General features: G+C 61.7%; 46 protein-coding genes, 3 tRNA genes and 1 riboswitch (1 of these 50 only partly in view). Of the genes, 29 read left to right on the forward strand and 20 right to left on the reverse strand.

Going from position 1 to position 53,802, the window contains the following annotated elements:
• Window positions 1–630, forward strand: partial view of a pyruvate oxidase gene (gene spxB, locus DDF78_RS04830; RefSeq protein WP_152580610.1) — the end only. Its footprint begins 1,218 nt before the window's first position; the window shows 630 of its 1,848 coding nt (coding positions 1,219–1,848); the start codon falls outside the window, past its left edge; the stop codon is at window positions 628–630.
• A 262-nt stretch (window positions 631–892) separates the two neighbouring features.
• On the opposite strand, the gene cysS is transcribed toward spxB, so the two are convergent.
• Window positions 893–2,602, reverse strand: a complete 1,710-nt coding sequence (gene cysS, locus DDF78_RS04835) for a cysteine--tRNA ligase (RefSeq protein ID WP_152580611.1) — start codon at window positions 2,600–2,602, stop codon at window positions 893–895.
• A 114-nt stretch (window positions 2,603–2,716) separates the two neighbouring features.
• On the opposite strand from cysS, the gene DDF78_RS04840 reads away from it, so the two are divergent.
• Window positions 2,717–3,439, forward strand: coding sequence for a type 1 glutamine amidotransferase (locus tag DDF78_RS04840; RefSeq protein WP_152580612.1), 723 nt, complete (start codon window positions 2,717–2,719; stop codon window positions 3,437–3,439).
• 236 nt (window positions 3,440–3,675) lie between these two features.
• Complete coding sequence (locus tag DDF78_RS04845) at window positions 3,676–5,862, forward strand: ABC-F family ATP-binding cassette domain-containing protein (protein ID WP_152580613.1); 2,187 nt, start codon at window positions 3,676–3,678, stop codon at window positions 5,860–5,862.
• 136 nt (window positions 5,863–5,998) lie between these two features.
• On the opposite strand, the gene DDF78_RS04850 is transcribed toward DDF78_RS04845, so the two are convergent.
• The 10 genes from DDF78_RS04850 to coaD all read right to left on the reverse strand — a co-directional run bounded on the left by DDF78_RS04850 (window position 5,999) and on the right by coaD (window position 13,331).
• On the reverse strand, window positions 5,999–6,397 hold the full coding sequence (locus tag DDF78_RS04850) for a type II toxin-antitoxin system VapC family toxin (protein ID WP_237564548.1): 399 nt from the start codon (window positions 6,395–6,397) through the stop codon (window positions 5,999–6,001).
• Between the two features lie 10 nt (window positions 6,398–6,407).
• A complete protein-coding gene (locus DDF78_RS04855; RefSeq protein ID WP_237564549.1) occupies window positions 6,408–6,698 on the reverse strand; it encodes a FitA-like ribbon-helix-helix domain-containing protein in 291 nt (96 codons plus the stop codon).
• Between the two features lie 215 nt (window positions 6,699–6,913).
• Complete coding sequence (gene ilvN, locus DDF78_RS04860) at window positions 6,914–7,468, reverse strand: acetolactate synthase small subunit (RefSeq protein ID WP_152580614.1); 555 nt, start codon at window positions 7,466–7,468, stop codon at window positions 6,914–6,916.
• 29 nt (window positions 7,469–7,497) lie between these two features.
• Window positions 7,498–9,417, reverse strand: coding sequence for an acetolactate synthase large subunit (locus tag DDF78_RS04865; protein WP_152580615.1), 1,920 nt, complete (start codon window positions 9,415–9,417; stop codon window positions 7,498–7,500).
• Window positions 9,418–9,689: 272 nt separating this feature from the next.
• Window positions 9,690–10,526, reverse strand: coding sequence for a ribonuclease III (rnc, locus tag DDF78_RS04870; RefSeq protein WP_237564550.1), 837 nt, complete (start codon window positions 10,524–10,526; stop codon window positions 9,690–9,692).
• Between the two features lie 95 nt (window positions 10,527–10,621).
• Window positions 10,622–10,816: a 50S ribosomal protein L32 gene (rpmF, locus tag DDF78_RS04875; RefSeq protein ID WP_152580616.1), complete on the reverse strand. Its 195-nt coding sequence runs from the start codon at window positions 10,814–10,816 to the stop codon at window positions 10,622–10,624.
• A gap of 128 nt (window positions 10,817–10,944) precedes the next feature.
• A complete protein-coding gene (locus DDF78_RS04880) occupies window positions 10,945–11,400 on the reverse strand; it encodes a hypothetical protein (protein WP_152580617.1) in 456 nt (151 codons plus the stop codon).
• A gap of 9 nt (window positions 11,401–11,409) precedes the next feature.
• Window positions 11,410–12,033 carry a YceD family protein gene (locus DDF78_RS04885; RefSeq protein ID WP_152580618.1) on the reverse strand — a complete coding sequence of 208 codons (624 nt, stop codon included), beginning with the start codon at window positions 12,031–12,033 and terminating at the stop codon, window positions 11,410–11,412.
• A 9-nt stretch (window positions 12,034–12,042) separates the two neighbouring features.
• Entirely contained in the window at window positions 12,043–12,768 is a 726-nt protein-coding gene (locus DDF78_RS04890) for a cell division protein (RefSeq protein WP_415481944.1), read from the reverse strand.
• A gap of 68 nt (window positions 12,769–12,836) precedes the next feature.
• On the reverse strand, window positions 12,837–13,331 hold the full coding sequence (gene coaD / locus DDF78_RS04895) for a pantetheine-phosphate adenylyltransferase (protein WP_152580619.1): 495 nt from the start codon (window positions 13,329–13,331) through the stop codon (window positions 12,837–12,839).
• A 388-nt stretch (window positions 13,332–13,719) separates the two neighbouring features.
• On the opposite strand from coaD, the gene DDF78_RS04900 reads away from it, so the two are divergent.
• Entirely contained in the window at window positions 13,720–14,052 is a 333-nt protein-coding gene (locus DDF78_RS04900; RefSeq protein WP_162000705.1) for a DUF3039 domain-containing protein, read from the forward strand.
• 120 nt (window positions 14,053–14,172) lie between these two features.
• On the opposite strand, the gene DDF78_RS04905 is transcribed toward DDF78_RS04900, so the two are convergent.
• On the reverse strand, window positions 14,173–15,570 hold the full coding sequence (locus DDF78_RS04905; RefSeq protein ID WP_152580621.1) for a nicotinate phosphoribosyltransferase: 1,398 nt from the start codon (window positions 15,568–15,570) through the stop codon (window positions 14,173–14,175).
• A 123-nt stretch (window positions 15,571–15,693) separates the two neighbouring features.
• On the opposite strand from DDF78_RS04905, the gene DDF78_RS04910 reads away from it, so the two are divergent.
• From DDF78_RS04910 to DDF78_RS04920, 3 genes are all read left to right on the forward strand, one after another.
• Window positions 15,694–16,320, forward strand: coding sequence for a Pr6Pr family membrane protein (locus DDF78_RS04910; RefSeq protein WP_152580666.1), 627 nt, complete (start codon window positions 15,694–15,696; stop codon window positions 16,318–16,320).
• A 95-nt stretch (window positions 16,321–16,415) separates the two neighbouring features.
• Window positions 16,416–17,180 carry a ribonuclease PH gene (gene rph, locus DDF78_RS04915; RefSeq protein ID WP_152580622.1) on the forward strand — a complete coding sequence of 255 codons (765 nt, stop codon included), beginning with the start codon at window positions 16,416–16,418 and terminating at the stop codon, window positions 17,178–17,180.
• 90 nt (window positions 17,181–17,270) lie between these two features.
• Window positions 17,271–17,972: a non-canonical purine NTP pyrophosphatase gene (locus tag DDF78_RS04920; RefSeq protein ID WP_152580623.1), complete on the forward strand. Its 702-nt coding sequence runs from the start codon at window positions 17,271–17,273 to the stop codon at window positions 17,970–17,972.
• A 47-nt stretch (window positions 17,973–18,019) separates the two neighbouring features.
• Here the strand turns inward: DDF78_RS04920 and DDF78_RS04925 are convergent, their stop codons facing one another.
• Window positions 18,020–19,021 carry an AEC family transporter gene (locus DDF78_RS04925; protein ID WP_152580624.1) on the reverse strand — a complete coding sequence of 334 codons (1,002 nt, stop codon included), beginning with the start codon at window positions 19,019–19,021 and terminating at the stop codon, window positions 18,020–18,022.
• Between the two features lie 182 nt (window positions 19,022–19,203).
• Here DDF78_RS04925 and DDF78_RS04930 point away from each other — a divergent pair.
• From DDF78_RS04930 to cydC, 6 genes are all read left to right on the forward strand, one after another.
• A tRNA-Leu gene (locus DDF78_RS04930) sits at window positions 19,204–19,287 on the forward strand.
• Window positions 19,288–19,601: 314 nt separating this feature from the next.
• The gene (locus DDF78_RS04935; RefSeq protein ID WP_152580625.1) at window positions 19,602–20,777 is read left to right on the forward strand and encodes an NAD(P)/FAD-dependent oxidoreductase; all 1,176 of its coding nucleotides are present in this window, start codon (window positions 19,602–19,604) and stop codon (window positions 20,775–20,777) included.
• 194 nt (window positions 20,778–20,971) lie between these two features.
• Window positions 20,972–22,507 carry a cytochrome ubiquinol oxidase subunit I gene (locus DDF78_RS04940; protein WP_237564554.1) on the forward strand — a complete coding sequence of 512 codons (1,536 nt, stop codon included), beginning with the start codon at window positions 20,972–20,974 and terminating at the stop codon, window positions 22,505–22,507.
• Window positions 22,504–23,547 (forward strand): cytochrome d ubiquinol oxidase subunit II, encoded by a 1,044-nt coding sequence (cydB, locus tag DDF78_RS04945; RefSeq protein WP_152580627.1) that lies wholly within the window; start codon window positions 22,504–22,506, stop codon window positions 23,545–23,547. Before DDF78_RS04940 ends, cydB begins: the two co-directional genes overlap by 4 nt.
• 185 nt (window positions 23,548–23,732) lie before the next feature.
• Window positions 23,733–25,529: a thiol reductant ABC exporter subunit CydD gene (gene cydD / locus DDF78_RS04950; RefSeq protein WP_152580628.1), complete on the forward strand. Its 1,797-nt coding sequence runs from the start codon at window positions 23,733–23,735 to the stop codon at window positions 25,527–25,529.
• Complete coding sequence (gene cydC / locus DDF78_RS04955; protein WP_237564555.1) at window positions 25,522–27,453, forward strand: thiol reductant ABC exporter subunit CydC; 1,932 nt, start codon at window positions 25,522–25,524, stop codon at window positions 27,451–27,453. Before cydD ends, cydC begins: the two co-directional genes overlap by 8 nt.
• Window positions 27,454–27,484: 31 nt before the next feature.
• Here the strand turns inward: cydC and DDF78_RS04960 are convergent, their stop codons facing one another.
• Window positions 27,485–28,474, reverse strand: coding sequence for a polyprenyl synthetase family protein (locus DDF78_RS04960; protein ID WP_152580629.1), 990 nt, complete (start codon window positions 28,472–28,474; stop codon window positions 27,485–27,487).
• A gap of 179 nt (window positions 28,475–28,653) precedes the next feature.
• Here DDF78_RS04960 and DDF78_RS04965 point away from each other — a divergent pair, with 179 nt between their 5' ends.
• On the forward strand, window positions 28,654–29,688 hold the full coding sequence (locus tag DDF78_RS04965) for a YdcF family protein (protein WP_152580630.1): 1,035 nt from the start codon (window positions 28,654–28,656) through the stop codon (window positions 29,686–29,688).
• A 129-nt stretch (window positions 29,689–29,817) separates the two neighbouring features.
• On the opposite strand, the gene DDF78_RS04970 is transcribed toward DDF78_RS04965, so the two are convergent.
• Window positions 29,818–29,893: transfer RNA gene (locus DDF78_RS04970), tRNA-Thr, on the reverse strand.
• A gap of 162 nt (window positions 29,894–30,055) precedes the next feature.
• Between DDF78_RS04970 and DDF78_RS04975 the strand changes: the two genes are divergently transcribed.
• Together DDF78_RS04975 and pgi are read left to right on the forward strand one after the other, a co-directional pair.
• Window positions 30,056–31,204, forward strand: coding sequence for a mannose-1-phosphate guanylyltransferase (locus DDF78_RS04975; protein WP_152580631.1), 1,149 nt, complete (start codon window positions 30,056–30,058; stop codon window positions 31,202–31,204).
• Between the two features lie 163 nt (window positions 31,205–31,367).
• Window positions 31,368–33,065, forward strand: a complete 1,698-nt coding sequence (gene pgi, locus DDF78_RS04980; RefSeq protein ID WP_152580632.1) for a glucose-6-phosphate isomerase — start codon at window positions 31,368–31,370, stop codon at window positions 33,063–33,065.
• 352 nt (window positions 33,066–33,417) lie between these two features.
• Here pgi and DDF78_RS04985 read toward each other — a convergent pair whose 3' ends face one another.
• Both DDF78_RS04985 and DDF78_RS04990 read right to left on the reverse strand, forming a co-directional pair.
• Window positions 33,418–35,061: an ATP-binding cassette domain-containing protein gene (locus tag DDF78_RS04985; RefSeq protein WP_237564556.1), complete on the reverse strand. Its 1,644-nt coding sequence runs from the start codon at window positions 35,059–35,061 to the stop codon at window positions 33,418–33,420.
• Window positions 35,062–35,173: 112 nt separating this feature from the next.
• The gene (locus DDF78_RS04990; protein WP_152580633.1) at window positions 35,174–36,931 is read right to left on the reverse strand and encodes an ABC transporter permease; all 1,758 of its coding nucleotides are present in this window, start codon (window positions 36,929–36,931) and stop codon (window positions 35,174–35,176) included.
• A 577-nt stretch (window positions 36,932–37,508) separates the two neighbouring features.
• A riboswitch (M-box (ykoK) riboswitch) is annotated at window positions 37,509–37,666 on the reverse strand.
• Window positions 37,667–38,070: 404 nt separating this feature from the next.
• Here DDF78_RS04990 and rplS point away from each other — a divergent pair.
• From rplS to DDF78_RS05010, 4 genes are all read left to right on the forward strand, one after another.
• The gene (rplS, locus tag DDF78_RS04995) at window positions 38,071–38,436 is read left to right on the forward strand and encodes a 50S ribosomal protein L19 (RefSeq protein WP_152580634.1); all 366 of its coding nucleotides are present in this window, start codon (window positions 38,071–38,073) and stop codon (window positions 38,434–38,436) included.
• 384 nt (window positions 38,437–38,820) lie between these two features.
• Window positions 38,821–39,579, forward strand: coding sequence for a signal peptidase I (lepB, locus tag DDF78_RS05000; protein WP_152580669.1), 759 nt, complete (start codon window positions 38,821–38,823; stop codon window positions 39,577–39,579).
• 37 nt (window positions 39,580–39,616) lie between these two features.
• On the forward strand, window positions 39,617–40,432 hold the full coding sequence (gene rnhB / locus DDF78_RS05005) for a ribonuclease HII (RefSeq protein WP_162000707.1): 816 nt from the start codon (window positions 39,617–39,619) through the stop codon (window positions 40,430–40,432).
• A 133-nt stretch (window positions 40,433–40,565) separates the two neighbouring features.
• Complete coding sequence (locus DDF78_RS05010) at window positions 40,566–41,681, forward strand: LacI family DNA-binding transcriptional regulator (RefSeq protein ID WP_415481928.1); 1,116 nt, start codon at window positions 40,566–40,568, stop codon at window positions 41,679–41,681.
• Between the two features lie 349 nt (window positions 41,682–42,030).
• On the opposite strand, the gene DDF78_RS05015 is transcribed toward DDF78_RS05010, so the two are convergent.
• On the reverse strand, window positions 42,031–43,209 hold the full coding sequence (locus tag DDF78_RS05015) for a hypothetical protein (RefSeq protein ID WP_152580636.1): 1,179 nt from the start codon (window positions 43,207–43,209) through the stop codon (window positions 42,031–42,033).
• A gap of 225 nt (window positions 43,210–43,434) precedes the next feature.
• Between DDF78_RS05015 and DDF78_RS05020 the strand changes: the two genes are divergently transcribed.
• Window positions 43,435–43,980 (forward strand): NADPH-dependent FMN reductase, encoded by a 546-nt coding sequence (locus tag DDF78_RS05020; RefSeq protein WP_152580637.1) that lies wholly within the window; start codon window positions 43,435–43,437, stop codon window positions 43,978–43,980.
• A 293-nt stretch (window positions 43,981–44,273) separates the two neighbouring features.
• Here the strand turns inward: DDF78_RS05020 and DDF78_RS05025 are convergent, their stop codons facing one another.
• Window positions 44,274–45,524, reverse strand: coding sequence for an MFS transporter (locus DDF78_RS05025; protein WP_202613213.1), 1,251 nt, complete (start codon window positions 45,522–45,524; stop codon window positions 44,274–44,276).
• A gap of 187 nt (window positions 45,525–45,711) precedes the next feature.
• Between DDF78_RS05025 and DDF78_RS05030 the strand changes: the two genes are divergently transcribed.
• From DDF78_RS05030 to DDF78_RS05050, 5 genes are all read left to right on the forward strand, one after another.
• Window positions 45,712–45,996: an ArsR/SmtB family transcription factor gene (locus DDF78_RS05030; RefSeq protein WP_162000702.1), complete on the forward strand. Its 285-nt coding sequence runs from the start codon at window positions 45,712–45,714 to the stop codon at window positions 45,994–45,996.
• A gap of 280 nt (window positions 45,997–46,276) precedes the next feature.
• Window positions 46,277–47,710, forward strand: a complete 1,434-nt coding sequence (locus tag DDF78_RS05035) for an MFS transporter (RefSeq protein ID WP_237564557.1) — start codon at window positions 46,277–46,279, stop codon at window positions 47,708–47,710.
• 412 nt (window positions 47,711–48,122) lie between these two features.
• A complete protein-coding gene (locus DDF78_RS05040) occupies window positions 48,123–48,887 on the forward strand; it encodes a CE1759 family FMN reductase (protein WP_162000703.1) in 765 nt (254 codons plus the stop codon).
• A 100-nt stretch (window positions 48,888–48,987) separates the two neighbouring features.
• A complete protein-coding gene (locus DDF78_RS05045; RefSeq protein WP_152580640.1) occupies window positions 48,988–49,446 on the forward strand; it encodes a hypothetical protein in 459 nt (152 codons plus the stop codon).
• A 170-nt stretch (window positions 49,447–49,616) separates the two neighbouring features.
• A complete protein-coding gene (locus DDF78_RS05050) occupies window positions 49,617–51,029 on the forward strand; it encodes an NAD-dependent succinate-semialdehyde dehydrogenase (RefSeq protein WP_152580641.1) in 1,413 nt (470 codons plus the stop codon).
• Between the two features lie 228 nt (window positions 51,030–51,257).
• Here the strand turns inward: DDF78_RS05050 and DDF78_RS05055 are convergent, their stop codons facing one another.
• The gene (locus tag DDF78_RS05055) at window positions 51,258–52,106 is read right to left on the reverse strand and encodes an aldo/keto reductase (RefSeq protein ID WP_202613219.1); all 849 of its coding nucleotides are present in this window, start codon (window positions 52,104–52,106) and stop codon (window positions 51,258–51,260) included.
• A gap of 380 nt (window positions 52,107–52,486) precedes the next feature.
• On the opposite strand from DDF78_RS05055, the gene DDF78_RS05060 reads away from it, so the two are divergent.
• The 3 genes from DDF78_RS05060 to DDF78_RS12290 form a co-directional block, all read left to right on the forward strand.
• Window positions 52,487–53,167, forward strand: a complete 681-nt coding sequence (locus DDF78_RS05060) for an ECF transporter S component (protein WP_152580643.1) — start codon at window positions 52,487–52,489, stop codon at window positions 53,165–53,167.
• A gap of 219 nt (window positions 53,168–53,386) precedes the next feature.
• A tRNA-Ile gene (locus DDF78_RS05065) sits at window positions 53,387–53,460 on the forward strand.
• Between the two features lie 154 nt (window positions 53,461–53,614).
• The coding region (locus tag DDF78_RS12290) for a transposase (protein ID WP_152587864.1) at window positions 53,615–53,802 on the forward strand (188 nt) is incomplete at its 3' end.

A 53,802-nucleotide genomic window follows, 5' to 3' on the forward strand; every position in this document is an offset into this window, starting at 1 on the left:
GGCGATGTGACCCAGACCTCCATCCGCCACCTGCATATGAATCCCAAGCAGATGTGGCGCACCTCCTCGCTGTTCGCCACGATGGGCATCGGCATCCCCGGCGCGATCTCCGCCAAGCTCGACTTCCCCGACCGCCAGGTGTGGAATCTCGCGGGCGATGGCGGCTTCAACATGACGATGCAGGATCTCGCGACCGCCGTGCAGTACAAGCTGCCGACGCTCCACGTGGTCTTCAACAACCAGCAGTTCGGCTTCATCAAGGACGAGCAGGAGGACACCAACCTCGGCTACCTCGGCGTGCAGTTCATGGACATCGACTACGCCAAGCTGGCCGATGCGATGGGCGCCGTGGGCCACACGGTCACCGAGATCAGCCAGGTGCATGATGTGTTCGCGCAGGCCGTGCAGGAGGTGCGCGAGGGCAAGGTCGTCGTCATCGACGCCAAGATCAGCAACGAGCGCCCGCTGCCGGCCGAAATGCTCGAGCTTGAGCCGCGCCTGTACCCGGCTGAGCAGATCGACGCCTTCAAGAAGCGCTACGAGGCCGACGACCTGAAGCCGCTGAGCTACTTCCTTGAGAAGGAAGGCCTCGAAGCCCGCATCGAAACCGTCGAGCAGGGTGGGTTCTAGGGTTTAGGTTCTTGTACCTGATGTAACGAGGTGCCTGCGGTCCGCGTGACCGCAGGCACCTTTGCGTTTCCGTGGTCACAGTGCAGCTGGCACCCAAGTCAGCGTACGTTTTCTGTCACATTGTTGAGCTTCGTATTGGAAAACGTACGATAACTGATACTCAGTGTACGTTTTCCAACACGAGGTTGCGAAGCGTGACAGAAAACGTACGCTGACTGGTTAGCGCAGTTAGCACTGTTAGTACGGCAGCGACGATGCGCCGCTATGCCAGACTCCATGTGGAGCCCTGGGGGCCGTCTTCGATGGTGATGCCGGCGGCGTTCAGGGCGTCGCGTATCGCATCGGCCTTGGCGAAATCCTTGGCCTTGCGGGCCTGGGCGCGGGCGTCGAGCTGTTCGGTGATGAGCGTGTCCAAGGCCTTGTGCTCGGACACGCCGGCACCGGCGGCGGCAGAACCGTTGCCGGCATCGCCAGCCCACGGTTCGGCCAGCGGGTCGAGGCCGAGCGTGTCGAGCATCGCACGCACCGAAAGCAGTGCGGCGCGCAGGTTTTCAGTCTCGGCTGTCGTAGAACCTGTCGTAGAGCCCTTCGCAGGGCCTGCAGCCAGCGCCGCCAGCAGCGTGTTGCCGCTGCGGATTGTAGTGAAGATCGCGGCGACTGCGCCCGAAACGTTGATGTCGTCGTTCATGGCAGTGACGAAATCGGCAGGCAGGTCGTCGGCCGAAACGGCCGTGACTTCCTCGAGCGAGGGCTGCCCATTGCTGGCCAGAGCATCAGTCGCCAGAATGCCGTCAGCCAGAGCAGTACCGGCCAGAGCAGCACCGGCCCGTTCGATGAAGTTGCTGATGCGCTCGAAAGCCGAACGCGCCTCGGCAAGCGTCTGATCCGACCATTCGAGCATCGAGCGGTACTGCACGGAACCCAGCGCATAGCGCACAACCCACGGCGAGTCCTGCGCCAGCACGGCCGGCACCGACAGACCGTTGCCCAGGGACTTCGACATCTTCTCGCCCTTGGCGGTCACCCACGCCGAATGCATCCAACGGGCCGCTGAATTCCAGCCAGCGGCCTTGGTCTGCGCCATTTCGTTCTCGTGATGGGGGAAGCGCAGGTCCAGCCCGCCGCCGTGGATGTCGAACATACGCCCAAGATATCGATGGCTCATCGCGGAGCATTCGATATGCCAGCCAGGGCGGCCCGTGCCGAACGGCGTCGACCAGCGTGCGGTCTGCGGGTCGCTGGGCTTCGGGGCCTTCCACAGCGCGAAATCACGCACGTCATGCTTGTCGGGGGAGGCGTCGGCCAGGTCGACGGGATTGTATTTGTCGTCACCAGCCGCGTCCACGCTCGGTCCCATGCGGTCGGCGACCGCAGCGGCTTCGTCGGGCGCCCCCGCAACCGAATTCGCGCCACCTGACTGCTTCTGATGTGTCAGCTCGCCATACTGCGGCCAGCTCGCCACATCGAAGTACACATTGCCGGTCGGCTCGCCCTGTTCGTCGCGCACGACGTAGCCATGCCCGTTATCGATGATGCGCCCGATCAGCTCGACCATGTCGCTGACATGCCCGGTGGCACGCGGCTCATAGGTCGGCGGCAGCACGCCAAGCGCATCATAGGCCTGCGTGAACTCGCGCTCGTAGAAATACGCCCGCTCCCACCACTGCTGACCAGCGGCGGCGGCCTTATCGAGAATCTTGTCATCGATATCGGTCACATTGCGTACGAATGTGACGTCGTACCCCAGCCGCAGCAGCCAGCGACGCACGGTGTCGAAGGCGACCGCCGCGCGGATGTGGCCGATATGCGGCGAGCTCTGCACCGTCGCCCCGCACACGTAGATGCCGACCTTGCCTGCCACGATGGGCACGAAGCGCGACACCGCGTGCGAAGCGGTGTCGTACAGCCGCAGTTCGGTGGCCACATGGGCTTGCAAACTGTTGGAATCGAGCGGTTTCTCGGCATCTGTCATGACTTCGAGGGTATTAGCGTTCCGCGACAAGAACACCGGCAAGAATGTTGGCAGCACAGTTGATAAGAACGCCGTGCGCGCGCCCTTTACATGGGCAATGCCACAATAGAGGGTATGACTTCACCGAAAGTGCTTATCGTGCAGCATGTCCCGTGGGAGAAACCAGGTCGGATACTCGACAATCTCGAAGATCTGAGTCTGCCCGTAACGACCGTGAACATCGCCAAGAGCAAGAAGGCGAAACTGCCTGATTTCGAAGATCTCGCGGGTCTGGTGATAATGGGCGGGCCTATGGGCGCCACCGATTTCGACCAGTACCCGGGGCTGAAAAACGAGGCGAAGCTGGTGCGGGCGGCAATCAGCGTAGGCAAGCCGGTGCTCGGCATATGTCTGGGCCATCAGATCATCGCCACTGCGCTCGGCGCGAAGCTCAGTACGAACGACAGCCCGGAGATCGGATTCGCGCCTATCAAAAGCGTCGCCAGGCACGACTACTTCTCGATGTGGAGCAAGCAGCTCAACGTGCTGCACTGGCATCAGGACGTGGTGGCCGTGCCGGAAGGGGGTCAGCTGCTGGCAAAGTCGCCGGGCACGTCCAATCAGGCCTTCCGATTCGGCTCGGCGCTAGGATTGCAGTTCCATCTCGAAGTCAGCCGGCCGCTGCTGGATGAATGGCTGAGCGAACCCGCGATGACGAAGGGTCTGAAAAAGGCGAATATCGCAAAGATGCGTGACGATTTCGATGAATACAATGCCCAGCTGCAGCCGCTCGCCGAGCAGGTGTTCTCCAGCTTCGCCGCCCGCTGCAGCACCTACGCCCGCACGCTGACGGCGTAGGCGCACGGCATAACGTCCGTATGCCGTAGGCGTGTGCACAGGTGCGACACAGGCATTACGCGACACAGGCATTACGCAGCACAGACATTACGCAGCACAGACATACGCAGCACAGACATACGCAGCAGACGCATGGCACAGACATTGCGACACATGGGCGTGCAACATAGCATCGCGGGCTTCGACGGCGTCTCGCGTGAGCGGTGCCTAGGGCTGGCGGTATAATTTGAATCCTTATGCCTACGTATGACTTGGGATTAGAGCATGTTTCGCTCAGCTTCGCCACCAAAACCGTATTCACCGACGTGACACAGGGCGTGTTCGAAGGGGACCGCATCGGCATCGTCGGCCGCAACGGCGACGGCAAATCCACGCTGCTGCACCTGCTGGACGGCAATCAGGAGCCAGACTCCGGGCGCGTCACCAGACGCAACGGACTGACCTTCGGCATGCTTGACCAGCGCGACCCGTTGGACGACAATGCCACGCTGCGGCAGGCCGCGCTTGAGGGCCGCGAAGACTATGAGTGGGCTGCGGACTCGCGCTCGCGAGAGATAGTCGAGGCGCTGTTAGGGGGCCTGAGCCTCGAAGCGACAATCGGCACGCTGTCGGGTGGTCAGCGCCGCCGCGCCGACCTGGCCCAGCTGCTGCTGCGCGACTGGGATATTCTGGCGCTTGACGAGCCGACGAACCATTTGGATATCGTGACGATTCACTGGCTTGCCGAGCATCTGCGCCAGCGCTGGTCTGCGGGTCAGGGCGCGCTGCTGCTGGTGACGCATGACCGCTGGTTCCTCGATGAGGTGTGCGAATCCATGTGGGAGGTGCACGACGGCGCCATCGACCCGTTTGAAGGCGGGTACAGCGCCTACATGCTGCAGCGCGTCGAGCGCGACCGGCAGACCGGGGTGCGCGAGGAGCATCGGCGCAATCTGGCGCGCAAGGAGCTTGCATGGCTTTCGCGCGGCGCTCGCGCCCGAGCCACGAAGCAGAAGTTCCATGTCAAGCAGGCGAATGCGCTGATCGCCGACGTGCCGCCGCTGCGCAACACCCTGCAGCTCAGGCAGATGGCCACCTCACGGCTGGGCAAGCAGGTGGTGGACCTCATTGATGTGACGCAGATTTTCCAGGATCGTGCGCAGGGGAGTGCGGCTGTGGCGGGTGGAGACGGCGATACTCAGGCGTCGGACGTGGCGTCGGCCGCGCTGTCAGGCGCGTCGCCCGCGCAGATGGATATCGTGCCAGCCCTGTACTCCGAGCCGGTGCTCAACGGTTCCCACGATCTGGATGTTGACGATGCCGACGACCCGCGTCTGGCCGATGCCGGGGTTGTTGTGCACACTGATGCTGCTGTCAATGGCAACACCGCCGATTCCGTTGCGGATGCCGGAGTCGCGCCTGCCGCTGTCGATGACCACGCCGACTCGGATGTGACTGCGGCCGCGCGCCGCGTGCGTGTCAGCGGCCGCATGATTCTTGACGACGTGACCTGGCTGATCGGCCCGGGCGACCGCTTCGGCATCGTGGGGGCGAACGGCGCGGGCAAATCGACGCTGCTGAGCATCATCGACGGCACGCTGACTCCGACCGCCGGACGGGTGAATATCGGTAAAACCGTGAAGTTCGCGGTGCTCTCGCAGCGTCTGGACGAGTTGGAGAAGCTCAACGCCTACAAGGTCAAAGAGGTGCTCAGCCGCTACAAGCCCAGCTACATCGTCGACGGCAAGGAAGTCACGCCGGCGCAGCTCATGGAGCGGCTCGGCTTCGAATCGGCGCAGCTCATGACGCCCATCGGCGACCTGTCGGGCGGCCAGAAGCGACGCATGCAATTGCTGCTGATTCTGCTTGACGAGCCGAATGTGCTCATCATGGACGAGCCAGGCAACGATCTGGACACCGACATGCTCGCCGTGATGGAGGATCTGCTCGACACCTGGCCCGGCACGCTTATCGTCGTCTCGCACGACCGGTACCTGCTCGAGCGCGTCACTGACCAGCAGTACGCGCTTATCGGCGGCAAGGTGCGCCATCTGCCCGGCGGCGTGGACGATTATCTTGCGATGATCGAGGCGGCGCAGTCAGGCGGCGACGCGGCCGCTGCGAAGGCTTCAGAGCAATCGCATTCCGCCGGTTCCAGCGCGGCTGGCATCGGCAATGGTGCAAACGCAGCTTCCGGCGATGCGTCGAACGATGACAAGCTCACCGGCAAGGCCTTCCACGATGCGACCAAACGCATCTCGGCCATCGAACGGCGGCTGGCCAAGCTCGAAGAGGGCAAAGCCGACATCGAAAGCCGCATGGCCGCGCATGATCCCAGCGATTTCCAAGGGCTCAACGCGCTCAATCAGGAATTGAACAGCGTGCAGGACGAATCCCAGTCCCTTGAGGACGAATGGATGGAGCTCTCCGAACAGGTCGAGTAGTGGGAGAAACCGCAACGTTCAGAAGGTCTCGGCAGGTTTTGCCGGGGCCTTTACTCTGGTGCGGTTGAAATAGGGCTGCTGTGCCCAAGGCTCAGCTGTTGATACGCCCGGGTGAGTCGGGCCCACATGCATTCAGCTATTCACATTCCCAAGGATTGATCAATGCCACGCCGGTGCCTTCGAAGTCCTTGACATTGCGTGTGGCAACAGCTGCGCCATGAGCGCGAGCGATAGCGGCAATCATCGCGTCCTGTGCGCCGATGGGTCGGCCGACCTGCCGCCGTTCAGCGACGATGGCCGCATAATGTGGCGCGACTTCTCGACTGAACGGCAGGATTCGTTGTTCGTAAACTCGAAGAAAAGACTGTATGGCGTCAGACAGCGCGTTTCGTTTTCGTCCGGCGGGTTGAAGGGCGAGTCCGTACAGTAGTTCTGCTGCATTGATTGCGGTGGTATGACAATTTTGGGGTGGCAGCGTGATGAACCAGTCGATGACATGTGAATTGCCTTTGCCTTCTTTGAGGATTTCGCTCACTACGTTAGTATCAAGGACGATCATCATCGTCTCCGAAATCGATGGGGCGAGGCTCGACGTCGTATGTGTTACGAGGAGGAACTAATTCTTCGTCCTCGTCAAGGCCATCGCCATCAAGCAGGCACCACATCTCTTGAACGAGATCGGCATTCGATACGACATGATGCGTGATGTACTGGGCCGTGTATTCTTCCAAAACTGATCGCACTTCAGATTCCATGGATCGATTGTTGTCTTGGGCCGCCTGCTTGAGCACGGCTACGCATTCATCGGGTACTTTTCTCAGAGTCAGTGTTGCCATAATGCACCTTCTTGTTGCTGGCATAATGCTAGCATGCAATGCTGTCATTGTGCAAGCATGCAGTGCTGTCATCATGCAAGCATGAAATGAGGCAGTCTCTGCTGACCGGATTGAGGTAATTCCATCGGAAGGATATTGCCAAGGCTGATATTACCAAGAATATGAAAAGGGAATGCACTACGTGTGCATTCCCTCTTCATCGTTATGCGGATCGGTCAGCGCCCAGTGATCTCCGAGCCGATGACCTTCTCGCTCAGGGCGTGGGGGCCGCGGGTCACTGCGACTGCGCCGGAGCGGACGAGTTCGATGACGCCGTACTGGCCCAGCAGCCCAAGCAGCGCGTCGATCTTGCCTTCGGTGCCGGTCGCCTCGATGGTGAGCGATTCGGTGTGCACATCGACCACGCGCACGCGGAAGAGCCGCACGATCTCCAAAACGTCGGAGCGGCTCGATTCGTCGGCGGCGACCTTGATAAGCACGAGTTCGCGCTCGACGGTGGTATCCGAATCGAGATCAACGATTTTGAGCACGTGGAGCAGCTTGTTGAGCTGCTTGATGATCTGCTCAAGCGGCACATCCTCCACGTCGGCGGTGACCGTGACTCGGGAGATGTCCGGGCGCTCGGTAGGGGAGACCGACAGCGAGTTGATGTTGAACGCGCGGCGTGCGAACAGGCCGGCGATGCGGGCGAGCACGCCCGGGCGGTTCTCCACCAGCACCGAAAGGGTGTGGCGTTTGGAACCGGGCTGTGAAGCAGGATAATTGGCCATGATGAAGCTCCTTGTCTCCTTGACTAGCCCTAGTCGTTCGTACTCTGCTGCGCGGTGGAAGATGCTGTGGTGGAAGACACTGCGGTGGAAGGTGCTGCGCCACCAGCCTTCAGCGGCGTGACACCCGGCTTGTAGACCACCTCGTCATTTGAGGTGCCGGCGGCGATCATCGGCCAGACCATCGCATCCTTCCACACGCGGAAATCGATGAGCACCGGGCGGTCGTTGATGGCATTGGCCTTCTCGATCGCGGCAATCGCCTCGTCCTTGGTGCGCACGCGCATCCCCACGCATCTGTAGGCATCGGCGAGCTTGACGAAGTCGGGGATGTCGCTCTCCTCGGGCACGTCATCGCCGTCGAAGAGATCGGTCTGCGAATAGTGCTGCTTGTAGAACAGCGTCTGCCACTGGCGCACCATGCCGAGCGTGGAATTGTTGAGTATCGCGACTTTTATCGGCATATGCTCTTGGAACGCGGTGGCCAGCTCCTGCGGATTCATCTGGAAGCTGCCGTCGCCGTCGATAAGCCAGACCGGCTTGGCACCCTTGAAATCGCGCTCCGAGCCGACGCATGCGCCGAGCGCCGCAGGCAGGCCGTAGCCCATCGTGCCCAGCCCGCCCGAGGAAATCCAAGAATGGGGGGTCTGGAAGTCGATGAACTGCGAGGCCCACATCTGGTGCTGGCCTACGCCCGAAACCCAGATTGTCAGCGGATTGGCCATATCCGAAAGCTGCTCGACAACCCACTGCGGGGCCAGCGAGCCGTCGTCGGACTCGGCGTAGGCGTTGGGATAGTCCTTGCGCCATGCATCGATCTGCTGCCACCAGGCCGCATGCTCCGGCCTGCCCTGAATGGACTGCGTGCGCCTGATCTCCACGATCAGATCGTCGAGCACGGTGGCTACGTCGCCGACGATCGGCACGTCGGCCTGCCGGTTCTTGCCGATTTCCGCCGGGTCGATATCGATATGAATCACGCGTGCCGTCGGCGCGAAGGCGTTGAGGTCGCCGGTCACGCGGTCGTCGAAGCGCGCGCCGATGGCGACCAGCAGATCGGAGCGCTGAATGGCTCCGGTCGCGGCGATGGTGCCGTGCATGCCGGGCATGCCGAGCACCTTCGCATCGCGGTCGGAAACGAGTCCGCGCGCGGGCAGCGTCGTGACGATAGGAGCATTGACCAGCTCGGCCAGCGTCTTGACCTGCGCTCCGGCGTCGGAGCGCACCGCGCCGCCGCCCACGTAGAGCACCGGCCGGTAGGACTGTTCGAAGAGCTTGGCGGCCTCGCTGAGCACATGGCCGTGGGCCTTGGTAACCGGATTATAGCCGGGCAGAATCATGCGCTGTGGCCAGGAGTAGTACATCAGCTCCTTCTGCGCCGTTTTGGTCACGTCCACGACGACCGGCCCGGGCCTGCCTGAGTTGGCGATGTAATGCGCCTCGGTGAGGACGCGCGGAATGTCCTGCGCGCGGGTCACGAGGAAGGAGTGCTTGGCCACCGGGTAGGTGATGCCGACGATATCGGCCTCTTGGAAGGCGTCCGTGCCGATGGCGCTCACGCCGACCTGGCCGGTGATGACCAGCAGCGGCACCGAGTCCATATTCGCGTCGGCGATGGCCGTGACGACGTTGGTGGCGCCGGGGCCGGAGGTGACGATGCATACGCCGACCCGTCCGGTCGTGATGGCATAGCCTTCGGCGGCATGCCCGGCTGCCTGCTCATGGCGCGTCAGGACGAAACGGAATGAGGTATTGTCGTTGATTGCATCGTAGACCGGCAGAATAGCGCCGCCGGGAATGCCGAATACGTCTTTCACCCCCAGATCTTCCAGGGATCGAACCAGCGCCTGAGCGCCGGTCATCTTCTCGCCGTCGACTATCGCCTGCCGGTGTTCCGGCGCGGAAGGCCGGGGGACGCCGCTGAATGCCTGGAGAGGCGTTGGTGACACCATAATTCCTCTTACTTGTTCTCGGTTTGCTGGAGGTCGCCAGCGTCAGACGCATTGCATGGTCGTGGCGTGGCGGATGAATGCGCGCGCCTGACGCGTGTCCGCTTGTGGCGGCGCGAACGACAGGGCACAGTTGCCATCATGGTAATAGCAAGCGACAGCAGAAACGCCCGAGCGCCCACATTGTGGCGGATTTGCACGGGTTGTGTCGGTTTCGCAGGGTTAGGCAGCGGGTTATCGCGAGGGTAGCGGGGGCTCTCACGAGGTGAGCCGGATTAGTGCTTCGCGTGTCCGGAGCTTCTGGCGTCCAAAGCCTTCCAGGCTTCCTGCGCTGCCGCGAGCTGCGCCTTGCGCTTGCTGGTACCGGAGCCGGTGCCCAGCACTTCGTCATTATCGGGCAGCACGGCGCGGGCCGTGAAGGTCTGCGCGTATTCGGGGCCCGACACCGCCATGCGGTATTGCGGATCCTCAAGACCCAGCTGATGGGCTTTGACCGTCAGTGAAGTCTTCCAATCAAGGGCCGGCCCCTCGTGGGAGACCTCTTCGAGCGTGTCGTCAATCAGCCGGTGCACCACAGCGCGCGCCTCGTCGATGCCGTGCTGCACGAAGGTCGCGCCGATAAGCGATTCCACGATGTCGCACAGAATCGAGCTTTTATCCGCGCCGCCGCTTTCGGCCTCGCCGTTGCCCAGCAGAATATACGGCCCGACATGCATCTTCTCCCGTGCGATTTGGGAAAGCGCCTCCTCGGAGACCGCTTTCGCCCGCATTTTCGCCAGTTGGCCCTCGTTCATATCCGGGTGCAAGCGGTAGAGCGTTTCGGTCGAAACGAGTTCGAGCACCGCGTCGCCGAGGAACTCAAGGCGCTCATAGTTCGCGGCACCAGCGTGCTCATGCGAGAACGAGCGATGCGTAAGCGCCTGGACCAGCAGCTCCGGCTCGATGGTGGTGCCCAGCACGGCGAGCAGTTCGTCGGTCGGTGCGCTGCTGGATGAGCTGGCCGCCGGGGCGGTGCCCGCCGACGCCGGTGCGCTGCTGGGCGACGACGATTCAGCAGCTTGATGATTGTTCGCGGGTGTTGTCGCGGTATGCATCGTGGATTCTTCCTTCACGGATGTTCCTCACAGTACGCAAAAACCCCGCCACCCGTCGATGGCAGGGTTTCATAGCTTTCATAGCCGGACGTATCGCCCGGATGTGACTACGCTCACTTGGTGTGGCCGGACTGGATGGCCTCGCGGTAGACACGGCCGCGGAACGAGCCACAGCTCGGGCAGGCCATGTGTGACAGCGACGGAGCGCCGCAGTTCGGGCAGGTGATGGTCGGCGCAGCAGACGCCTTCCAGTTGGCGCGACGCGAATGCGTGTTGGCGCGCGAAGTCTTGTACTTAGGCAATGCCATGGTAATTCCTCTGTTTCGTTCGAACAATTGAGCTTAAGCGTCCAATATCGTAACGCGACCGCCGTACATTGTCTATTGCGGCAGTCGTACCAGCCTCGATGAGCCAATCGTGCGTTGCTTTGGAAGCATCACACCTCAGCCGTGTGCTGCTCGTGCGCGCGAGAATTACCAACGAATTGCCTGTATGCTTTGCCGATTGTGTATCCGATAAAAGCCGCGACCGCATAAATCGGAAGCACTACGAGATACAACTGCCAATTAGGCGGCCAGTGCATTTCCATCCCGAGCCATGTGCCGGTGTCGACCATCGTGATAACGACTGCCGCAAGCACGATGTTGAACACAGGGAAACGCCATGTCGTATTGCTGCCAGCCGTTGCGACAGCGCTCAGGATGAGCAGCAGTATGGGCCATGCAACATACAGGTAAGCGATGATTTCGAGAGCCGGTGCAACGGCAAACCCGCGCGCCATCAAGATAATGTAGCTGGCGATCATAATGCCTTGGCATATCAGGCCAGTCGCATGCTCTTTGACCCATGAACTCCGTGCCGGCGTCCAAGGCCCTTGTGTCGCGTTGTTCATTGCTGCCTCCTACTGCTGCTCCTGCTCCAGCTGGGCCTTGAGACCGGCCAAGGAGGCGAAGCGTATATCGGTGACGTCGTGGCGGTGATCGGGGTGCTCGTTGAGATTGATACCGCATTGCGGGCATAGACCGCGGCAGTTCGGCTTGCACAGCAATTGCAGGGGCAGATTCTCGACCAGCGTGTCGCGCAGCAGCGCTTCGATATCGGCGTATGCGCCATCGGCGCTCAGCGGGTAGGTGTCCTCGGACTCGTCCTCGCCGGCGATGATCTCCACCTCGCTATTGGCCCTGTCTTCGGCAGCGCGCGCATTGTGGTGCATGGCACCCGTAGGCTGCGGCGCATAAGGGAAGAAGACGGTCGTGTCCAGCCCCCAATCGCGATTGATGGGCGTGAGGCAGCGCGTGCACTCCGCATGCAGCGGGGCGACGACATGTGCCTGAAGCACGAGTCCGTCCACAATCGAATCGAAGGCGCCATCCACGCGAATGTCGCTGCCCTCTTGCACGCCCACGATCTGGTCGCCGATGCCATCGGGGGCCGGGTACGCGGCGTCGACTTCCTGGCGCTGCCCCGGGCGCGAGGAAACCTGGGCCACGGGTATGGCCCATGCGGAATCTTCAGGACGTATCATGTGTTGCAATCAGCCTTCCGGATAGTCGTTGCGATCGAGATGCGGCAGCTGCTCGGCGGCGGCCTGCTGGCGCTCGTTCAGCACGTCGAGGCCGGCCTGCACATCGTGGCCGAGCTTGCCCAGCTGCTCCTGCAAGCCGCTCATCACCGTGGCGCAGTACTGGTTCGCGCCCTGCGTGAGCTGTTCGGCCTTGGCTTGCGCCTGATCGAGGATAGCACGCGCCTTCTGGCGGGCAAGCTCGGTGACGTTCTCCTGCCCTGCGAGGAACTGCGCCTGATCCTGCGCCTCCTGCACCATCTGCGCGGCCCGGCTCTGCGCCGAGGCGATGATCGCGTTCGACTGGCTCTGTGCATTCTCCAAGCGCCGCTCCGATTCGCGCATCAGGGAGGACGCGCGCTCGAGCTGCACGGGGAGCTTGTCCTTCAGCTCGTCGATGCGCTCTTCGAATTCGATGCGATCGACTTTCACCGTGCCGGGCGAGAAGAGGCTGCCCTTGGCTTCGTGCAGCGTCTCCTCAAGATGGTCGAGGATGTCGTAGACCGTGGTGAATTCGGCCCGACTTCGGCTCTGAGCCGAATCTGGTGCGTCTGCGCCAGAGTCCTCGCGCAGATCGGGCAGCGATGACATGGGGAAAAGGTTGCGGACCTGACCCTGATTGGGCGAATCCGAATCCGCAGCGCCGCCTGCATTCGGCGATTCGCTGCGAATGGGCTGGTTGCCCAGATTGGAGCGCATCGAATCCGCAGTGTCGTCGGCCGGTTCGCCCGGGTAATCACCGTCGTTCATGGCATTCGTACCGGCCATTATCGGCTCCCTTCTTCTTTGAGCGCGTCAGCAAGCAGCGGCACGACGCAATCGGGCACCATGCCGGTCACATCCCCACCGTGGCGCGCCACATCTTTGACGATCGAACTGGAAATGTGCTCAAGCACCGGGTCGGCCGGCAGGAACAGCGTCTCGATATGCGCGAGCTTGCGGTTCACCAGCGCCATGCCCAGTTCGGCCTCGTAGTCGCCGTTCTGCCGCAGCCCCTTGACGATCACGCTTGCGCCGACCTGCTGGCAGTAATCGGTGATCAGCCCTGAGGTGGAGGCCACCTTGACCTGTGAGTAGCCGTCCTCGTCCAAGGCGCGGCGGATGGAATCGACCCTCGTGGCGTCCGTAAACATCGGCGTTTTCGCGGCGTTGACGGCTACCACGACATGCACTTCGTCGAAGAAGCGCGCGCTGCGCTCGATCACGTCGAGATGTCCGGCGGTCACGGGGTCATATGAGCCGGGGCACACTGCGATAGTCATGGTTCTAGGGTAACGCTGCGAGCCGCCAAGTGGGCGTGTCCGGCGCTGTGTCCGGCGCTGTACTGCATTCGGCAGGGCGTTTTCCATAAGCGCCATGATGGCATGCGGGTGTTTCATGGAAGTGAGTTGTGCATGAAGCTGTGTATGAACACAGTGCTCTTACTCAATACAGTGTTTATTAACTATAGTGTTTATTAACAAGAGGGTGTTGTGATGAACACCGTGTCTTCTATGATGGAAGGCAAACAGAATCACGGCATCGCAGGGCGCGGTGGTGGCGCGAAACCCAAGGACTTGCGCCATAACGGTGCACAGGCCAGAGCAATGACCGACACACGACGATGGCTAATGAATGGCTAAGGAAAGGCACGGATATATGGCTGAGATAATGAATGACGAGCCTGACGCCAGCGCGGCCGTGGGCGTGCGCGCGTTCGATGACGCCGATCCGGTCTCGCCGCTTTCGAACCCCGATTCCGGCACTGGCACTGCGGTGCTGGAACGCCCGCAGACCGAGGAGCAGACGAGCAGGTCGGACGACGGCGACGCCGACCGCTTCGCCCATTACGTCTCCAAGGACCGCATCATGCAGTCGCGCATCACCGGCCGCCCTGTGGTGGCGCTGTGCGGCAAGATCTGGGTGCCGAAGCACGACCCGTCCCAGTACCCGGTATGCCCCGACTGCAAGCGTATCTACGAGGAGATGACCGGCGGCAAGTGAGACGTGGGCCATATTGGAAAACGTACGCTGAGTGCCTGTCAGTGTACGTTTTCCAATACGAGGCTGCGAAACGCTGCGGTTTATAGGTTTATAGGTTTATAGGTTTACAGGGTTACGGGTTTACAGCACCGTCACCTCGGTTGGGATTGCCGGGTCTCCCTTCATCAGAGACTGCGCGGTGATTGGCAGTTCGGCTAGGGCCTGCGCCCGGTATGCCTGCGCGGTCATGATCGCGTCATGGCCTTGGTACTGGGCGTCGATGCTGCCGTGGTCGACGTAGTCCACCAGCAAGTCCTTCCAGTCGCTCGGCACCTGATAATCGGCGAGGCTGGCCTCCGAACCGGAGATGACATGCTCGCAGTCGGCGAGGCTGTATTCGTACGAGCGATAGGCCAGCTTGCGGCCGGGCACGCTCGCCTTGTCCTTGGATTTCTTGGCCACCGGCTGCATCACGCCCGCGCTGTTCTCGCGCTCTGCCAGCTTGTAGACCATCGCGCAGGTCGGCGCGCCGGAGCCGGTGACGAGCATCGTGCCCACGCCGTAGGAGTCCACGGGGGCGGACTGCAGCGAGGCCAGCGCGTATTCGTCCAGATCGTTGGTCACGGTGATCTTCGTGTTCTTCGCGCCGAGGGCATCGAGCTGGTTGCGCACGCGCTGCGCGAGCGATGCCAAATCGCCCGAGTCGATGCGCACGCCGCCCAGCTCAGGCCCAGCTACCTCGACGGCGGTTTTCACGGCTTCCTCGATATTGTAGGTGTCGACGAGCAGCGTGGTGTTCTTGCCCAGCGCGTCGATTTGCGCCTGGAAAGCGTCGCGCTCGGAGTCGTGCACGAGCGTGAAGCAATGCGCGGCGGTGCCGATCGCCTTGAGACCGTAGCGTTGCGCGGCCAGCAGATTCGCGGTGCCCTGGAACCCGCCGATCACGGCAGCACGCGAGGCGGCGACTGCGGCCGATTCGTTGGCGCGGCGGCCGCCCATGTCCATGCACGGGCGGTTTTTGGCCGAGGTCACCATGCGCGAGGCTGCCGAAGCGACGGCCGAATCATAGTTGAGAATCGACAGAACCAGCGTCTCCAGCAGCGTGCATTCGCCGAAGGTCCCCTCCACCTGCAGAATCGGGGAATTGGGGAAGAACATCTCGCCTTCGCGGTAGCCGGTAATCGACCCGGAGAACTGGAAATGCTCAAGCCAATCGATGGTTTTGCGGCCCACAATGCCACGGTCGGCAAGGAATCGGAGCTCTTCTTCGCCCAAGTGGAAGCGCTCAAGCGCGTCCAGAATGCGCCCGGTGCCGGCCACGGCCCCGTAACGACGGCCTTCGGGCAAATGCCTGGTGAACACCTCGAACACGCACTTGCGCCGTGCCGTGCCGTCGCGAAGCGCCGCGTCCAGCATGGTGTATTCGTACATATCCGTCATCAGTGCTGTTGAACCCAGTGCCGTTGAATTGAGTGCGGTTGAATCCTGTGCAGCTGAACCGAGTGCCGCCGAATTCAGTGCCGTTGAGCAGTCAGCCATCGTCGCCCTTTCGTTGTGCCGTTGACACGCATTGCCGCCGGAAAGCGGGCCTTTGCCGATTCATCCTAGTCGCCCAGTCAGATTCTGGCGATAGGGTGGTTCACTATGAAATCGAGAAGCACGATGAGATTCGTTGCAGGGCTCTGGCGCTTGGCGTGCGCGTTCCTGTGCTTTGCGGCCACGAGCGTGGCCTGGCACACACCAAATTACTGGGTCTACTTCACCTATCAGACCGGCTTCGTGCTCGGCATCGTTATGCTGTGGGCGGGTGCCGCAAGCCTGATCGACGGCAAGCAGCCGCCCGCTTGGCTCAAAGGCTGCCTGACCTTCTATATCGCCGTCACTGGCATCGTGGCGGCGACGCTGCTGCCACCGCCTGACCCGGCGACATCGAAATACGTCTTCGGCATCCTGACCAACACGATTCTGCATCAGGCGGTGCCGATCATCGCGGCCATCGATTTTCTGCTGTTCGACGAGCACCGGCGTTTCGCCTGGCATTATCCGCTGACCTGGCTCATCTACTTCCCCTTCTACCTCACCTTCGTGCTCGTGCGCGCCCAGCTCTGGCCCCACTCCGGCCCTCAGCCCGACGGCAGCGCGTACCCGTACGGTTTCATCGATCTCGCGCAGCTGGGATGGGCGCAGATGGGCAAGAACATCGGCTTCATACTCATCGGTTTCATGCTGCTGGGGCTGCTGCTGTTTCTTATCGACCGCATCCTGCCGAAGAAGCCGCTGCTGGGCTGAGCGGGGTGAACAGGCCGGGCAGACCGGGCCGATTGCGCCGGTTGGCAGCTTGCGCGATACGGTGCCCGCGCCATGCGTGGTGATAGGTTGAAAGCATGGTTGAAATCAAGAATATGATGGGCGACGCGACCGTGATTCGCGCCGATGGCCGCACAATCGACGAGCTGCGGCCGGTGAAGATAACCCGCCACTTCACCGATGCGCCGGAAGGCTCGGTGCTGATCGAATGCGGCAACACGCGCGTGATGTGCACGGCGACATTCACGGACAGCGTTCCGCGCTGGCGACGCGATTCCGGTCTCGGCTGGGTCACCGCCGAATACGCGATGCTGCCCCGCGCCACTTCCCAGCGCACCGACCGCGAGTCGGTACGCGGCAAGATCGGCGGCCGCACGCATGAAATCAGCCGTCTCGTGGGCCGCTGCCTGCGTGGCATCATCGATATGAAGACACTGGGCGAGAATCAGATTCAGCTTGACTGCGATGTGCTGCAGGCTGATGGCGGCACGCGCACCGCCTCCGTCACCGGCGCGTATGTGGCGCTGGTGGACGCGCTGCGCTGGGCCGAGGAACAGCACCACATCAAGTCGGCGGACAAGGTCATCACCGATGCCGTTTCCGCGGTTTCGGTCGGTGTGATCAGCGGCACCCCGATGCTGGATCTGCCTTACGTCGAGGACAGCCAGGCCATGACCGACATGAACGTGGCTATGACCGGCGCTGGCAATTTTATCGAGATTCAGGGCACCGCCGAGCATCGCCCCTTTAACCGCAAGGAGCTCGGCACGCTGCTGGACTTGGCCGAGAAGGGCAACCGCGAACTGCAGCAGGCCCAGAGCGAGGCCCTCGCACAGGGCTGACGCGCTGGTGACCGCGAGCGTCATCGATCGCCCGCATTCGCGCATTCGTACATTCGTACATCCACGCATTCATACATCGAGGGAGCATGCATGAGAATCATCGTCGCCACGCATAACGAAGGCAAGCTGGTCGAGATTCGCCGCATCCTGCAGCAGGATCTGGGCGAGCTGGCAGACGGGGTGGAGCTGGTCTCTGCAGGGTCGCTGGGCTTGCCCGATCCGATGGAAACCGGAACGACATTCGAGGAGAATGCCCTGCTCAAGGCGCGTGATGTCGCCAGCCGCACCGGCTCGCCGGCCATCGCCGACGACAGCGGCCTGATAGTCGATGTGCTGGGCGCTGCACCCGGCATTCTTTCGGCGCGCTGGTCCGGCGTCCACGGCGACGACGGGGCGAACAACGCCCTGCTGCTGGCCCAGATCGCGGACATCCCCGACGCGCATCGCACCGCGCGCTTCCGTTGTGCCGCCGCGCTCGCGGTGCCGGAGGGTCTTGCGACGACTGCTGCTGGCGTTGCCGATAATGCAGACACAACACCAACCGCGTACGCCATCGCCGCGCAATATGTGCAGACCGGCGATATGCCGGGTCGCATCATCCGCACGCCGCGTGGCGAGCAGGGCTTTGGCTACGATCCGCTTTTCGTGCCCGATGACCAGCCCGGTCGCACGAATGAGCACGGCGAGCCGCTGACCAGCGCCGAGATGACGCCGGCCGAAAAGAACGCCATCTCCCATCGCGGCAAGGCCATCGCCGCGTTGATGCCCAGCATCGAGCGGCTATTGCAGTGATATCGACTCACACTTTTTCGCGCGCCGCAAAAAAGTGTGAGCCGCATCTATATACCGACCAAAAAGTGGAATCCCATCATCATCACGATGGCAATTATGGCGGTCAGCGACAGCGTGAAACCGGCGAGCCGGGCGTTGCCAAGCACTTTGTCAGTGAACATCGTGGAGAACATCGCCGTCGGAGCCAGGCAGCACAATGCCACAGCCTCGCGCATGAGCGGGTCGAAGGGGAGTAGGAACCAGGCTGCCGCCGCGAAAATCAATGAGCACGGCAGCCGCCAGCCGATCACCGTAAAGACGGCTTTGACGTCGTGTGAGTCCCGCGGCAATTCAGTGAGCATGCCGACCATAAGCATCGAGCAGAAGGCGTTGGCTGAGGCGAAGGGCTGCGCAACCGTCGCGGTCCACGCCGGCAGTTTGAAGTCGATCAGCGTCAACAGCACCATCAGCATGTACGTGTCGAACGAGGGCGATGTGAGGAAACCGCGCGCCACATTGCGTCGCAGGGCGCGTCGCCGCAGCCGCCGGGCATCACGGTCGACTGGGCGGGTGTACGGCAGAGTCGGCGCAGCTCCGGCGTGCTGTTGCGTGAGGGTCTTGCCGGGTTCGATGTGCAGCAGCGTCTGCATGATGACGTTAGTGCCGGCCGCGACCATGACGCTGTTGCCGATGTCGAACATCGCCGCAGGGATGAGCGCCGCCGGGCCGAGCAGGGACTGCAGCATGGGGAAGCAGAAGCAGCCGACGTTGAACCCGGAGCCGTTGAGCATGAGGAACGCGCGGTCGCTCACCGGGCGGTGCCGTGAAGTCAGGAAGATTGCCAGCGCGGGCAGCAGCGCGGCCATGAGCGAGAACGCCGAGATGGCGAGCAGACTGATGTGGTGTGGGTTGGTGGCGAAGGAGTAGATGATGGCGCCGGGCAGCACCAGATTGAATTCGGCGGTCTGCAGCACGCGGTAGTCGAGCGGGCCGAACAGGCGCGTGCGCTTGAACAGGTATCCGGCCAGGATGATGAGCAACAGCGTCGTCGGCTGGATGATCGCAGACATGACTTCCTCTTCTCTGGGCTGGCGGCGGTGTTCGCGGCTGGTATGCCACCAGCCATGATAGGCCCACGCTGTTATCGGGCATGGATTGGATATCATCGCCGATACTGCTCTGATGCTGCTTCGCTCCCGAAGGCATGCTAGATTAATGGGGGCCATGCGACCATTACGGTTGCGCTGGCCTCGCGCACATGGCGGAATTGGTATACGCGCAGGATTTAGGTTCCTGTGGCCTTGCGGCCGTGAGGGTTCGAGCCCCTTTGTGCGCACGCGGTGCGTGTGAAACGCTGCGTCTTTGAACCACGACACCTCTGAAACGCAGTGCCTTGACAACACGCATACTGTTGAACCACACACATCTGCACCACACACATTGTGTTTTTGCAACACCGTGTCCGCAAAGTGTGATATTTCCCTCATAATCGGGTGAATCGGCTGCGCGTCGCCCATTGTTACACGTTTCGAGACCCGACCGTATATATACTTTAGGTGAATAAGTCAGGCAGTGGTTTCGACGCGGCGCGATGCGGCGTCGTTCGGCGCTGCCTACGCAGAAGCAGTCTCATCGTACGAAGGTGGCATTATGACGACAATTGCTGTTCTAGGCGCGGGCTATGCAGGCATGCGCACGGTCAAGCGACTGGTCCATGAGAAAGTCGATGCGCGCATCGTCCTGATCAACAACAATCCCTATCACTACGAATCCACCCAGCTGCACGAGATCGCAGCCGGGACCAAGGAGCCGTCCGACATCACCTTCGACATCCGCGATGCCGTCTCGGACAAGGTCGAGGTCGTCATCGACGCGGTGGAGCGCATCGATCGGGAGCACAGCCAGGTGATCCTCAAGGAAGGGGAGCCGCTCGCCTACGACTATCTGGTCAACGCGCTGGGCTTCGAATCGGAGACCTTCGGCATCCCGGGCGCCGAGGAGAACAGCGTGTCGTTCAACAACATCGACTCCGCGCTCGCCGTGCGCGAGCATATGGAGAAGACGCTGGCGAACTACGCGACCAGTCACGACGAGAACGACCTGCACATCGTGGTGTGCGGAGCCGGATTCACCGGCATCGAGCTGCTCGGCGAACTCGCCTGGCGCGTGCCGCAGCTGGCGAAGCAGTATTCGCTGCCCGAAGATCTCATCCGCATCACCTGCGTCGAGGCCTCGCCGAAGATTCTGGCGATGCTGCCTGACAATCTCTCGAAGTGGGCGGTGGACTATCTCATCTCCAAGGGCATCGAGATTCATAACGGCATCGTGATCACCGAGGTCAGGCCCGGCGTCGTGGTGACGGCGGATCAGGAGTTCCACGCCAACACGATCATCTGGACCACCGGCGTGCGCGGCAGCCATGTGATCTGCGACTCCGGCTATGACCAGAAGCGCAACCGCGTGGTCGTCGAGGACGATCTGTCCGTCAAGGGCCATCCGAACGAGTTCCTCGTCGGCGATGTCAGCGCCGTGCCAGACGCCACGTCGGGCCGGCTCTACCCTACGACCGCGCAGATCTCCATCGCGCAGGCCGATGTCGTCGCAGCCAATGTCGCGGCGCGCCTGGCCGGCCGCGAACCGCACAAGTTCACCTTCAAGAGCCTGGGCACGGTCTGCTCGCTCGGGCCGCACACCGGCGTGGCCGAGCTGAACGTGATGGGCCATTGGAAGCTCAAGGGCCACAAGGTCAGCATGGTCAAGCGCATGGTCAACGACCGCTCCGTGTTCGAGCTGGCGCATCTCAAGGAAATGCTGGAAAGCAACTAGCAACTAGACGCTCGGCACACTAGCGCTCGGTAGACTGGTACTCAATAAACACAGTGCTTGAATAAACACAGTACTGGCTAACAGGCACTGAATACCAAGTACTGAGCAACTGGGCAGGGCCGCCCGCCGGGCATGGCGCGTGGCTTTGCCCGGGCAGACATCGTGCGAAACATCGTTCGAAAAGAGGCATAATCGTGGGATTATCCATTCTGGGGCTGTCGCGATTCCAGTTCGCGATGACGACCATCTATCATTTCTTCTTCATCCCGGTTTCGATCGGGCTGGCGCTCGCCGTGGCCATCATGGAGACGATCTACGCGGTGAACAAGAACCCGCTGTACCTGAAAATGGCGAAATTCTGGGGCAAGATCTTCCTGCTCAGCTTCGCCGTGGGCGTGGTCACCGGCATCATCCAGGAGTTCCAGTTCGGCATGAACTGGTCGAACTACTCGCGTTTCATGGGTGATATCTTCGGTGCGCCGCTCGCCATCGAGGCGCTGCTCGCCTTCTTCCTGGAATCTACCTTCATCGGCGTGTGGATGTTCACCTGGGACCGCTTCAAGCCCGGCGTGCATGCGCTCTTCATCTGGCTGACCTGGCTGGGTTCGACCCTCTCGGCCATCTGGATTCTGGCGGCCAACAGCTTCATGCAGCATCCGACCGGCTTCGAAATCGACAAGGCGACCGGGCACGTGCGGCTGCGCAGCTTCATGGACGTGGTCGCCAATCCGCAGCTGTGGCGAGCCTTCCCGCACGTCATCTTCGCGGCGGTGATGACCGGCGGCATGATCATCCTGGGCATGAGTGCCTTCGCCATGCTGCACAAGCGCACGCAGCAGCATGACGGCGACAAGGCCTTCTTCACCAAGTCGATTCGCTTCGGCGCGGTGGTCGCGCTCGTGGGTGCCGTGTTCGTCACGTATGCCGGCGATTTGCAGACGCAGTTCATCATCAAGGATCAGCCGATGAAGTTCGCGGCGACAGAAGCCATCTACGAGGACACCAAGGATCCGGCGCCGTGGGCCGTCGTCTCGCTAATCAACGAGAATGACAAGACCGCCAAGAGCATCGAAATCCCGTACATGCTTTCGCTGCTCTCGTATCATAAGGCTTCCGGCTCGGTCAAGGGCATGGATACGGTCGACAAGGAGCTGCACGAGCAGTACGACGCGAAGTTCGGCAAGGATATGAACTACTACGTGCCGGTCAATGCGCTGTTCTGGAGCTTTAGATTCATGGCGCTTTCCGCGGCGATATCAGGGCTGGCCTCGATTCTGGCGCTGTGGTTCACGCGCAAGGGCAAGGGTGATGGCACAGGCACGCTGATGAACTATCGCTGGCTGCTGTGGATCATGGGCGCATGCACGTTCGTGCCGTTCATCGGCACTACCGGCGGCTGGCTCATCACCGAGCTCGGCCGCTACCCGTGGATCGTCTACGGGCTGCTGACCATTGCCGACGGCGTCTCGCCGACCGCCACCGTGCCGGGGCTGTTGTTCACCAACATCGTCTACTTCCTGCTGTTCCTGCTGCTGGGCGCGGTGATGATCTTCTACTCGCGCCGGGTGCTGTACCAAGGGCCGGACGGCGAGGGCGAGCTGCCGGTGAGGCAGTCCAAGGCGGCTAAGGCGGCTAAGGCGAAGTCAACGGACTCTGCGGCTGCTGGTGCTGCTGCATCGGCTGCAATCGCCGGTAAGTCGGGCGCTGAAAGGAGCGTGGCACTCTCATGAGTTTCCTGCAAGGTTTATGGTTCTTTGTCATTGCGCTGCTGTTCGCGCTGTTCCTGGTGCTCGACGGGCTTGACTTCGGCGTCGGCATGTCTACGCGCTTCGTGGCGGAGAATGGCCGCGAACGCAGCCTGTTCATGCGCGCTATCGGCCCGCACTGGGACGGCAACGAGGTGTGGCTCATCACGGCAGGCGGCGCGATGTTCGCGGCCTTCCCGCTGTGGTACGCCAGCCTGTTCTCCGGCTACTACATTCTGCTGTTCCTCGTGCTCGTGGCGCTGATTTTGCGTGGCGTGTCCTTCGAGTTCGCCGCGCACGCGCTCACCGACCGCGAACGCTCGGTGTGGCAGTGGGCGAATTTTGTCGGCAGCCTCTTCGCGCCGTTCTTCCTGGGCATGATGCTCACCAGCCTCATCCAGGGCGTTCCGATGGACAAGCAGGGCAACGTCTGGGCAAGCTTCTTTGATGTGTTCAACTGGCTCTCCGTGGTCGGCGGCATCGCAACCGTGTTCTTCTGCTTCGTGCACGGCCTGCATTTCCTGAGCCTCAAGCTCGACCACGATCTGTCGCGCAAAATGCTTAATGTGACGCAGAAAATCTACTGGATTGCCTATCCGGCACTGGTAGTGTTCGTGATTCTCGCGCTGATTTTCACCGATTTCTATGCTGCCCGCCCGGTTTCGAGCTGGCTGATTACCGTGGTGATCCTCGCGACGACCATTTCCGGGCATGCGGCCGCGTTCGCGCATCGCGGCGGCTGGGCCTTCGTTTCCTCAGCTGTGACGCTGGCGGGCATCATCGCCTTCATCTTCAACGGGCTGTTCCCGCGCGTGATGATCGCGACCAATCCGGCCAACGACCTGCTTATCAAGGACGCTTCGGCCTCGCCGTACACGATGGGCATCATGACCGTCGTGCTGTGCGTGCTGCTGCCGGTCGTCGTGGCGTACTTCGTGTGGAGCTATGCGCTGCAGCGCAAGCGCCTGCCTGCCATCGACGCGGCTGAGAGCAAGCCCAACGCGAATCTGGAATACGCTGGCTAGCGGATGCTGGTGTAGCGCAGCGCCCATAGTATTATAGGCCGCACTGCACAGTGAGACTGCGAAAATCGCGAAGGCTGCGTTGGCGGAATGCCGGCGCAGCCTTCGCTTGAATTGATGCTGGGTAAGCGGTACAGGGTAGCGGTACTGGGTAGTGTGCGGCGCAAGGCCAGAAAAGAAGGTGTGCGGTGATCGACAAAAGCCTGTTTCGTTTCCCCGGGTTCAGGTGGGCCATGGGGATGCTGGCGATGCTTTCGCTGGTGCAGGGCGCCAGCATTGTGGCGCAAGCATATGGCCTGACCCGCGCGCTTGTGGAGATCTGGCAGCGGCACGCGCTATCGTCACTGCCGCTGCCCGTGGCGATATTTGCCGTGGCCTTCGCCTGTCGCCAGCTGTGCGAGGTGGGCAAGCAGCGGGTCGCCACCAGTTACGCAGGCGGCGTGGTCAGCGAACTGCGCCCGCAGGCGCAGCGCAAGATTTTCCGGCTTGGGCCGGCAGCGTTGGCTAAGAGGGGGACCGGCGCCTCGGTGACTATGCTCATCGACGGGCTTGATCAGACCAAAACCTATATCCAGACCGTGCTGCCGAAGATGATGGATATGAGCTTCATCCCGGTTATCGTGCTGGTCGCCGTGTGGTCGCAAAGCTGGCTCAGCGGCCTGGTGCTGCTGCTCATGATGCCGCTGCTGTTCTTCTTCATGGCGATCCTGGGCATCGCCGCCCGCGACAAATCCGACAAGCAGTACGCCGAGTTCCGCGAGCTCAACAACACCTTCGTCGATACGATCCTGGGTCTGCCGACTCTGAAAATGCTCGGAGTCGACAAGGAGTACGAGCGCACGGTCGCCAGCGCCAGCGACCGCTTCCGCAAGCGCACGAATAGCGTGCTCAGAGTGGCGATGACCTCCACCTTCGCGCTCGATTTCTTCACGACTTTGGCAATTGCGATTATGGCCGTGGCCTTGGGCAACGGGCTGATCAACGGCACGGTCGCGCTCTTCCCTGCGCTGCTCTCGCTGATACTCGCGCCGGAGTATTTCCTGCCCATCCGCCAGTTCGGCGACGACTACCACGCAACGCTCAACGGCAAGAACGCCTTGCAGGACATCAACGGGCTGCTTGATACGCCTGAATCCGAGCCGGACGACGAGCTTGACTGGCGAGGCTGGGGGAGCGATAGCACGCTGAGCGTGCGCGGGCTTGACTTTGCTTATGATGCCGAAGATGGCAATGAGGCTCATAGCGATACCGCAGCAGCCAACCAATCTGACGACGCCCACCCCGCGCTGCGCGATCTCTCCTTCACCCTGCATGGCTTCGAGAAAGTCGCCATCATCGGCCGGTCGGGCGCAGGCAAATCGACGCTGATCGACCTGCTGGCCGGCTTCAACATCCCGCAGAGCGGCGCTGTCGAACTCGATGGGCAGCAGCTCACGCAGTTCAACGCGCCCGCCTGGCAGCGGCATATCAGCTATATTCCGCAGACGCCGTACATCTTCAGCGGCTCCATCGCCAGCAACATCCGCTTCTACAATCAGTCGGCGAGTGACAGCGATGTGCGCGCCGCCGCCGAGCAAGCCGGATTGGGCGATTGGCTCGGCACGCTTCCCGACGGCTTGGACACGCTGATAGGCGAGGGCAATCGCGGCATCAGCGGCGGGCAGGCGCAGCGCATCGCCCTAGCCCGGGTCATCGCAGACCATTCGCGCTCGATTCTGCTTTTCGACGAGCCGACCGCGCATTTGGACATCGAAACCGAATATGACCTCAAGCAGACCCTGCTGCCGCTTATGGAGAGCCACTTGGTGATATTCGCCACGCACCGGCTGCACTGGCTGGCGAACGTCGATAAGGTGCTCGTGCTGGACGGCGGGCGCATCACGGAAGCTGGCATGCCAGGCGAGCTGATAGGCCGGGGCGGCCCCCTGAGCGAGCTGATAGGCGAGCTGGGCGGCAACCGGATTGAGGGGTACTTCAATGAATAACGTTGCGAATAACGGCATGAACGATAATGGCGACACCGACACCGACATCAATGTGGAATCGCTGTCCCAGCATACGGACACTAATACGGACACTAACGCGAACACCGGCAGCAAGCCCGACAACACCGCTTCCAGCAACGGCAACGCCCCACGCCCCACCGGCTTCTCGCGCTACCTGAACATCTGGCGCAGGGACCACTGGTTCTGGCCCTACCTACGGCAGCATCGCGCGCTGCTGGCGGCGATTTTCCTCGTCGGCGCGCTGACCTTCGTATGCGGCGCCGGGCTGATGTTCACCTCCGGCTTCCTCATCAGCCGCTCGGCCCGCCACCCGTACAACATCTTCGCGGTCTACGTGCCCATCGTGCTCACGCGCGCCTTCGGCATCGGACGGCCGTCATTCAAATACCTCGAACGCATCGCCAGCCACGACTGGGTGCTGCGCGTGGTCTCCAAGCTGCGCGTGCAGCTGTACCGCACGCTCTCGCGCGACGCGGCCTTCCTGACCGAGCATGAGCGCACCGGCACCGTGCTCGGTCTGCTCGCCGACGATTTGGACCATTTGGAGAACTTCTACCTGCGCACGATCTTCCCCACGATTGTGGCCTATATCATGTGGGTTGCCGTCACGATTGCGGTCGGCGTCTTCTCATGGCAGACCAGCCTGATCCTCTTCCTGCTCTTCGCGCTGGTGCTGATCGCCGTGCCGCTGATGTCGCTAGCGTTCTCCGATGCCCGATACGCCCGCGAAAAGGCGGCGCAGCAGCACGAATACACGGCCGTGACCGAAAGCTATCTGGGGCTTGGCGACTGGGTCATCACACATCGCAGCGAGGAGTTCGGTGCGACCGGTGCCGAGCAGTTCTCGGCAATCGGTGCCAGCCAAGCCGAGCAGAAGCGCTTCGAGCGTTGGCGCAACTTCGCCATCCAGATGATCTTCGCCGTGATGGCGGTGGGTTTGCTGGCCGGTTCGGCGTTGTTCCTGACATCCAGCACCGATAGCGCTGATTTCGCGGCCGCCGTGGTGCTGGCGCTGTTCCCGCTGATCGACTGCTTCATCGTCGTGGCGCAGGCCTTCGCCGAAGTGCCGTTGTACAGCGATTCGCTGGAACACCTCAATGCGCTGACCGAGTGCGTGGAATCGCATCAGCCTGCCGAAGTGCCGCAGCAAACGCTTGCCGGGCCGCTGAGCAGCATCGATTTCGACCATGTGACCTTCTCGTACGGCCCCGACCAGCCCATGTTGCTCGATGATTTCAGCCTGCATATCGATGCCGGCCAGAAGGTGGCGCTGCTCGGCCCCAGCGGCGAGGGCAAAACCACGATTCTGCAGCTGCTGCTCGGCGATCTCGTACCCCAGTACGGCGAGATTCGCGTCAATGGCATACCGGTACGGGCTCTGCAATCCGAGCGCGCGCGGCTGTTCGGCTACCTCAACCAGCAGGCTTTCGTATTCAACACGACTATCGGCGACAACGTGCGGCTCGGCCGGCCCGACGCCCCGGATAGCGAAGTCTGGCAGGCGCTGGATGACGTGCAGCTCGGCGATTTTGTGCGTGGTTTGCCTGGGCAGCTTGCCGAGCCGGTCGATGAATCAGGCCAGCGGCTTTCCGGCGGCCAGCGCCAGCGCCTCGCCTTGGCCAGGATACTGCTCAAGGACACGCCGATGATTCTGCTGGACGAGCCGACCATCGGCCTTGACCCGCTTACCGAGCGCGCGCTCATGACCATGATTTTCCGGGTGAGCCAGCAGCGCACGCTGCTGTGGGTGACCCATCACTTGCAGGGCCTTGAGGACGCGGATCGCGTGGTGTTCCTCGAATCAGGCCGTATCGCGATGCAGGGCGCGCCGCACGAGCTCTACCGCAGCAACGCCCGCTTCCGCGAGCTCTACCGGCTCGACGTCGGCGAGCTCGCCGCGTAATACAACTGCCTGTAGTGGTAATTGCCTGTAACTACAGCTGCTTGCGGATGCGGCGCAGCACGTCGCTGAGCTGCGCAATCGCCTTCGGGCGGACAGTACCGGCCAGGTCGCCAAGGCATGCCTCGGCGTCGTCGAGATGCTGCATGGCCTCATCTCGGGAGCGCGCGAGCAGATCAGGATGCGCCTGCAAGTAGTCTTCCACGGCCTGCGGGTCATCGCGGCTCAGCAGCTGGGCGAAATCAGGGTCGTCACGCAGCGCCAGCAGTACGGGCAGCGTGTAGATGCCGTCCGCCACGTCTTCGAGCTTGGGCTTGCCGGTGTCGTGGGCGAGGTCGAAATCGGCGATGTCGTCCATGATCTGGAAGGCCATGCCGAGATGGTTGCCGAAGGCCCGCGCGGTGTCCACCAGCGTTGGGTCAGGCTGCGACGCGTTGGGACCCTGCGAACCTTGCGCACTCAGCCGCACGCCGGTGAGGCAGGCGAGCCGGAAGAGCGCTGCGGTTTTGCCCCCGATGGCCTTGCGGTAGTAGTCGAGCGTCGTCTCGGCATGGTGACGCGCCGATTCCTGCAGCAGCTCGCCGCCGACGATCTCGCAGACCGTCGAGGCCTGTTCGCGCAGAAAATCGGTGCTCGGCGCGATCTCAGCCATGATTTCCATGTATCGCGACAGAATCAAATCGCCAAGGTATATCGCGGCCTTGTTGCCGGCCGTGGTGTGCACGGTGGGCTGGTTGCGCCGGATAGGCGCCGAATCGAGCACATCGTCGTGCACAAGCGTGGCCAGATGCAGCATCTCGATTGCCGCGGCGCCGGTTATCACCTGCTCGTCAAGTTTCCCAGAATCTTCGCCGGCAGCCCGCGCGAAGAGCACGACAAGCGTGGCGCGAATCATCTTGCCGTGGTTGTCCAGCAATTGGCGATACTCGCTGCGGTAGGGCGTGACGTTGGTCTCTTCGCGGTGAAGCGTTTCGACGACGCGGCGCATATCCGATTGCAACGCCATTTCCTGCTGTACTGACATGCGCTCCCGCTCTCGTTCTTCGACCGTAAACCCTACCAATATAGCAATGTTTGGCGCGTTTGTGACCCCCTTTGTATTTCGGGCGGGTGGAACGAAGCTTTCGGCGGCGAATCCGAACCGGTAGGATGGGAAGGCAATGAAGCTCCATGATGAGAACGTGATGAGAAAGGGAGTGCGCGATGGGTCTGAGTCCTTGGGCGATTGCGGTGCTTTTCGTGCCTGCAGCCGTGTTCGGAACCGTGTTCCTCGTGTCGTTCATCAAGGAGCCGCGGCAATTCCGCAACGCCATCTGGTTCATGCTGCTGGTGATGTCGCTGATTGGCGCGGGCCTGGTGGTCTCCCAGCAGGTATGGCTTGTCGTGCTGGCGATTGTGGTGGTCGGTCTGGCGCCGTTCCTCGTGATTGTGTTTCTCGCGGTCAATTCGGTGAGCGTCATCCGGCATGAGGGGCTGTCGCTGGCCACCATGCTGCCGGGCGCACTGGCGCTCGCCGTGGTCGCCTTCCTCGCGTTGTACGCGTGGGACTCCGGCCGCGGGCCGCGTTGGCTCGCCAGCCTGATCGGACTGGTGCCGCTCGAAGGCCTGTGGTTCTTCTTCTCATTCGCCGCGCTGCTCGCATATTCGTGGCTGTACCGCATCATGCCGCGCAATCGGCGCTATGACTACATCATCATCCACGGTGCAGGGCTGAGCGGCAACAAGCCGACGCCGCTGCTGCGCGGGCGCATCGACAAGGCCGTGGAGCTGTGGGAACGTCAGCAGCGCTACGGCGTGCTCATCGTGTCCGGCGGGCAGGGCAGTGACGAAATCGTCAGCGAGGCTGCGGCGATGCGCGCATACCTGACCGAGGAACGGCATATTCCCGAGGAGAGCATCCTTATGGAGGACCGCTCGACGACGACCATGGAGAACCTGCGATTCTCGAAGGACATCATGGACGGGCGCAGCGGCACGGGGCCACACGCCTATCGCGCCGCGCTGGTGACCAGCGACTACCACGTGTTCCGCGCGAGCGAGTACGCGCACCAGATCGGGCTGAAGGCGGACGGCGTCGGTAGCCGCACGAGTGGCTACTACTGGCCGACCGCGTTCATCCGCGAATTCGTAGCCATCAGCCGCGCCCACATATGGCCCTACATCGTCATCGCCATCGTGTGGCTGATTGGCTTCATCGGCTTCGACGTTATCGTTCCGTGGCTGACGAGTCGTCTCTGAGCAGCGATATTGCTGTGGCAATGCCGAGGACAATAACACGATGCGAAATGCAGAATGGTTCGCCATGTGTGCAAAGCCTGCAATAGGCGAAAGCCTGATATATGGCTGGCTTGATATATACGAAAAAGATGGAGCCGCTTGACAGAATCGAACTGTCGACCTTCTCATTACGAGTGAGACGCTCTACCAACTGAGCTAAAGCGGCATCTGCCCGAGCGGCATTCGCCACTCGCGCACAAAAAAAAGAGTGTACTGGAAGCCCTAGAATTTGTCCAATGCGGGTCACGTCTTGTCGTGTCCTCGCCGTGTCCTTGCTGTATCTCCACCGTGTCCCGCCTTGTTCGGTCGCTGCGCGACAATGGTGCGCATGAGCGAGACGAACGATTTTGGCGATTTCCACGCGATTATTCCGGCCGGCGGCACCGGCACGCGGCTGTGGCCGCTCAGCCGCGTCGCCAAGCCGAAGTTCCTTTTCGACCCGCTCGGCCAGGGGCGTACGCTGCTGCAGTCGACCTTTGACCGGTTGGCGGCGCTCGCGGGGAAGGACCACGTCGTAGTGAGCACTGGCTGGCGGTATGTGGAGCCGGTGCGCGAGCAGCTGCCCGATGTGGGTGTCGAGAACATCTTCGCCGAACCGGTTCCCCGCGATTCCACAGCCGCAATCGCACTGGCGACGGCCGTGCTCGCCCGACGCTACGGCGAGCAGACCATCGTGGGCTCCTTCGCCGCCGACCATGTGATACGCGGCCGCGAGGCCTTCGCCGAATCGGTGCGGCAGGCGGTGGAGACCGCGCGCGCCGGGTATGTCACGACCATCGGCATCGCCGCCTCGCGGCCCTCCACCGCGTTCGGCTACATCCATCAGGGCTTGTCGCTCGCCGCACGCATCCCGCAGGCGCCCAGCGCGCGCGAGGTGGAGCGCTTCGTGGAGAAGCCAGACGCCTCCACCGCACTGGCCTATCTTTCGACCGGCGAATACCGCTGGAACGCCGGCATGTTCGTGATGCGCGCCGACGTGCTGCTTGGCCACCTGCGTGCGAGCAGGCCGGCGATGTTCGAGGCGATTTCGCGCATCGCCGACGCCTATATGGCTCCTGCCGCAACCAGGGAGGAAGCCGTGGACGAGGCCATGGCTCGCTACTGGTCGGGCATCGAGAAGATCGCATTCGATTACGCCGTGGCGGAGCCGTTGAGCCTGAGCGGCGGCGTCGCAGTGATCCCGGGCGACTTCGGCTGGGACGATATCGGCGATTTCAACTCGGTGGCGGCTCTGCTCCCCAGCGTGAATGAGCGCAATCTCAAGGTCATGGGAGACACCGACCAGGTGGTGTGCCTCGATTCCGCCGGAGACGTGGTCGCGCCCATGTCCGGGCGCACGATCGTGCTGCTCGGAGTCAACGACATGGTCGTGGCCGACACGCCGGACGCCCTGCTCATCGCCCCCCGCGCGCGCAGCCAGGAGATCAAATCCGTCGTGTCGCATCTACAGGACGAAGGCCGGGACGCCATTCTGTAGGCATGGCCTTGTAGACATGGCCTCGCCGGAGCATCGCCGGGGCGCGTCCGCTGTCCTATTTTGTGAGTATCTTGTGAACTGAAGGAATCAGCGTGACCGCGCTGCGAGCATTGCAGCCGTCCGTATGCCGCACTGGTTCGTAGTGACGACGAAAGGACCATACATGGCCATCAATCCTCCTATCGATGCGACGCAGACGCCCGAATGGGCTGCGCTGCAGCAGCATTTCGACCAGCTTCAGGATGAGGGCGTAGACCTCAAGACCTGGTTCGCCAATGATGCATCGCGTGTCGATAAGCTCAGCTTCGACGCAGGCGATCTGCACTTCGACCTGTCCAAGAACCTGATCAAGCCCGAGACGCTGGCGCTCTTCGCCGATCTTGCCAAGGCCGTCAAGCTCGACGAGCGCACCAAGGCGATGTACACCGGCGTGCATATCAACAACACCGAGGATCGCGCCGTGCTCCACACCGCGCTGCGCCGCCCGGCCGAGGACGAGGGCAAGTTCATCGTCGACGGCCAGGACACGGTCAAGGACGTGCGCGAGGTGCTTTCGCGCATCTATGCCTTCGCCGACAGGGTTCGCTCCGGCGAGTGGACCGGCGTGAGCGGCAAGAAGATCACCACGGTCGTCAACATCGGCATCGGCGGCTCCGACCTCGGCCCCGTCATGGTGTACGAGGCGCTCAAGGCCTACGCGGACGCGGGCATCAGCGCGCGCTACATCTCCAACATCGACCCCAACGACATCGCCGAGAAGACCAAGGGCCTGGATCCGGAGACCACGCTGTTCATCATCGTCTCCAAGACCTTCACCACGCTCGAAACGCTGACCAACGCCCGCGAGGCGCGCACTTGGCTGCTGAAGGGCCTCAAGGCCGCCGGCGCTGTCGATGGCTCGGATGAGAAGAATTCCGAAGCGGTGAGCAAGCACTTCGTGGCCGTCTCCACGAATCTCGAGAAGGTCGCCGAATTCGGCATCGACCCCACCAATGCCTTCGGCTTCTGGAACTGGGTCGGCGGCCGCTACTCCGTCGACGCCGCAGTGGGCACCTCGCTCGCCGTGGTCTTCGGACCGGAGCGCTTCGAGGAGTTCCTGCACGGTTTCCACGCGATTGACGAGTACTTCGCCACCACGCCGTTCGACAAGAACGTCGTCGTGCTGCTGGGCATGCTCAACGTCTGGTACCGCAACTTCTTCAAGGCCGCATCGCACGCAGTGCTGCCCTACGACCAGTACCTGCACCGCTTCCCGGCCTACCTGCAGCAGCTCACCATGGAGTCCAACGGCAAGTCCGTGCGCTGGGACGGAACGCCCGTCACCACCGAGACTGGCGAGATCTTCTGGGGCGAGCCCGGCACAAACGGCCAGCACGCCTTCTACCAGCTCATCCACCAGGGCACGCAGCTCATTCCGGCCGACTTCATCGCCTTCGCCAATACGCCGAACCCGACCAAGGATGGCGGCCAGGATGTGCACGAGCTGTTCCTGGGTAACTACCTTGCGCAGACCAAGGCGCTGGCCTTCGGCAAGACCGCTGACGAAGTGCGTGCGGAAGGCACGGCCGAGGAGATCGTGCCGGCGCGCGTCTTCGCAGGCAACCGCCCGACCACTTCCGTTTTCGGCGACGCGCTGACCCCGTTCTCGCTGGGCGAGCTGATCGCGCTCTACGAGCACATCACCTTCGTCGAAGGCACCGTGTGGGGCCTGGATTCCTACGACCAGTGGGGCGTGGAGCTGGGCAAGCAGCTCGCCAAGCAGATCACCCCCGCCATTTCGCAGGATGACGACGCCCTCGCTCAGCAGGACGCCTCCACCCAGGGCCTGATCAAGTTCTACCGCGAGCACCGCAAGTTCTGATATATCAGTTCTGACAGCGATTCCTCGCCTCGAACGTCACGAATCCCACACTATCTCAATGGTAGTGCGGGATTCGTGCTGTTTGGGGGCAGTTATACGTCACATCGCCCGCGGAGGCGTTAAGCTCACAGCGCTGTGCGCTGTGAGTAGCCGACGCCGAGGCCCCGCCAAGGGGCCGAGGAGACAACGGAGATCTCCTTTCGTACAGTTGTGACACTGCCGTGCCTTGGCATCGCTTTTTGACCGCTAAATCGAGGCTGGCGTACAAAAGGCGACGCAAATCAGCCTATTAACGTTACGAAATGTACGTCAGCCACGTTTTAGCGGTCAAAATGCGACGCTTATCACCTATTCACTTATTCGCCTCGTCGATGATGAGCAGATCGTCGTCGGCATCATAATCGAAGAGCTCGCCGTAGCGGCCCCATGTGACGGCGATGTGGAACTGCTGCCACGCTTTGGCATCCTCATGGCGGTTGCGCAGCAGATTGAGCACCAGCTCACCGCGCAGACGACCGGTTTCCGACTGCTTGAGGGCGAGATCGATGGTGCGCACGAGGGGAGCGTGCTGCAAGGCCAGCCGCGCAAAGACCTGTTTCGAACCCAGAATGTCCGCATCATGCCATGCCCAGCCCTGATCGGTGAGCCGCACGCGCCCTTCGCGGACGGCCAGCACGCGGAGCATAGCTCCCGCATCAATCAGGGGGAAGAGATCGTCCACCTCGAAGGACAGCAGACTGGCGAGATCGGCGAGATCTATGCCGGAGGGGTTCTCCGCTATCACATCAAGCAGGCCGGCCAAACCGCCCGGCGTGGCATTGGGCAGGAACGGCTGGTCGGCTGCTGTCGCCCTCGGCATCGTATGCGCTCCGTTTGCGCCGACGGGTGTCGCGCCTGCGGGTTGCGCAGCGTCTACGGCCTTGTCGGCTGTGGTTTGCATGCCTTGCGCGTGCTCGGCGGCGCTGCTGTACTGGTCTGACGGGGCTGCTGATGCTGGTGGCTGTGATAATGTTGACGGCACTGCGGCAGCCATTGGCGCTGCCTGCTCCTGCCTAGACGCTGCCGCAGTCGCAGCATCGCCTTCAGTCTTGCCCGCAGCGGAGCGCGGCGTCTGGGGATGCGACTGCGTACCGGTCAGCACCGAGTACAGGTAGTCGACCCGCGCTTCGAATTCGGCGCTGTGGCGGTTGCGCGGCCGTGGCAGGTCAATCGATGTCTGGGCGATGAGCCGGCCCGGATGCGAGCCGAACACGATGACGCGGTCGGCCATCTCCACGGCCTCCTCGATATTGTGCGTGACCATGAGAATCGAACGGATGCCCTGGTCCTTGCCGTTCCACAGGCTGAGAACCTCCTGGCGCAAATTCTCCGCAGTCAGCACGTCAAGCGCCGAGAAGGGCTCGTCCATGAACAGCGCATCCGGGCGCATCACCAGCGCGCGGGCGATGCCGACGCGCTGGCGCATGCCGCCGGACAATTCCTTGGGATACGCCGATTCGAAGCCGTCGAGACCGATGGCATCGATGGCCGCGAGAGCCACGTCGCGCCGCTGGCTCCGGGGCATGCCTCGAGCTTCAAGCCCCAGCTCCACATTGGCCTGGACAGTGAGCCACGGCATGAGCGCGAAGGTCTGGAAGACGAGGGAAACGCCGTGATTCGGCCCGTCCAACGGTGTCCCGCGGTATTCGACGCTGCCCTCGCTGGGCTGGACGAGTCCGGCGAGAATGCGCAGGAATGTCGATTTGCCGGCTCCGGAGCGGCCGAGAATGGCGACGATCTCATTGTCATAGAGCGTGAAGGAGATGTCGTCGAGCACGGTGAGATCCGTCTTCTTGTCCGTGGCGAAGCGCTGGGAGATGTGCTGCGCGCTGATGATATTGCCGTGGGTGGCGTCGAGATGCGCGAATTCGGCGCGGGTCGTGGTCACCCGCTTGCTCGCGGCATTCCTGATCGTGGTGCCTGCGGCTGCTGTGTTCTTGAAGGTGAGGTTCATCATATTGCGTCCTTGAGTATTGTTCATTGTCATTGTCATTGTCATTGTCATTGTCATTGTCATTGGTCATTCGCATGTGCCGGCGTCAGCCGCTCCTGCCGCGCGGGCCGCGTGTTCAGGCGGTGATTGCGAATCGCTTGGCGGCGTACCGTTCGAGCGGATTCCAGAACAGCCGGTTGACCGCGACGACGAACAGGCTCATCACCACGACGCCGACCAGCGTCTTCATCGTGTCGCCGACCGCCGTCGCCTCGGTGATGTACGAGCCCAGACCAGGCGTGATGAGCGTGTGACTGCCCGATTCGACGTATTCCGCGATAATGGAGGCGTTCCACGCGCCGCCTGCAGCAGTGATGCCGCCGGTGCACCAGGAGCTGAAGACGGCGGGCAGAATCAGCTTGGTCCAGCGCATGATGCGCGGCAGGCGCATATTCGCCGCCATTTCGCGCAAATCGTCGGGAATCTGGCTGGCGCCTGCAATCACGTTGAACAGGATGTACCATTGCGTGCCCAACGCCATGAGCAGGATGGAACCCCAGCCGAGGTCGATGCGCCATGCAAGGAACCACAAGATGAGGAAGGGGAAGAGGAAATTGGCCGGGAAGCTCGCCAGAACCTGCACGATGGGCTGCATGAAGCGCGACAGCCGCGGATTCATGCCAATCATCGCGCCAATTGGCACCCAGACGACCGAGCATACGATGGTCAGCAGCGCCACGCGCAGGAAGGTCAGGCTTCCCAAAGCGATGATGTGCCATGTCTCGCCGAACCCGATGGTGGACCTGATGGAGCTAAGCAATGCTGCGGTTCCAGCGATGAGCGCCGCAGCGATGACGATATTGAATGCGATATCGCCGGCGCGCTGACGGCTGGCCTTGGGAGCACTGACCGAGCCGGTGCGGCCCAGCGGGCGCATGATGCGGTCGAGCAGGTCGCCGACGGGGCGCAGCAGCATGCCCAGCCAGTCATCGATGTGGGACTGTCGGATGATGGTGAGCACCAGGCTCGTGCGCTGCATGGAGGATTCGCTCTGAGTGATGCGGAACTTCTCCGCCCATGCGGTCAGCGGCTTCCATACCAGGCCATCGATGGCCAGCACGACGACGATCATCGCGAAGATGGCCCAGCCGACCTTGCCGAAGTCGCCTTGGCTGCTGGCTGCGGCGACATAGCTGCCGATGCCGGGAAGCGCGTAGGCGCGGTTGTTGACGGAGATCATCTCCGATGCAGTTAGGAAAAACCAGCCGCCGCCGACGCTCATCATGCAGTTCCACAGCATGGGGATTGCGGCGTTGGGCATGTCTAGCTTCCAGAACCGCTGCCAGCGCGTGAGCCGCAGGATACGCGCGGCCTCGTCGAGTTCCGCTGGTTCGTTCAGCAGCGAGCGATGGAAGGCGAAGGTCATATTCCAAGCCTGGCTGGTGAAGATCGCGAAGATCGATGCGGCCTCCACGCCCAGCATCGAACCGGGGAAGAGAGCCAGCCATATGGTCACCGTGGCCGAGAGGAAGCCGAGGATCGGCACGGACTGCAGGATGTCGAGCAGCGGGATAAGCACTTTGCCTGCGCGGCGCGAACGAGCCGCGGCCAGCCCGTACAGTACCGAGAATACGAAGGAGAACGCTAACGCGATAGCCATGCGCAGCACCGAGCGCATCGCATCATAGGGCAAGGCACCCAAGTTCGTGGGTACGGTCGAAGGAATTCCCTGCGGGCCGACGGGTGCGACGACGCCTGGCGTCAAATAGGCCAGTGCGCCGAACGCGGCGAGGATTCCGGCCACCACCAGGCAGTCGGATATGATGCGCCTTTGGGTGGCGATTGGGCTCTTGGACTGCGTTGCCGGAGTCCGAGCGGTAGTGAATATGGTCATGATGCGTCCTTTGTGCCTTGGCCGTGGTCCAGTGCTGGAGGCCGACCGCGGCATGGTATGAATAATTCGGGTCAAGCCATGATTCATCCATGTGCTGGCTGTGCGGCACCCGATGCCATGCGCCGTGATGCCGTCCGTTGTGCACTGTTTTGGCACGTGCAGCATGCGGTGTCGCACATCATGGCGTTCTCACGTCAGGCTCATGCCATGTTCAGGTCACGCTCACGTCATGTGATAGACGCGCACGCGTGTGCGTGGCATGACGCAATGATGCGGCGTCACGCGGGAACGGGACGATTAGCGTTGGCGACGGGCAAAGTCGGGTTATACGAGACCGAGACCAAATCATAAGGATGAAACAGGGAGACAGCGTGCGATTGGCATGAGCACGCTGCATTGCGTTGCGTAACGACAACTACTGGGAAGTTCGTCGCTCATGATCCACCACCTCCTTGCGTCCTGCGCCAGCTGGGCTTTGTGCCCATTGAACTTAAGCGTCAGCGTATCCGGTCGGATACGCTGCTTGGCAGGTGCCCGAAACAGTCGCGGGGAGGTGACACGGCGCAATAGCCGCTCATCAACTCGTCATCGTTTGAGCTTCAGCTTCGCAGGGCGGTGGCATCGCATTAGTTCATGCCTTGATTCGACAAGAACTGCTGACCTGCGCGCAGTGTCTCCACTGGTTTGCGGCAGCGATCCATATCCCTGCGGTAGCCTTACCTACCGACTCGACTTAAAGTTAAAGCCCTTGGCTGGATTTGTCAATCGAGGTGCAACCGGAGTGTCGCCGTGGCGTTGTGCGGCGTTGTGCGAAACATATGGATCATAGGGCTTGCCGTTGTAACTGCGTTTTTGACTGCGTTTCCCAGACTCGCGGACGGTGAAGCCCGTTCCGCTGCTGTCTGGCGAACCGCTTATGCTTGAGTTTTGCTGTGTCGAGTGACGGGCCGCCGCATAGGCCTGTCGCTTCACCGGGGTTCAGCCGCGCTCCCGCAAGGGTTGCGAGGCGAATCGGCTGGCTTTCCAGGGCAACGCGCTGGAAATACAGATTGTTGGGCACACCGTCGGTACGTTGGTAGCAATGTCTGCGGCGAGTCCAAAGGATGTGCGCTGATATGCGGCAGTGACAGGAGATAATCATGGTTAACGCCATTGAGGCATTTGATGCCGCTCATATGAAGTCCGTCGATAGCATTCCGGAGTTCCGCCCCGGCGACACCGTCGACGTCAACGTCAAGATTCAGGAAGGCAACAACTCCCGTATCCAGACGTTCACCGGCGTGGTGATCGCCCGTCAGGGCACTGGCGTGCGTGAGACCTTCATCGTGCGCAAGGTCAGCTTCGGCACCGGCGTCGAGCGCCGCTTCCCGCTGCACTCCCCGGCGATCGATTCGATCAAGCTGGTGCGCAAGGGCCGCGTGCGTCGCGCGAAGCTGTACTACTTGCGCTCGCTGCGTGGCAAGGCCGCTCGCATCGTCGAGCGTCGCGACAACAGCGCGAAGTGAGTTTGCTGCTCATCTGATGCACATGCGCATCAGCGGTGGCCCGGCAATCCTTGTGATTGGCCGGGCCACTGGCGTTCTGCGGGGTTGATGCCCCTCCTAGTACTAACGTCACGCAAACAGGGCGTTTTGCGTGACAACGCTACTAGAAGTTGGCGGTCCTAGTACTGGCGTCACGCAAAACCGGGGTATTGCGTGACGAAAGTCCGAGCGACTCATTGTCTGCAATCTTGGCGCTGTGCGGCGTCCCGGCTGTAGGCTTCGGTCGGTATGATGGCGCACAATGGCGCACAGACACAAGTGACGGCGCAACTAATAACGGCGCAGACCGGGGGATTGCTCATGCAGACTGGGACCTCAGGCTCCCGCTACGATTCGGAGGAGCATATGCAGCAGGTCGATGCGGCGAGCGACGAGAGCGATTCCCAAGACTCCCATATCCTCGAAGTCGCCGATCACGGCGTTGACCCCGTTCCGGCTGCCCGCCGGCACGTACCTGAACATGCGAATGCAGCCGGCACTGCTGCCGACAACGGGCGCATGGGATGGCGCGACACGCTGATCTGGTGCGGCATCCCGATTCTGATTGTGCTGCTGGTGCGTATTTTCCTGCTGGGCTTCTACACGATTCCCTCGGGGTCGATGATGGACACCATCCAGATAGGCGACCGGGTCATCACCACCAAGCTCACGCCGAAATACTTCCATCTGCATCGCGGTGATGTCGTCGTCTTCAAGGATCCGGCAAATTGGCTGAACGATGAGGGCAACCGTTTCGCGAGCGATGATCTCATCAAGCGGCTTATCGGGCTGCCGGGCGATGTCGTGGAATGCGCGGGCGCGGGCAAGCCGGTGACGATCAACGGCGTGGCCATCAACGAGACTTCGTACACTCGCCCTGGCGTCGAGCCGAGCGACTTTCCCTTCCGCGTGCATGTGACGCCCGACCATGTCTTCGTGATGGGCGATAACCGTTCGAATTCCGCCGATTCGCGCTACCATCAGGACGATGGGGCCAATGGTTTGGTGCCCATCAACGATATCGCTGGCGTGGCGCTGACGACGTATTGGCCGTTCGGGCGCATCGGCTCGCTGAGCGGGCATCACGATGTTTTCGACAAGGTGCCTGATGGCACGGTTCAGTGAGGCAGCGCAGTTCGGTGAGACAGCACCGCTCAGTGAGATGGAGGGGCAGAGCAAGCCTCGCTTGCGTCTTAAACCGACGCTGGATCTTGAGAACGAGCTGGCAGGCCAGGGCTTCGATCTGATCGTCGGCTTCGACGAGGTGGGCCGTGGCGCGCTGGCAGGTCCGGTTATGGTCGGCGCTGCGGCGATTTGGGCCCGCAGGCTGCCTGACTATGGGGTGCCGGAAGGGCTAGCTGATTCCAAGCTGCTGACCGAGCATCGACGTGAGGCGCTGTTCGAGCCATTGCAGACGTGGTGCGCTGCTCATGCGGTCGGGCAGGCGAGCAGCGCGGAAATCGACGAGTGGGGCATCTCGCATGCCTTGGGAGTGGCGGCATTGCGCGCGCTCAACGGCGTCGAACGCACGCTTGGTCTCGATGCTGAGACTCATGCGGGGAATACTGTCGATGCCGCTGTGTCTTCCAGCACTGCGTCTTCTAACGCTGCGTCGTCTTCCATTACAGCACCGGCTTCGATTGCTGCGTCTTCGGCACTGCGCGTCGGTGCCATACTCGATGGCCCGAACGACTACATCACCAAAGCGTTGAATACCTTCGATGCCCCGGATGTGCCCATTGCGGCTCATGTGGTCACCTTGGTCAAGGCCGATCAGCAATGCGCCAGCGTGGCTGCGGCCTCCGTCATCGCCAAGGTGACCAGAGACCGGCTCATGGTCAGCATCGCGCGCGGCAACGACCTGTACCGGCCCTACCAATGGGACCACAACAAGGGCTACGGCTCCGCAGCCCACCGCGAGGCCATCGCACGCTACGGCGCAACCGATCTCCACCGCCGCTCCTGGCATTTGGTGTGAGCTAAGTTCGTCGTTACAAATCACGCGGTATGCTCGATTGCATACATGCATGTTTGCGGTCCCAATGACGGCGACCAAAGGAATCACCCACAAAATGGGCCTACAAGAATGGCGGCATGCGCAGGGAGGCAGGATGAAGACGAGTCATGGCAGCGGCAAGCGCCCGTCGATGTTCGAAGTGGCGAAGCTGGCGGGAGTCAGCCATCAGACCGTGTCGAGGGTCATCAACAACTCGCCCGACGTCTCCTCCGCCACGCGCGCCAAGGTGCAGGAGGCCATCGCCGCGCTCGACTATCACCCCAGCAACTCGGCGCGGGCGCTCGCCTCGAAGCGTTCGCGCACGATAGGGCTGATTGCCGGAGGGCTGCGATTCTACAGTGCGATTTCAGCCATTGCCGCCATTGAGGCTTTGGCGCATGCGCGCGGTCTGTTCATGTCGGTTTCGCTGGTGCAGGAGGCGCAGTGTACGCAGGAGGAGTTCAACGGGCTGTGTGAGACCTTTGACGAGCAGAATGTTGACGCCTTCCTGTTTCTGACCCCTACCGATATGATGTTCCGCGCGGCATGCCGGGTGCGGCTCGACCAGCCGCGCGTGCTGCTCACCTCCACGCACGGGGCGCTGGGCATGCGCGAGGCCGGCCGGTTGGAGCATCCCGACGACCGGCGTCATACCGCGCTTGTCGGCATCGACCAGTGGGGCGCGATGGCGGAGGTGGCACAGCTGGTCGCCGGCTATGGCCACCGTTCGGCGCTGTATTTCGCAGGCCCGCCGCAGTGGCGCGATGCGACGACGCGCATGCTGGCTTGGAGCAAGTCATCGCAGGCGTTGTCCATATCGTCGCATATCGAGCAGTGCGAATCGTGGGAGTCTTCGGAGGCCTACGGCCGTATGAACCACGTACTCGACCATTTCGGTTCGAGCGGTTCAAGCCGCCCGACCGTCGTCGTCACGGCCAACGATACGCAGGCCGTCGGCGTCATCCGCGCCCTGCATGAGCACCGGCTTCGTGTCCCGCGCGATATCAGCGTGGTCGGCTTCGATGATATGCCTGGGATGGGCGATCTCTACCCCCCGCTAACCACGGTTCGCCCTGATTTCGACCAGATGGGCGTCGCCGCGATGCGCGAAGCCCTGCGTCTGCTCGGCGAGGGCGAGGAGACCGCATTCGCTGCGGCGGCGCACGGAGTGGGACTTATTCCCGCGAAAGTAATCAAGCGTGCATCGCTAGGACCGATTCCGCGCACGTGAGCGACCGGATATCGAGCTGCCGATTGATTGGGTGTGAGGCGTTGAGCCTGAACGACTTATGAATCTGCGTTAATCTGTGCGCGCCATGTGCCCGATCCGGAATCATATTCACCGGATTTTCTTTTGCCTAGCTAATGCACTTTTGGATGGGTGCAGCTCGGAATCGTTGGTATTCCGCCAAAATCTCTTTTGCCTGTCATTTGCTTTTCTTTTGCTTTCAAAAGCAAAAGAAAAGCAAATGACCTACGCATATGGCAGGTTTGGGTTCCCGATGCGGATAAAGGGCGACTGCTTACGCTGCCTGCGTCTTGGCATATGCTGCGGTGCTGAAGTTCAGGTGGAAGCGGCGTCAATAGCTGCGGTAGCGGTTGGCATATCGCGCGACCATCCACGGGTCGGGGATGAACGGGGAATCGCTTTCCTGCTGCTCGGTTGCGGGGGCGTCGAGCGCGTGCGGATGTGATGCATGGCGGGCAGAGGGAAGCAGCCGAGCTTCGGCGATGGACTCCATGAAGGCGTGCATGCCCTGCGTGTCGTATGGATACGGGGTCGAGCACCAGACAGGGTCGATTTCAAGAATGATCGGGGCATCGCCTTCGGCTCGGAAGGCGATGAGTATGCTGGCGTCGCTCGTTCCGATCGCCGCTGCAGCGCGTTCGGCCGCCTGTGCGGCGATTGCACGATAGCGTTGGTGAAAATGCCCGTGTGGATACGCAAACTGTGCCTGCGTGGGTTGTGGGGACTTGGATTGTGGGTGCGCGAGTTGTGGGTATGCAAACTGTGAGAATCCAGTCTGCGCGAAGTCGGAGGCCGCATAAAGGCCGTCTGCGGGCAGGTCGAACACCGTGACGATGGCATGGCTGTCCGGGGGAGTGTGGAGACAATACGGGCTCACGGCTGCAGCAACGCCGTAGTGCACGAGCACATTCCATTCCTCGCTGATGCCGGGCACATGCTCGCTCAGCATGATATTCGACTCGGCGGGCGCATCGCTGACGACTGATTGCAAGGCGTCCAGATCGCGTCGCGCCGCATTGAACCCGGCAACCCGGCCGTTGCACAGCTGCGACCACGGCTGAGAGCCGAGGTCTGCCGGAAATTCATGCCAGGCTGCAATCTCGGCAACGGTGGCAATCAGCATGCTTCGGCCCGACAAGTCGCTGGGCAGCAGATCGGGCCAGTCCGGTCGCGGGGCGCGAAACATCAGCGGTTCCAAATCCTGTTGTGCGCGCCACGCATTGAGCGATACCAGAGTCTCGGGGGCTATCCATGTGGCATCGTCGGCGAGATCTCGCGCCGGCTCCAATGTGGAATGCTGCACGATGCGCCAGCCGGGGATGCATCCTGCCGCGCAATCTGCGGCAGCATTGATTTGCGGCATCGCGAAGGCTTCGGCGATCCAGCCGAGCGGGCTGATGACATGCAGCGTCTTGGGAATGGAATCTGCGGTCGCACGAATTGCACCGTTACGAACCGTGGCATCGTGGGCTGTGATGCCGCGAACTGCGGCCTTGCGAACTGCGTTCAACCGTGCCCCTTTCCATCTTCGCCAAGCGCCGTGCCGAGCATATGCCACGGCTGCCGTGCCTCAAACTGCACATAATGCTCCCCAGTTTACGAGATGGGCAAATTATTCCCGCTTTTCTATTAGGGCAATCGCGACAGAAGGTGCGCGTTATCCCATACGATAGTGCTCACTCAAGCTTCTATCAGTTTGAAACTTATGACACCCTCGAATGAAAAGAGAACAACCATGACCACCATCGCCGTCCTTGTCGGTTCGCTGCGCAAAGACTCCTACAATCTGCGACTCGCTAAAAGCGTCGAGCGGCTGGCACCGGAGGGCGCCGAATTCGTCTACGCGAATCTGAATCTGCCGCTGTTCAATCAGGATCTCGAAGCCGACTTCCCGCCCGAGGCCACCGCGCTCAAGCAGCTCGTCGAAGGCGCTGACGGCGTGCTGTTCGTCACGCCTGAATACAATCGCAGCTTCTCCGGCGTACTGAAGAACGCCATCGACTGGGGTTCGCGCCCGTGGGGCCAAAGCTCCTTCGCCGGCAAGCCGGCTGCGCTTATCGGTGCGTCGGGCGGTGCGCTGGGCGCCACGCAGGCGCAGGCCGCCTTGCGCAACGTGCTGGTGTTCCTCGACACGAAGCTTATGGGCCAGCCTGAGGTCTATTTCAACGCGCTCACCGGCTTCGATGAGAATGGCGAGCTCGCGTCGTCCGCCGAAGGCTTCATCAAAGCCTTCGCCGAGGCTTTCGTCAAGCACGTCGAGAGTTCAAGCGCGGCTAAGTAACTGCCTTATCTGTAGTTGATTGTCGGGTGCGCTGAGGTCTATCGGCGCTATCTGTAGTGCCCTATTGGCGATACAGCGACCGGCTGCGCCCAAAAATCGTTGTTTCTGGGCGTTGGGCGGTGAAGTGACGAAGCGTCGGCACTACAGATAGCGTCGATAGACCTCTGTCGCTTGACTATTGCACTACAGATAGCGCCGATAGGCGCATCGTCTCAGCATGTACCCACGGCTACAGGCTTCTCCGGCTGTTTGCATGCGTATGAGTGCCAATCGATTTTAGATTTTACTTGCCATTATTTGTCGGTGCCGTTGAGGCTGCCGCTGGCGGTGTAGACGGCCAGGGAAAGCACGTAGGCGATGATGGTGAAATAGGCGATGCCGAAGAAGCTGGGGAATGCGGTGATGAGGCTGCCGCCGATGATGCCGGCGACGCTGGAACCGGCGTACATGGCCGCGTTGCCGAGCGAGGACATGGTGCTGCGCGCGTTGGTCGATGTGCTCTGCAGCAGCGTCATGAACAGCGGGAAGATGAAGCCGTTGACCAGCATCACGAGCGTCAGGCCGATGGTCGCGAACACTGGGCTGGGCGCGAAGGGCAGCGCCAGATACAGCGCGAACAGCACGCCGAAGCCGAGCAGCAGCGACGTGCGGATGCCGAGCCGTTCGGAAAGCCGGCTGCCGAAAACGGTGCCGATCAGATTGCCGATGCCGATGAAGATCATCGCCGTGCCGATGCTGGTCAGCGAGAGCCGGAAGTCCTTGTTGAACCAGGTGCCGATGAAGTTGAGCACGCTGAAATTGCCCAGCTGGAACAGGAAGTAGCCAAGCAGCACAGCGAGAGACATCCGGTTCGACAGGACGGATGCATAGGTCTGCAGGAAGCTGTTGCGCGGCTGCGACGGTGACGGCTGCGACTGCACCTGTGACGGCTGCGATTCTCGCGTCGCCCGTGCCTGCTGCGCAGAATCACCCGCCGCAGTCGCTTGCGGTGCTGGGTTTGGGTTGAGCGTCGGCAGCATAAGCTGCGTGATCAGGCACAAGGCCAGTGAAAGGCCGCCGATGACGAGGAACGGCAGTCGCCATGTGACGGAGGCGAGGAAGCTGCCGATCGGCACGCCGGCCAGCTGGGAGACGGACAGTGCCGCGCCCACGTAGCCCATGGCGCGAATCACGTACTTGCGCTCGATGACCACGGGGATGGACGCCCAGATCTGCGGGCCGCCGATGGCGGCGGACACGCCGGCCAGAAAGCGAAACAGCAGCATCAGCGGAAACGTGAATGCGAAGCCGCATAGGAACGTGGCAAGCGCGAACCCGAGGAAGCCGCCGACCAGCACCTTCTTCTTGTCGCGATTGTCGGAGATCGGCCCGGCCAGCAGAGCGGCTATGACGTAGCCGATGGCGTACGCGCTCGTGATCCACCCCGATTGCGCGGTCGGGATATGGTACATAGCCGAGAGCGTCGGCAGCAGTGGCGAGACGAGGAATGTGTCCGTCCCCACGATGAACATCAGCACGAAAAACAGCGGAATGTATTTCTTCACAATGAGCTTTCTTTTCTAATCATTGGGTTTGTGTCATAGTCATTGGTAAAAGAGTCAAAAAGATATTTGACTCTTGAGACAAGATATCTCGCCCAGGCGACAGCCTGTATGCTGCGCTGTCAGCCGAACGCTGCGCTTGAAGAAGGACTCCATCCGCAGCGGCGGCGCGATGCGATACCCTTGGGGCATGGAGACTAATGACGCAGCCAAGGTGAGCATTTTCAAGGCGCTGTCCGACGAAGGGCGGCTCAAGATCGTCAGGGATCTCTACAGCAAGGGTGAGGTATGCAGCTGCGCCGATCTTGGCGAGATGATCGCCGAGGATACGACGAAGCAGAACATCTCGTACCACATCAAGATTCTCAAGCAGGCGGGGCTGGTCACGACGCGCAAGGTCGGGCAGGCGAAAACGGTCGCCATCCGCAAGGACGTGGTCGACCGCTATTTGCCGGGGCTGCTTTCGGCGTTGTAGTCATAGGCATAGTCGTAGCCGCGTGCGCGTTTTGCAATGACATGTGCCTGATTCACGCAGTTGAGCGCGCCTGACTGTGCCCATTGTGTCCGCATGATGGTCAGGACCTTCCTGAAATACAGGCCAGCCCTTATTATCGCTTGTCAAGGCAAGTCCCACAAGGACGCCTATTATCGCCCGGTCATCCGCATCTCATGAACCCATACAAAGGCATGACCGAGTTGAAGCTGCGCCATGCATCATTGCGCAGCAGAGAAAGATTGAGAGAGGGAAAAGGACAGTGTCCTCAATAGCCGAAGAGGCGACAGTGGCGACGGTGCATTCCGCCGCAGCCACTAAGAAAGCCCAAAGCAAACCATTAAACTCCCCAGCGGAGGTGATCGGCGCGAGCCTGGTAGGCACGACGGTCGAATTCTACGATTTCTACGTCTATGCGACCGCGGCCGTGCTGGTCTTCCCCAAGCTGTTCTTCCCGGTTGGCAATCCGGTCGCAAGCCAGCTGGCTTCATTCGGCGTGTTCGGCGCCGCAATGATCGCGCGCCCGGTCGGCGCCATATTCTACGGGCATATGGGCGATAAGCGCGGTCGCAAGGCGACCCTCGTCGCCTGCCTGATGACTATGGGCATCGCCACCTTCCTGGTGGGGCTGCTCCCCACATTCAAGCAGATCGGTCTGTGGGCCGCGCTGCTGCTGCTTATCCTTCGTCTCACGCAGGGCTTCGCGCTGGGCGGCGAGTGGTCGGGAGCGGCTCTGGTCGCCACCGAAAACGCGCCTGCGAACAAACGAGCGTTGTACGGCACCTTCCCGCAGCTTGGCGCGCCGCTGGGCTTCATCATCGCCAACGGGCTGTTCCTTATCATCAACTTCGCGCTGCCGCATCCCACCAGCTCGACCATGCAGTCTGAGGCGTTCCTGAGCTGGGGATGGCGCATTCCATTCCTCTTCAGCTCGGTGATGGTGATCATCGGCCTGTATGTGCGTTCGAAGCTTGCGGAATCGGAGACCTTCAAGCAGGCGGAAGCCAAGGGCACCATCGTCAAGATACCGCTGTTCGACACGCTGCGCCATCACTTGAAGGCTGTGGTGCTGGGCACCTTCGCCATGCTCGCCACCTACGTGCTCTTCTACCTCACGACAACCTTCACCCTCTCCTATGGCACCCATCCGTCCAATGTGACCCCATCGGGCTTGGGCATCTCCTATACCGACTTCGTGCTGATGCAGATCATCGGCGTGGTGTTCTTCGGCCTGTTCACGATACTTTCCGGTCCGCTTGCCGATTCGATGGGACGCCGCAAGCTGCTGCTGTGGGTCACCGCCATCATCATCGTCTTCGGACTGATGTTCCCGATCTTCCTCGACAACAAGGCGAACAACTCATTCAACGGCGCGATGATCGAGGCCTTCCTGATCATCGGCTTCACGCTCATGGGCTTCACTTTCGGCCCGATGGGCGCGCTGCTGCCTGAGATGTTCCCGACCAACGTGCGCTACACCGGTTCGGCCATCGCCTACAACGTCAGCTCGATTCTCGGTGCTGCGCTCGCCCCGATCATCGCGACCGCGCTGTGGGCCGCTGCTGGCGGCAGCACCTGGATGGTGGGCGTCTACCTCGCCGTCGCCTCTGCACTGACCTTTATTTCTCTGATTATGACGAAGGAGACCAAGGACATCGACTTCACCGGCGATATCGGCGCGACAAAAGCCAAGTAGCCTGCGGCTCGGTGCCCGCGTAGTCCAGCGGCGGCATCGCTGACGGACTCATAGGTGCCTAGGCTTTCGGCCTACAGCGGACATACTGGAATGTCGGCTTTATCACAGAGCGGCGTCTGCATCGGATACGATCATTGCGATCGGATTTGCCGATGCAGACGCCGCTCTGTGCTCTGCGCCTAGGCTTTTCTTGAGGTTTGTGCGCAGTGCGTGCAGTCATTGCGAGAGTCCTTGTCATAATGCTGATGCAGGCGAATGCGCGAGCTTGGGCCTTGACGCCATACGCGCGGCGGGTGTACCTGTTGATTGACAGGCATACGAAGGTATGGCAACGGGCATGCACGGCATTCGGCATGAACGTCGATGTGAAGGAACGCAGCCGACATCGGCCGCATATGGGGAAGGCCAGAATATGAGCATGGGGCAGGGCGCTGTCATAGCGGGTGCGTATGCCGAGCGCGGCATGGTGGGCGGCTTCGGTGGGCAGCGCATCGAGGCGGGCATCGCAGATATCGTGGACGTTGCCGATGCTGCCAGTGTTACCGACGTTACCGATGTCGCCGCGAAACACAGCGGTGCCTATCGCATCACCGTCGTAAGCGCCGGCGTATCCGAGCATTCCGCCACCGGGCGGCTGGGCGATGCCGTGGCGGCGCGGGCGCAGGAGACGCTGCAGCGCCACGGCCGTGAGTGCGAGCTGCGGCATGTCGATTTGAAGGATTTCGCGGCGGATATCGCCGTGGCCGCAGTCAATTACCAGTTGACCGACGCGCTGCGCGATGTGCTCGATCAGGTCACGTCCAGCGACGCGCTGATTGCGGCGACGCCGGTGTTCAAAGCCTCCTATTCAGGGCTGTTCAAGTCCTTCTGGGACATCGTGGACGTGGACGCGATCGTGAATATGCCGGTGACGCTGGTCGCCACGGGCGGCACGCGCAGGCATGCGCTGGTCCCGGATACGGCGATGCGTTCGCTGTTCGCTTTTCTGCGGGCTATTCCAACGCCGACCAGTCTGCTGGCTGCGGGGGAGGACTGGGGCTCTGATGAACTGGAATCGCGCCAGTGCCGGGCGGGCGAGGAGCTTGCGGCCATGATTCTGGCCGGGTTGCGCCGCGTGATGGCCAATGCGGACGCGGTCACTTCGCACGACGCTCATGCGCGCATTCCTGTACGATGAATTGATACGGCGAACGATGCTGCACTGTGCTGTGATACGGCAGTGATGAGTCAGGCAACGTAGCAAACGTAACAGCAGGCATCCGGCACGGAGGGGCACAATGAGCGAACAGAACGCGGCAAACCCAGCAGGGGTAACTACGGCAACTGCGACTGCGGCGACTGCGACGGTTTCGGCGGCAGCAAAGAAACCGCACGCCAAAGCCCGGCACCGTTGGAGCAAAGAAGTGTCCGCAGTCGAATTCCATCTCGATAATTTCGAAAGCACGGCCACGGTACTGTGGCGCAAGCGCAACGAGATGGTCATCAAGAAGGGCGCGAAGCTGCGCCGCGAGGCCCCGCTCAATAAGGATGGCTCGGTCGGCCTCGATGATCGCTGGGGCAACATGCTTCGCCAGGAGCACGCCGACGCGATCGAGGATTTCGAGACGACTGACGACATCGTGCTCAAAAGCGTGAACGAGACCGGCCTGTTCCTCTATTTCGGCCGCGCCAACGGCTGGTTGCAGTTCTTCGACAACGACGGCAAGAGCATCAACGACTGGACCGTTGTTCAGTAAACGTTACCGTGCAGTAGCAGACCGTATCGTGCAGTAGTAGATCTACCGTGCGGTAGGCCAGCCATGTGACGAGACTCGCGCGGATGCCGTCTGTGAGCGAAATCACCATGTTTACGGCAATCATGGTGGCGGCACAGGAATAGACTAGAGGCGTCTACAAGGAGGTAGTCATGACGTATCAAACAGTCAATCCCTATACCAACGAAGTCGTCACGGAGTATCCTTTCGCCGCTGACAGCGAGCTGCAGGACGCTCTGGCGCTCGGTGCTCAGCGCTACGAGGAGTTCAAGACCCAGCCGATCGCCGAGCGTGGCGCGCTGCTGCACAAGGTCGCCGCTGCACTGCGCGAGCATGCCGACGAGCTTGCCGAGATCTGCACCGTCGACATGGGCAAGCTGGTCGGCGAATCGGCCGGAGAAGTGGAGCTGTGCGCGATCATCGCGGACTGGTTCGCCGATCACAGTGAAGAGCTGCTCAAGTCAGATTCGATCGAGACGATTGCGACTGGCGAGGCCGAAGTGCGGCATCATGCGGTGGGCGTCGTCATGATGGTCGAGCCGTGGAACTTCCCGTACTACCAGATCATGCGCGTCTTCGCGCCGAACTACATGGTCGGCAACGCGATGATTCTCAAGCATGCGGCGAACACGCCGACCGCAGCCAAGCGCTTCTGCGAAATCGTGGAGGAGGCCGGCGTGCCGAAGGGGACGCTGACGAACCTGTTCCTGACCTACGACCAGGTCACGGACGCCATTGCCGACCCGCGCGTGCAGGGCGTCGCGCTGACCGGCTCCGAACGCGGCGGCAAGTCGGTCGCCGAGGCCGCAGGCAAGTACCTCAAGAAGAACACGATGGAGCTTGGCGGCATGGATCCCTTCGTTGTGCTCGGCGATGCGAATATGGAGGATGTCACCAACCTCGCCTGGCGCGTGCGGCTCTACAACTGCGGGCAGGTGTGCACCTCGTCGAAGCGCTTCATCGTGATGGACAACGTCTACGACGAATTCCTCGACGCGCTCAAGAAGAACTTCGCTGCCGTCAAGCCCGGCGACCCGCTCGACCCAGCCACCACGCTCGCGCCGATGAACACCAAGCGCGCCAAGGAGAAGCTGCAAAGCCAGCTTGACGATGCGATTGCCGCAGGGGCGAAACTCGCCTACCAGTATCCCGAAATCGACTCCGACGGCCAGTTCTTCCGCCCGGCCATCCTCACCGACATCGACACGAGCAACCCGGCGTACAAGAGCGAGATGTTCGGGCCGGTCGCAGCCGTGTACCGTGTGCATTCCGAGGAGGAGGCGGTGGCGCTCGCCAACGACAACCCCTACGGGCTGGGCGGCATCCTCTTCGCCGGCGACCCGGATCGCGGCTCGGAAGTCGCTTCGCGCATCGAGACCGGCATGGTCTACGTCAACAACTTCATGGCCTCGCTGCCTGAGCTGCCCTTCGGCGGTGTCAAGCTCTCGGGCTACGGGCGCGAGATGAGCCGCATCGGCCAGCTGGCCTTCGTCAACGAGCAGCTCATCGTCAAGGCCGCTCACCCCGACCTGTCGAATCCGGCCGGTGGCTTGGTCGTGGCGTGAATCGCTGCTGACGGTTGCATTTGCTTGCTAACGCGGGTATCTGCCTGCGTTAGTCTGCTCCTGCACCTGCTATGCACTTGCTCGTACTGTTGTCACGCAAACTCAGCTGTTTGCGTGACAACAGTACGAGCAGCAGGCGGTTCTAGTAGCAGCGTCACGCACATAGGGCTGTTTGCGTGACGAAAGTACGATAACGATGACGTATAGGTTCAGGTTGCGGAAGTGTCCCTAGAACTCTTCGTACCACTGCGGGTTCTGCGCGGCAGAGCGGCCCTCGGGATTGTCCAGCGCGGCGAAATCTGCCATATCCTGCTCGTCAAGCTCGAAGCCGGTCAGATCGATGTTGGCCCGCTGGCGCTCGCGGTTCATGGACTTCGGGATGGCCACATCGCCCAGCTGCACATGCCAGCGCAGCACGGCCTGCACGGGCGAGACGCTGTGCTTCTCGGCGATGGCGCGGATGGCCGGGTCCTTGAGCATCTGCGAAGCCCGGCCGAGCGGACTCCATGCCTCGGTGATGATGCCGTGCGCATCGTCGTAGGCGCGCTGCTCACGCTGCTGGAAGTACGGATGCGTCTCGACCTGATTGACCGATGGCGTCACGCCGGTCAGTCGCGTGAGCTGGTCGATGTGGCCGGGCAGGAAGTTGCTCACGCCGATATGCTTGACGATGCCCTGCTGCTGGGCGTCGATGAGCGCCTTCCAGGCCTCGAGGTACAGGCCTTTCGACGGGTTCGGCCAGTGGATCAGATACAGGTCGATGTAGTCCAGCCCCATGCGCTCCACGCTTTCCTCGATGGTGACGCGGGCCTCGTCGTAATGGTGGTGACGGCCGGGCAGCTTCGAAGTGACGATGATCTGCTCGCGCGGCACCTCGGATTCGCGGATCGCGCGGCCGACAGTGCCCTCGTTCTCATAGTTGAACGCGCTGTCGATAAGCCGGTAGCCGACTTCGAGCGCCGATTCGATGGCCTTGACGCCGTCGCGCCCTTCGACCTTATAGGTGCCGAAACCGATGGCCGGCAATTCTAGGCCGTCGTGGGCGGTGCGTGTGGGAATCTCAGGTGGGTTGAGCAATGTCATAGTGTCTCCTTGTGTGAGAGCTGGCGTTTGGCGCTGATTGACTGCGCTGTGTAGTTGCGTGCTGTGTGGTTGTGCCGATACAACAGCGGCCAGCTCCTACTGTACTGAGCAAAGGTTGCCAGCGTCCGATGTTCGCTTATCGCTATGAGATGGGTGACGGGTGATAGATGGCGAGCGGCGGGTGCATCGGCCGCCGGGTGACGGACGGCTACGCCCAAGCCGGAAGCATTGCCAGCGGTGACATCGGGCTGCTACAGTGGCGACTGGCGCTCCCGCCCGGACTGCGCAGGTCAAGGGGCGCCCCAGGTCCCCTCAAGTCGAATACGCAAGGGTGACGTGACATTACTGTGCGCAGCACGAGGGATCGGAGTCCCATGAGCATATCCGCCAAATCCAAACGTCCATCTTCTTCATCTTCTCCAGCGCTATCTTCGCCAGGCGTTGCGGCCTCGCTGCGTTGGCGTCCGGTCGATATCGCCGTCGGCTCCGCGCTCGGCGTGGCCTGCGGGGTCATATTCTGGGGCTTCAACTTCGCGTATTCGGCTCTTTCGCCGATTCTGGGCGGCATCCTGCCGGGCTTTGCCAGCATTCTGCATGCCTTCTGGTATTTCTCCGGGCCGTTGGCCCTGCTGATTATCCGCAAGCCGGGGGCTGCGATCTATGTGAACCTCGTCGGCTCGCTGGCCGAGATGCTGTTCGGCAATAGCTTCGCCTTCAGCTTCGTCTTCATCTCGGCGGCGTTGCAGGGCATCTTCTCCGAGCTGCCCTTCGCCGTGACGCGGTACCGCGTGTTCAATCCGGCGATCGCCGTTATCTCGGGCGCGCTGACCGCGCTTGAATACGGCCTGTACCTGCTGTTCTTCCAGTATCAGGGCGTCGCGCTGATTAGTCCGCGCGGCATCACGCATATGATCTGCGAGGTGCTGGGCGGCGTGCTGATTGCCGGGCTCATGAGCTGGGCGCTGTACCGGGCCATCGCCAAGACCGGGGCGCTTGAGCGCTTCGCCTCCGGACATGACGTGCGTCGGGGCATGGAAGGTGCCGAAGAGGCGTGATTCGATTCGTTGCGGCTCACACTTTTTCGGCATACAGGAAAAAGTATGAGCCAAACGAACAGTGCCGATGGTAGATTTTTGCAGCAAAAATGGCAGAACTGCAACGTTTCCCGCCTATAAAAACCGAACGCAAGATGTTCGTTTGGCTCACACTTTCTGCGGCGGTGTCAAAAAATGTGAGCCGGATGCTACACTATGCGAGTTGGCCTTCGCCAACGTGGGGCCCTAGCTCAGTCGGTTAGAGCAAACGACTCATAATCGTTCGGTCCAGGGTTCAAGCCCCTGGGGCCCCACTCTCAAGGCACTGGAATCGTTGGGTTCCGGTGCCTTTCTGCACTCTGTCTTGTTTATGCCATATATCTGAGGTAAACGGCATAAACGAGATATGGTGCGTTGGGGGTGCGGACGGAATGTTGGGGGTTGGGTCGGGGGAAGGTCTGGTCTCTGATGGGTGGTCGCAGGTTCAGCGTCGAGGAGAGGGCGCGCGCGGTGGAGGAGTATTTCGCGTGCGGGATGAACGCGCAGGAGGTGGTGCGGCGTCTGGGCTGGCCGTCCAGGAGCGCTCTTGCGGCGTGGGTGCGCGCGGACGCGCGCTTCAGGCCGCATAGGGGCGGCCGGCCGCGTCTGCCCGAGAG

Source organism: Bifidobacterium tibiigranuli (genome assembly GCF_009371885.1).
GTDB classification, from domain to species: Bacteria; Actinomycetota; Actinomycetes; order Actinomycetales; family Bifidobacteriaceae; genus Bifidobacterium; species Bifidobacterium tibiigranuli.

Coding starts and splice junctions, on each gene's coding strand:
- cysS (WP_152580611.1), bottom strand. CDS start 2,602: ATGACAGATGCCGAGAAACCGCTCGATTCCAACAGTTTGCAAGCCCAT.
- DDF78_RS04840 (WP_152580612.1), top strand. CDS start 2,717: ATGACTTCACCGAAAGTGCTTATCGTGCAGCATGTCCCGTGGGAGAAA.
- DDF78_RS04845 (WP_152580613.1), top strand. CDS start 3,676: ATGCCTACGTATGACTTGGGATTAGAGCATGTTTCGCTCAGCTTCGCC.
- DDF78_RS04855 (WP_237564549.1), bottom strand. CDS start 6,698: ATGGCAACACTGACTCTGAGAAAAGTACCCGATGAATGCGTAGCCGTG.
- ilvN (WP_152580614.1), bottom strand. CDS start 7,468: ATGGCCAATTATCCTGCTTCACAGCCCGGTTCCAAACGCCACACCCTT.
- DDF78_RS04865 (WP_152580615.1), bottom strand. CDS start 9,417: ATGGTGTCACCAACGCCTCTCCAGGCATTCAGCGGCGTCCCCCGGCCT.
- rpmF (WP_152580616.1), bottom strand. CDS start 10,816: ATGGCATTGCCTAAGTACAAGACTTCGCGCGCCAACACGCATTCGCGT.
- DDF78_RS04880 (WP_152580617.1), bottom strand. CDS start 11,400: ATGAACAACGCGACACAAGGGCCTTGGACGCCGGCACGGAGTTCATGG.
- DDF78_RS04885 (WP_152580618.1), bottom strand. CDS start 12,033: ATGATACGTCCTGAAGATTCCGCATGGGCCATACCCGTGGCCCAGGTT.
- DDF78_RS04890 (WP_415481944.1), bottom strand. CDS start 12,768: ATGCGCTCCAATCTGGGCAACCAGCCCATTCGCAGCGAATCGCCGAAT.
- coaD (WP_152580619.1), bottom strand. CDS start 13,331: ATGACTATCGCAGTGTGCCCCGGCTCATATGACCCCGTGACCGCCGGA.
- DDF78_RS04900 (WP_162000705.1), top strand. CDS start 13,720: ATGAATGACGAGCCTGACGCCAGCGCGGCCGTGGGCGTGCGCGCGTTC.
- DDF78_RS04905 (WP_152580621.1), bottom strand. CDS start 15,570: ATGGCTGACTGCTCAACGGCACTGAATTCGGCGGCACTCGGTTCAGCT.
- DDF78_RS04910 (WP_152580666.1), top strand. CDS start 15,694: ATGAGATTCGTTGCAGGGCTCTGGCGCTTGGCGTGCGCGTTCCTGTGC.
- rph (WP_152580622.1), top strand. CDS start 16,416: ATGGTTGAAATCAAGAATATGATGGGCGACGCGACCGTGATTCGCGCC.
- DDF78_RS04920 (WP_152580623.1), top strand. CDS start 17,271: ATGAGAATCATCGTCGCCACGCATAACGAAGGCAAGCTGGTCGAGATT.
- DDF78_RS04925 (WP_152580624.1), bottom strand. CDS start 19,021: ATGTCTGCGATCATCCAGCCGACGACGCTGTTGCTCATCATCCTGGCC.
- DDF78_RS04935 (WP_152580625.1), top strand. CDS start 19,602: ATGACGACAATTGCTGTTCTAGGCGCGGGCTATGCAGGCATGCGCACG.
- cydB (WP_152580627.1), top strand. CDS start 22,504: ATGAGTTTCCTGCAAGGTTTATGGTTCTTTGTCATTGCGCTGCTGTTC.
- cydC (WP_237564555.1), top strand. CDS start 25,522: ATGAATAACGTTGCGAATAACGGCATGAACGATAATGGCGACACCGAC.
- DDF78_RS04960 (WP_152580629.1), bottom strand. CDS start 28,474: ATGTCAGTACAGCAGGAAATGGCGTTGCAATCGGATATGCGCCGCGTC.
- DDF78_RS04965 (WP_152580630.1), top strand. CDS start 28,654: ATGGGTCTGAGTCCTTGGGCGATTGCGGTGCTTTTCGTGCCTGCAGCC.
- DDF78_RS04975 (WP_152580631.1), top strand. CDS start 30,056: ATGAGCGAGACGAACGATTTTGGCGATTTCCACGCGATTATTCCGGCC.
- pgi (WP_152580632.1), top strand. CDS start 31,368: ATGGCCATCAATCCTCCTATCGATGCGACGCAGACGCCCGAATGGGCT.
- DDF78_RS04985 (WP_237564556.1), bottom strand. CDS start 35,061: ATGATGAACCTCACCTTCAAGAACACAGCAGCCGCAGGCACCACGATC.
- DDF78_RS04990 (WP_152580633.1), bottom strand. CDS start 36,931: ATGACCATATTCACTACCGCTCGGACTCCGGCAACGCAGTCCAAGAGC.
- rplS (WP_152580634.1), top strand. CDS start 38,071: ATGGTTAACGCCATTGAGGCATTTGATGCCGCTCATATGAAGTCCGTC.
- lepB (WP_152580669.1), top strand. CDS start 38,821: ATGCAGCAGGTCGATGCGGCGAGCGACGAGAGCGATTCCCAAGACTCC.
- rnhB (WP_162000707.1), top strand. CDS start 39,617: ATGGAGGGGCAGAGCAAGCCTCGCTTGCGTCTTAAACCGACGCTGGAT.
- DDF78_RS05010 (WP_415481928.1), top strand. CDS start 40,566: ATGAAGACGAGTCATGGCAGCGGCAAGCGCCCGTCGATGTTCGAAGTG.
- DDF78_RS05020 (WP_152580637.1), top strand. CDS start 43,435: ATGACCACCATCGCCGTCCTTGTCGGTTCGCTGCGCAAAGACTCCTAC.
- DDF78_RS05030 (WP_162000702.1), top strand. CDS start 45,712: ATGGAGACTAATGACGCAGCCAAGGTGAGCATTTTCAAGGCGCTGTCC.
- DDF78_RS05040 (WP_162000703.1), top strand. CDS start 48,123: ATGAGCATGGGGCAGGGCGCTGTCATAGCGGGTGCGTATGCCGAGCGC.
- DDF78_RS05045 (WP_152580640.1), top strand. CDS start 48,988: ATGAGCGAACAGAACGCGGCAAACCCAGCAGGGGTAACTACGGCAACT.
- DDF78_RS05050 (WP_152580641.1), top strand. CDS start 49,617: ATGACGTATCAAACAGTCAATCCCTATACCAACGAAGTCGTCACGGAG.
- DDF78_RS05060 (WP_152580643.1), top strand. CDS start 52,487: ATGAGCATATCCGCCAAATCCAAACGTCCATCTTCTTCATCTTCTCCA.